We start from the raw sequence: 57671 nt of genomic DNA, 5'->3' as shown, positions 1-57671 counted from the left end.
TTTTTCTTAGCTGGCTTAGCTGCTTTCTTTGCAGTATCAACAGCTGGTTTAGCTTCTGCTTTAGCAGGCTTAGCATCAGCTTTTGCAACTGGTTTTGCTTCAGCTTTTGCTTCAGTTTTAGCTTGTTCTTTTTTTGCAGGTTTAGCAGCTGGAGCTTGTGCAAAAGAAGCAGCAGAAATGCTCATTACTACTACAGCGGCAATCAGGCTTTTTTTCATGATAATTGTCTTTTTAAAATGATTAGATAAGAATATTAATTGTTTGTAGATTGAAATTACGACAGCCAAAAGCCTGGTGACATTACGTTTCGGTGAATTGGGGTTAACTGTCGTTGAACAGGGAAAAAAGTACGGTAATGGTACTACGATATTGTATAATATCAGAGTAATAAGTGAATCGCTTCCTGAACTGCCTGAATACTAAGCTGCTTGAGTGTATTAAATTGGGCAACAACTATTTGGGGATAGTATTGAGATTCCTGTAAATTTTCCAATGGATCAAGAAATGGATATAGATGTGACTCCAAACCAATAAATGCCACTGTAGTTTTTAAAGTATGAGCTATCGCTCTGATAGATGCAAGATCTTCATCCTGAATAGCCTGTTTTAAACGGGTTAACTCTTCCGGTAGCTGGGAAATAAATTGTTCCAACATCGTTTTGATGAAGGATTCATCTCCATTTGAAAGCTGCTGCAAATACTGCATATTAATTAATTGTGTAGCAGTATTCTCGGTTTGAATATAAGGAGTTGAATGTTCTTTGGATGGAAGTTTTCCGGTATAAAGTTGAATCAATTTATATAATTCCTCTTCATTAATTGGCTTGGTTAAATATTCACTCATCCCCATTTGCAGACACTTTTCTCTTTCGCCTGTCATAGCATGGGCAGTCATGGCAATTACCGGAATTGTAGATTTCAGGTCATTCCGGATTACCTGAATTACTGTGTAGCCGTCCATTTCCGGCATTTGAATATCTAAAAGAACAAGATCGTAGTGTTGTTTTTCCAATGCCTGTAGAACCTCATTACCATTATTAACAATTTTGAACTGCAGTTGCCAGTTGGTCAGCAGGTGTTTTAATAAATTCTGGTTCATTTTATTATCTTCTGCTACCAAAATCTTTACATCCTGATGTGCAGGTAATAAATCGCCCTCCAGCAGATAAGTATTTGGGTCTTCGGCTAAGCTTTCTCCTAAAGTAAATGGAAGTTCCACTTTAAAAGTAGCACCTTCACCAGTTTTACTTTCTATTGAAATAAAACCATTTTGCAATTCTACTAATTGCTTCACGATAGTCAGACCTAATCCTGTACCTCCGAATTTCCGTGTAGTAGTTGCTTCGAGCTGATTAAAGCGATCAAAAATACTTTGCTGCTTAGACGGATCAATACCAATTCCGCTATCACTAACTGTAAATAATAGTCGAATGGCTGATTCTTCCGACCAAATCTTTTTTACTAAAATAGCAACATGCCCATGGTCTGTGAACTTGATAGCATTACTGGTCAGGTTTACTAATACCTGCGTAAGCCTGATAGGGTCGCCATACAGGATATCAGGTACCAGTTCATCTACGGTTACAGAGAAATTCAGATGTTTTTCTGCTGCCTTGGGTTTAAAAAGTGTATTCACTCCATGTAATACACTTCGGATGCTGAAGGATATGGGCTCTATCCGCATCATACCAGATTCAATTTTTGAAAGATCAAGAATATCATTTATGATCTCCAGCAAATTTTGTCCGGCTGTTTCAATAGCGCTTACATATTCTTTCGATTGTTCGTTTAAAGGTTGAGTTTTTAAAAGATGGGTAAACCCTAAAACGGCATTCATTGGTGTACGGATTTCATGGCTCATATTGGCCAGAAATTGTTCTTTAACAGCTCCTAATTTTTTCTCTTTTCTCTGGGATTCATCCAGCGCCTCAATTAATTGTTCCTGTTTGTGAATGCGGCTCAGAATATACAGGAAGGCCAGCAAACTGGTCAGACAGGCAAAAATAACCAGAACAGTGCCCCAGCTTTGTGCTTTCTGGCCGCTGCTGTCTACTATATGAGTAGCGTGGTTGACAGCCGACTGGCGGGTAGAGTCCAGTTGATGAATAATATTGGTAATAGCTTCGCCTAATCTTTTCCCTTTCTGGTTATTGATCATTTTTTCGGCAGCTTCTTTACCATTACTATAGAAGGTATCCAATACCATCAGGTTGAAAGTATTTTTCTCTTCAACCAGGTAGTTCAGTTGTGTGAGTAGCTTTTCTGTACTATCGTTTTTAAGGATCCTGTTTATTTCCTTAAGGTCAGATTTAATGATAGCGACTTCAGCTTCTATACCGGTAATATGAATGGTATCCTGGGAAATGACAGCACCACGAACTTTACTGTCAGTTTTCGCCATGTTGGTTTGAAGCTTCTGTAGCTCATTTTTAACATTTAGCTCCTGAAGTAATTGTTCGTTGCCTTTAATGAGTTTTTGAATATTGTTGGTGGAGTTAAACTGCAGTAATATAAATAGAATCATCCCGAATATGAACAGGCCAAGGAGATAATATTTGATTCTTTTTGACTGCATGACAGTTTAATACATATAAAGTGCTGATATAGGAAAGCCGTTCACCAAGATACCTTATTTTAATAATTTACGGCCAGCAAAATGTGCCTATATAAAAATTTATTGCTGGCCGTAAATATAATAACTACTGAAAATGTAAATAGTTTCAACGAGAATACTCATCGAAACTAAATACAGAAAATCCGGTAGTTAAAGAATTTATGCTTTAGGAGCAGCCGGAGCAGGTTTTGCAGCATGATGATGTTTAGCATGAGCTTTATGGGCTACAGGAGCCTTTTCAGTAGATGCTGTTTCTTTTTTAGTTTCTTCTTTTTTTGCCGCTACTTCTTTTTTTACTTCTGCTTTTTTAGTTTCTTTTTTTGGTGCAGCTGTTTGAGCGAAGGCTGATGCACTCATAAACAATACTGCTGCTGCTGCTAAGATTGAACCAAACTTTTTCATATTTTCTTGCTTTTAAAAGTGATCAATTGTTTGACGATATAAAGGTACATGCACTTTTAAAGCTGCTTTGGAACATTTGGACCAACAGGCAGTAGCTATCGTTTAAAAAGGAGAAAGTGTCGTTGAGCTATAATAAGTTCAGTTTGCTGTTGAGTGCGGCCCTGTAGGCATCAGCAATAGGGATAACATGCTTTTGCATGATGATGGTACCATCCTCTATCGATTCTATTTTGTCTAATGCTACAATATAGGAACGATGTACACGCATGAACTTGGAAGAAGGGAGTTTTTCTTCGAGTGACTTTAATGTAGAATGGATAGCGTGAAATTTATTGGGAGTGATCAGTTTTACATAATCCCCCATAGCTTCCAGATACAATATCTCTTCCGTTCTGATCCTTTTTAAAATACCGCTATCTCGTATAAACAAAAATTCTGATTCGGAAATTTGTAAGGTGCCCTGATTGCTGTCACTGAGCTCCTTCGCTTTTTCTATGGCCTGGATAAACCTGGATGGCTGTACCGGCTTAATCAGGTAATCAACAACATTCAGTTCAAAGGCCTCTACAGCATATTCTTTCTTAACAGTAGTAAATATTATCAGCGGCTTTGTCTTACCTAAATTCCGGGTAAGTTCCAAACCCGTCATACCAGGCATTTCAATGTCTAACAACAGTAGATCTACTTTCTCTTTTTGTATCAGATTATATGCTTCCATAGCACTGTCACATTCTCCAACGATTTGTAATTGGCTAACATGACTTGCCAGTTGTCGCATCGCTGTACGCGCAAGTTTATTATCATCTACTATTAAACAATTCATGCGGCTAAAATAATTAAATTTCTAAAAGCGCAAATAACAGTATCCCGATTTTTATTTTAAAGATTGCTATTATTTTTTATCAATCTTCTACCTAATCGCCTCATTTACATTTCTTATTGAAATAAATATATTTTCATATATTTGAAATTAATAATTAATATTGAAATGAGATATTTAAAATGGTTGATTCTTGTAGCTGTTAGTGGTGCATGGAACCTTTCTACCCAGGCACAAGTACCTGTTGTAACCTTAGGGCCTGAATTTACGGTACCTGAAGATGGATGGGATAAACTATTACAGCTGAAAAATGGAAATACCTGTTATCTCAATTTTAATAAAAAAAATGGGTTGACAGTCACAGTCTATAACTCCAAACGTGAGATCGTGGCCAATGATACCATTAATACTCAGATTTGGAAGGCAACGGATCTTGAATCTACCGAGGTTGATGGTATTTTTGAAATCAACGGACAGCCGGTTCTATTCCTTCAGCAACTGGTGAAAAATTCTCCTATTCTCATTCGGTTAGTATTGGATGCTAATACCGGAAAACTGCTACAGGAAGATAAATTAGGGGAGTTACCTACCGTTTTGCATAAAAGTGTAATGGTATCAGAAAACCTGGCATCACATGATTTTTATGTAGAAAAAGATCCCAAAAGTGACTACTATGCTATTGCCGCATTCAATGGCAGCCCGATTCAGAAAACAGATAGTTTGCACGAACGCATTAGTATCACTCATTATAGTCCGTCTCACAAAGAAATAAACAAGGGATGGTTCTATCTTCAGGATACTTCCTACAACTATTTCAGTTATATAAACATGGCAGTGGCAGGTAAAGAAAAAGTATACCTCGCAACTGTTGGGTTCAACACTAAAAAAGAAACTGCAGTAGGAGAGCCTAAAGTTTTTTTCTCCGCTTTATCTCCTGATTCTGCCACTTTTGCTCACCAGATCATACCTGCTACAACCGGTGCCAGTAATGTAAGCGGCGATATTCAACTGGCAGAACAAATCGGACAAATCAGGATGTTATTGCACCTGCCTGCCCAACAAAACGGAAATAATGCAGGTACCAGAGTATATGAATTTTCTACTGCTACAGGAAAACTGGTTAAACACGTGCCGGTAGCTTTGTCGGAACTAGACAGAAATGCTGCCGAACATCTCAACTATCAGGAGCCTTTTAAAGGTACTCCACAGCGCTGGCAGCTCAACCCAGATGGTACGAGTACCTTAATGCTGGAGAAGCTTACTTTCTTTACACAAGGAAATTCTCAGCTCAGTAAATTTCATACAAATCTGGGAGATGTTGGTATAGCGCTCCTGGATACCAGCAGCAGAGAATCAAATACCTTGGCTGTTTCCAAATATCAGGTAATTAACGGGGTTTGTGAGCCTTTTCAATTACAACGCAGAAGTAAGAGTGAGTGGATTTTCAGAAACAAAATTGCAGCTCTGAACACCAGTACGTATATGTCGTATGACTTCATACAAATTCCAAATGCCTCCTTCGTTTTGTTTAATGATTATCTGCAATACCTCGACACAGGAGGGCAAGACAGAGTGAGAAAACCTTTGAAATATGCTATAGACGCAAATTTCGTCTGCTATCGTTTTTATAATGGAAAGATAGATAAACTCATGTTGTTTGGCAATCCTGAAACAACAAAAGGTTATGGATGTATGATGGGAGCAGCTGATTATAATGCCGATAAAAAAATCTATGCTACCTTGCTGATTAGCCGTAAAGGGCAGGAGCGTAAAGCTAATATAGCCTGGATACAATTCTAACTTACTGGAGTGTAACCCTCTTCCAGCACACCTTTTCTAAAACTGTTCACCGCATTATGTGCCAACCTGGTTGGCTCAGGTAACCTGTAATTACGAATGCTTTGCTCAATGATCTTAAGGCTGCTGTCAACATCCGTAAGATGGCCCGGTGAAACAAAGATTGGCTTTACCTTTGTCTTACTTCTAAGAACTGTACCTAATGGCAGATCTGCTTTATCCAACAAGATTGTATGACTTCCCTGAGTTAAATCCGGTTCTTCATATTTCCCATACAATTTCTTTTTAGCACTGCCTATGGTAGGTTGATTCATCAGTACTCCAAAATGACTGGCTATTCCCATTCTTCTTGGATGAGCAATCCCATGTCCATCTACCACCAGAACGTCTGGTTTAACGGGCAGTTGTTCCCAAGCATCTAACAGGGCGGGAACTTCTCTGAATGCCAGGAAACCAGGTACATAGGGAAAGTGAACTTCTTTTTTTACAAGGCTGTAACCAACCGGAGTTAGCTCAGGAAATTTCAGGAGTACAATACCTGCATAAACTGTTGTACTGAATTTATTAAAAGAAATATCAGCCCCTCCAATCAGCGTGATCTTTTTATGAAAGGGAGAAATGATCACTTCATCTTTCAATTCCTTCTGTAATATGGTTGCCTGAGGTACAGTGAGTGTATTGTAATCAATCATTTCTAAAAGAGTTTTAGTTGTTCTCCATTTCGGGGTGGGAGAGGTTTGGTAGCTTTACCAAACACAGTTCTGCCGCCATATTTCCACGAGTCGTTTCGTTCTCTTTCAATTACTTTATCGAAGTTAGTATTTGGCTCGAAGTTCTTTTCAATTTCCTGAGAAAGCTGAGATAGTTTTTTAATGGCATCTTTTTTTTCGGATGCACCTACTTTCGCTTTATCCAGTGCCTCTTTGAGCGTATTTATTGTATTATCATATATTTTCAGCGGTACCGGAAATGGGTGTCCGTCTTTGCCACCATGAGCAAATGAAAATCTTGCCGGGTCTTCAAATCTTGATGGCGTACCATGAATCACTTCACTCACCAAAGTAAGCGATTGTAAGGTTCTTGGACCAACACCTTCCAGCATTAGAAGGGATTCGAAGTTGGCAGGTTGTGTTTCATGCGCTAATGCCAATACGCTGCCCAATCGTTTAAGATTCACATTTTCGGCCCTGACATCATGATGGGCAGGCATAATCAGGTTGCGGATTTCCGGGAGCAGATGCCCGGGTTTTTCGGCAACAAGACTTAAAATGCCCGATTTTGTTGAATCGGCCGCAAGATCAGTCAGGTTAAGTATGAGGCCCTGATTTTTCCCATAAATAAAAGTATGGGGTGAAGAAGTATAAGATTCGAAGGCAGCAGAATGCCAATGATATCGTCGTGCATATCCGTTAGCATCATTCATTCCCTGTTGTACTACGGCCCATTCTCCATCGTTGGAAAGAATGAAAGAATGGAGGTATAATTGAAATCCATCCTGAATGGCTGTATTATCAACCTTGGCGGTAAGTTTACTGCTATAAACCAGTTGTTCGCCTGGTAAACCGGTTTTCTCGGCAATTATCCTAAGCTCATTGGGGGTTTCCTTACTATATCTGCCTTTACCACCGCAGATGTAAATACCCAACTCCTGTGAGCGTGGATTAATAGCTTTTTTCAAGGCTCCCATAACGCTGGTGGTTATACCGGAAGAGTGCCAGTCCATACCCAGAACACAGCCTAATGCCTGAAACCAACATGGATCACTAAGCCTGCGAATCACTTCCCCTTTACCATAATCAGTTACTATTGCCTCAACGATGGCTCCTCCCAAAAGGCTCATTCGTTTATACAACCAGGCGGGAACCTGACCGTAATGTAAAGGCAGATCTGCATATGAAGGCATTTCTAAACATTAAAAGGTGACAAATTACAATGGGTTAGCATGCACCTGATACTGGAATATATTGTTGTTGCGGAGTAAAAATTCATCTAATTGCTCTAACTTTTGTCTGGACCCTCTGACTTCATAATTCACCTCAATCATCTTTTCCTTCCTCACAATTAAAATCCTTCGATGTTTCAATTTAAACTGTTGTAGCAATTTCTCGACATCTAAATGTGGAGCTTTTTCTTCATAAAAGTATATGGTGTATAATCTTTTGTCGTTTATCTCCGCAATTCTTTTCTCTACAAATTCCAAAATAATCAAAACACCCAATGAGCCGGCAAGTGCTACAACCGCCAGCAGGTAATTGCTCATACCTACTGCCATTCCAATGGCGGATGCAATCCAGATAGAAGCAGCAGTAGTAATACCATCGATCGTGTAGTCGTTCTTGAAAATAACTCCTGCACCAATAAAACCTACTCCTGTAAGAATATTGGATGCAACACGGTCGGGAGATCCCGGAAAGCCAAGTTTCGCGCTAAGGATGGTAAAAACAGCGCTACTCATACAGATAAGCGTCATGGTACGCATACCAGCTGCTTTTCGTTTATACTCCCTTTCTACTCCCAATATTGCTCCCATAACCAGGGCTATCAATACTTTTAGTAGCTGGTCGTCTTCTATTATTTGCAATGCTTGCCTCATTTAGCAAAATAATTTCCTTACAAAGGTAAGTCTTGGCATAATTCTTTCCTTTAGAAAAATTGTTTAGTAATTGAACACTTTAACTTAATTATTGTTATGAGTATGTCTAATCCTAAAATTGAAAACTTAATGCAACCCATTTTTTACAAAACGTGTATCATCATTTGTATTACAGGCATACTTAGTATTTTTTTATTTTCTTGCAGTGGCTCCAAAGAAGCCGGCAAAGAGGCTGATTCAGCTGCTTTTGCCATGCCCTCAGTAGATAGTACCAGTGTTATACCAGTAGATACAACTAAAACCAAACCTGATACAATTCGTTAGCAACAACTACGACCTTAATCTCAGGTCATAACATACCGCCATTGATATATGCATTAATTGCTATATCAATGGCGGTATCATTTTTTACAATAAATTTGGATGTAGTTCGTCTACCTACGTATAAAGACTATATCCATGCGAAAAGATGAAATTTCCCCAATAGAGAAACGACCAATTAAGCTGTCATCCCTCAAAAAAACGTTCCGTTTATTCCATTATGTAAAGCCTTACTGGCCCCAGTTTGCACTTGGACTCCTATTTCTCCTGGTATCCAGTCTTGCCGGTTTGGCGCTTCCAAAATTACTGGGCGAATTAGTAGATGGTAAAAATAATGCTCAGGTGTTCAATGGCCTGAATAGGGCCGGAGTATTATTAGTAGGAGTATTACTCGCACAGGCTACCTTCTCCTTCTTTCGTATAGTATTATTTGTGAATGTAACGGAGAAAACATTGGCTACGCTTAGGCAAACCGTTTACGGACATATGATTAAGCTGCCCATGAAATTCTTCCTCGAAAAACGTGTAGGTGAATTAAGCAGCCGTATTTCGGCCGATATTTCACTTTTACAGGAAACGTTTACTACCACCCTGGCCGAATTTATCAGACAGATGATCCTGATTGTAGGTGGTGTTACAATTATGCTACTGACCTCCTGGCAACTTACCTTTTTTATGCTGGCAATTCTTCCGGTAATGATGGTCATAGCCGTCTTTTTCGGAAAGTTTATTCGCAAGTTCTCCAAACAGGTGCAGGAACAAGTAGCTAAGTCCAATACAGTAGTGGAAGAAACGCTTCAGGGCATTTTTAATGTAAAAGCATTCGCCAACGAGTTTTTCGAAATTGCCAGGTATAAAGAACGTACCAATGAAGCAGCCAAAATTGGTATGAAAGGTGGCCGTTTCAGAGGATTTTTCTCTTCATTTATAATCCTTGGTATTTTTGGCGCCCTGGTAGCTGTCATTTGGCGTGGTGTCGCCATGCATATGCCTACTGCTTCACTGCTGTCATTTGTCCTCTATTCCCTGTTTATTGGCGGGTCTATTGCTGGTTTGGCAGAAGTTTATACTAATCTCCAAAAAAGCATTGGGGCAACCGAACATTTATTGGAGATTCTGGATGAACCCACAGAAGATTTAGCTCCTTTCAATGAAATTAAAAGAGAAAATATAGTAGACGGACAAATCAGTTTCAGAGATGTGACGTTTGCATACCCTTCCAGACCTGATCTGACAATTCTGGATAAAGTGTCTTTTGATGTATATCCGGATCAGAAAGTGGCGCTTGTTGGCCCTAGTGGCGGTGGTAAAAGTACTATTGTATCCTTATTGCTCCGTATATATGATCCTGTTAGCGGGTCTGTTTATTTTGATGGCAGAAAAAGTGATTCCATTCCTTTATCCCAACTTCGCTCACAATTAGCTATAGTACCTCAGGATGTGTTTTTATTTGGAGGAACAATTGCTGAAAACATTTCTTACGGCAAGCCTGGTGCAACGGAAGCTGAATTAATTGAAGCGGCAAAACAAGCCAATGCCTGGGAGTTTATTCAGCGCTTCCCCGACGGTATGAATACCATTGTGGGAGAAAGGGGGGTGCAGCTATCCGGTGGTCAACGTCAAAGAATTGCTATTGCCAGGGCTGTACTTAAAAATCCAAGAATTCTAATTCTCGACGAAGCTACTTCTGCACTGGATGCAGAATCCGAACGTCTTGTTCAGGATGCATTAGACAAACTGATGGCTGGCCGTACTTCTATTGTAATCGCCCACCGTTTGTCTACCATCCGGGAGGCCGATAAAATTATCGTGCTTGATAAAGGAGCTATTATTGAAGAGGGCACGCATGGTGAGTTGGTAGAGCAGGAAGGACTGTACCGAATGCTCAGTAATATGCAGTTTCAAAGTAATTAAAAAAGGAGGTCAATCGACCTCCTTTTCCATTATCTATAAATGTGGTTTCATTTCTTCGTCTATATCTCTGCGTAGCTCCATCAGTTTCTTCGCATATTGCTCCATGCTGATTTCGCTGGCTGTCTGAGGTGTCCATTTTGGAACTGGTATTGGTTTACCAGTTTCATCAACTGCTGCAAAAACCATTACACAGTGCGTAGTTTTGGATTTAAGCTGCTGCCTGGGATTTCCTGCCAATACATCTATTGATATATGCATGCTGGTTGTACCGGTGTAAATGATCTTTGCGTTGATTTCCACCAGATCACCAATCGAAATGGGTTTAAAAAAGCGGATACCACCTACATAAACAGTTACGGCATACTGACCACTCCAATTAGCTGCACAGGTATAGCCTGCCTGATCAATCCATTTCATTACTGAGCCTCCATGAACCTTGCCTCCAAAATTAACATCAGATGGCTCTGCTAAAAAGCGTAGGGTAATAGTGTGATATATCGAATCCATACTTTTGGTTTTCAGACCCAAAATACAAATTAAAAATTATCACCACCTCCCATATCATTGTTATTATCTTTTGCCTTGTTGTTTTTACGTTTAAACAGATTGGTGTCCATCTTTCCAAAACGATAGTTAACATTTAAACGCAGTTCACGGGTCGCTCTTTTACGATAATACTCCTGATCCGAGAAGCTGGTAGTTGTATAGGAAAGATTGCGATCTGTGTTGAATATATCATTTAAGCCAAGGGATACAGAAAGTGCTTTATTCTTCAGCATATCTTTTTTAATGGCAGCATCTGTCGACCATTTAGCTTTCCTTTCACCCTGTGGTAATATCTGTCTTGATTCGTATTCACCACTTACCTGTAAGGTCAGGTTCCATGGCAATTTGGTATTGCTGTTTAGTTTTCCAAACCATGTGAAACCCTGGTTCGACAAATTATCACCGTTGCTGGAGGCATTAATTTTAGTTTGTGCCAGGTTAGCGTTGGCAGTTACATCCCAGATTTTGGTGATCTGTGTTCTGAATGTGAATTCAGCACCATAGGAGTTACGGGAACTGGCATTGATAGGGTAGTTCAACAACACATGCTGATCCTGACCATTTAATGCAAGAACGGTATCTACATAAAAATCTGTGATCGCATTATTGGTATTTCTGTAATAAAGAGATACCAAGAGGTTGTGTTTATGATTAAAATCTTTCAGATAAGAGAGTTCAAATGAATTAGTGAATTCTGGCTTCAGATCCGGGTTTCCGGTGCTGGCACTCTGTCCGTTATAATCAATAGTCGGGAGCAGGTCGCGAAACCATGGTCTGCGTATTCTTCTGCTATAGTTGAGTTGCAGCTCATGATCGCCTTTTAATTTCTGGGAAAGGAATACACTAGGGAAGAAGCTGATCGGATATTTGATGCTGTAGGAAGCTTTGTTACCTAATTTCGTTTCTCCGTCGTAATTCGATTGTTCGCCTCTTAATCCAACCTGGTAGCCAAAATCTTTCATTGCACCAGTATAGCTGATATAAGCCGCATTGATCTGCTCACGATAATGATAGTTATTGGATAATGCAGTATCTAACAGGTAATCGCCAGATGGGTATTGCTTACCAAATGTATTGGTGAAGTTATCAAAGGTTCGGTTATTGGTTCTTAATCCCATTTCCAGCTTGGATTTATCTGTTAGCGGCCGCACATAGTCGACCTGGCCGGTCAGATAAATTGTTTTGCCATCACCACTTCCATAACGCATTTCTGGTTTTTTGGGATCATAAATTGGGGTATTTGCCAGATCGTAATATTGAAGGGAATAGTTAGAACTATTGTCGCTGGTCGCGTAGTTATAGGTAAAGTCGGCTGTCAGCTCTTCGCCTTCTCTGGCAAATGTGTGTTTGTAGCCTAACTGAGTGGTATAATTACGAAACCCGTTGAGTGTATTATTGATACCGGTGCCATATCGTACCAGTTGTTGATGTATATCGGATTCGTTGATAGTTTGATTATTATATCGATTAAAATTTCCACCGGTTAGATTCTCTGAAATCGTAATGGTGTTGCGGTTATCGAGAAACCAGTCAAAGCCAATACGACCAGTCTGGAACTTACGTGAGAAATCTCCGTCTTCTAACTGTTCGGTATAGTTAATAGTATCATTACCCATATTTTTTCTGAACAAACGACCTGTCATCGGAGATTTTCTGTTCCGGATGTTGTAGTTGAGGAAAAAATTAAATTTTTCCTGGCGGATATTCAGATCCACGCCAGCATTGGTGCTCCCAAGGGTGGTTACACCTGCATTCACAGCACCGTTAATACCGGCTTTCTTGTTCTTTTTAAGCACGATGTTTAAAATACCACTCATTCCTTCTGCATCATATTTAGCAGATGGATTGGTAACTACTTCAATATTCTGAATAGCATCGGCAGGAATCTGATCTAAAGTAAGAGTAGAAGGGCGGCCATCAATAAAGATAGTAGGAGCGCCATTGCGCACGGTTACGTTACCATCAATATCTACGTTTACCGAAGGAACTTGTTTCAATACATCAGTAGCAGTTCCTCCAATACTTGCCAGGTTTTTTTCTACATTGAATACCTTTTTGTCGATGGCCATGCTAAATGCAGGCTTTTCACCTACCACATTTACAGCGGCCAGGGATTTGACATTCGGTGCTAACTTAATATTTCCTGCATCAATGTTGTTCGATTTACCACTCAATTCAAAATTCCTGAAATAGGATTGATATCCGATAAAATTTACTTTGATAATATATTTTCCGAATGGGATATTGTCAAAATTGAAGTCTCCATTGGGTTTAGATAACATACCCGTCTGCACGCTGGAATCACTGCGCAATAAGGCTACAGACGCATATTCTACGGCTTTGTTGGTTTGAGCATCCAATAGTTTTCCGTAAATACTGCCTGCATTACCTGCAGTGGTGTTACCAGGTTTCCCGTTCTGGTGTTGTTGTGCTGTAACTGTAAATCCAAATAATAGCCAGCCTGTAATTAGCAATACAATTTTTCTCATAATAGCTTCCAACTTATTTTATAGCGGGGTAAAATTAGGTCATATGCAGAAAGATAATCGGGATTTTAGGATGAAAGGTTAGTTGGAACCCTTTAGGGCCGAGACTTCCAACTACAGATTCAAGCAGAATGCTTTATGGTATTGTTTTATAGCGAAAGTGCAGAATCTTCACCCCAAGTGTTAATTAATGTTAACCACCCTTACTGTAGATCGCTCTTTAAGCTAATTTTTGTGGATAAAAAAAAGAGTTATAATGTTTTATCTTTTCCGTTATAACGTTGAGCTACGTATCTTTACAACCTGGTGTTTGCGTTATTTTAATTTTTTTATATGCATAAGGATTACCGCCCGGACTGGGATATTTATACGTGCCATATTGAAGAAAGTCCAGCAGTAATTGGCCTTGACCTTGATTTGAGACGATTTGCACCCTTGAAGGAAAAGCCCAATGCCATATATATCACTGTATATTTGAATAATCCACGTGAAGACGGATTTCCCAAGGATACCGAATTTGCAATAATGGGTGAAATAGAAGATAAACTGGTAGATGTATTACAAACCAAACTGGATGCGCAATTTGTAGGTAGAACTTATTCTAACGGTGTTCGTGATTTTTACTTCTATGTTGGAGAAACTATATTACACGATAAGTACATTTCTGATGTAATGATTTCTTTCCCTGATTATCGTTATGATTTTGGAGTAAAGGAAGATAATAACTGGGAATTATATTTCGATTACCTGTTTCCTGATGTTTACGAATTTCAGCGCATTCAGAACCGTAAGGTACTAAGAATGCTGCAACAGCATGGAGATGTAGCCGAAAAGCTACGCCCCATCGAACATTGGATTCATTTCAAAACAATTGAGGATAGAACCCTGTTTTGGGAACATATAAAGGAAAATGGTTTTACCCTGATCAAGGAAGATGGTACAGAAAACCCCGAATTCCCTTTCAAACTTTGTATTTCGCGAAACGATAAAGCAAGTGAATCTGCTGTCAATAGTGTAGTTATGGGGCTATGGGAGTTATCTCAGCAAGTCAACGCACTGTATGATGGTTGGGAAACCAGCATCATGAAATAACATAATGAATTGCTGAAACGTATCAGCAATTCATTATGCATGTTTAGTATTACTGTTTTTTAACTAATCCTCCAATTAACGATATCACAAACAGCACCAGAAAAATAAAGAATAATATTTTCGCTATTGATACTGCTCCAGCAGCTATTCCCCCAAACCCAAAAATGGCTGCGATAATGGCTACAATGAAGAAGATTAATGCCCAACGTAACATAAGCAGTTGTTTTGATGGTGAATAATATGTTCTTGATTGGATACGTTCTTAAGTCAGTAAACAATTATCATTCCGGTAGTACAATACTGTTGTAATTCCGTTTTTTTTCGATATAATTGTTTCTACTGCTAATCTTGAGGTATTTGTCTAAAATATGGCCTACCATTACTGTCACAATCTGGCTAATCTGCCAGTTATATTGCGTTGTTGGCTATGGCCAGATTAATGTTTCAGGCCCGGATACCATTCCTTTTACCAGCAAATACCGTAGTCCATTACTGCCAGACACCTCTGCCCATAAGGATCATCCTTTATTTAAGCAGCCTCATACCGATACCGGAATCCACAAAAACGGGATCTTCAAAAAAATTGGTGAATACCGGGATTCTTTACGCAAAAAGGAATACAGACAGACATTTATCAAGAAAATAACCAAACAAGACGAACCCATTCCAACCAATGATGATAGTACTATCATTAAAAGTGAGAAATATTTTACCCCTTTTGCCGGAAAAGTGATACGAAGTATCTACTATAGAAAAGTGAAGGTTTTCGGGCCAAGTAACATCAATGATACTACGTTCACCACCAATATGGGATTAATCAAGCTGGCAAACCGACTGCATTACGATTCCAGAGAATGGGTAATCCGCCAGTCACTCTTCTTCAAGGAAGATCAGCAGCTCGACCCGTTTGAAATGGCCGACAATGAACGTTACCTACGTAACCGCCCATTTATTCAGGATGCCAGAATTTATGTCAAACAACATGTTGGAGATTCTGTAGATATTGAAGTGGTAACAAAAGACCTCTTCGAATATGGTATTGATGTTTCCCAGGTAAGCCCGGATAATATCAGAGGAAGTATTAGTAACAACGATTTGTTTGGTGCAGGGCAGGGAGTCAGAGTCGGACTTCAATGGAGAACCGATTATAATCCTGTCTGGAATACAGAATTCCGCTACACTAAGTACAATATGTTCGGTTCCTTTATTGACCTCGCCGCTGGCTATACGACATTAAATAACTTCGCCCAACTCGATACCAATGCCTATGAAGGCTCCTTCTATATAGATCTTACCCGCCCCTTATTCAGAAATTCGGCCAAATGGGTAGGCGGATTAACTGTGGCCGAAAACTGGTCTATCAACATCCGGGGCTTAACACCTGAAAATGGCGATACTGCCTACAGGGATTATCGATATAGTATCATTGACGGATGGGTAGGATACAACTTTATTAATAACTACAGGCATGATGGCACAATCGGTAACAAGCCTAATGTTGCTATACTAGCCAGGCACTATAATCTGGCTTTCCAGCGAAAGCCGGATCAGGAACGCTATAAAGATGATCCGGTTTATAATAACCATCGACTCTACCTGCTGGAATTGCAAGCCTATAGAATTGATTATTTTAAAGCACATTATTTCTTCGGATTTGGCCGAACGGAGGATATTCCTCTGGGATATAATATTAGTGCTACCGGTGGCTGGGAATCCTGGCGGGATAGAAGACGGCTTTATACCGGAATTAATGCGCAGAAATTTTGGACGACACTCAGACAAGGTCTTTTTAATACTACCTTCGGCATTGGTAATTATTGGCTGAACCATAAAATTGAAGATGCTGTAATTCATGCCAGCCTTGAATATTATAGCAGAATGGTGTATGTTGGCCACTCCCGGTTCCGGCAGTTTTTTACTGCAGATTATCTTAATAGTCCAAACCCTTATTTCAATAAACCATTAAACATTAATGTGGAATATGGTATCTGGGGCTATAGAGATACTAAGTTAAATGGTTACCAGCGCCTGAGAGCAGATGCTCAAACCGTATATTATAGCCCATTGAAAATCCTGGGTTTCAAATTCAATTTCTTCACAGACTTACAAACTGCAATCTTAAATTATAAGGATAATGCACTGTTTAAGAATCCTGTCTATCTTGGAATAGGAGGTGGATTCAGGGTAAGGAATGAAAATCTCGCGCTCAATACCATTAGTGCTTCTGGCTACTATTATCCCAATGCTCCCTATCCTGTTAAGAGTTTCCGACTTGAAATCACTACCATTGTCGATTTCAAGTTTGATGTATCTGCTCTGAAAGCACCAACAGTATTACAGTTCCGTTGATTGTATTAACTTTTGTATTTTTACATCAAATTATCCGTCATGGAATGGAAGAATGAATTAACTCGTTTATTAGGGATTACTTATCCGGTTATTCAGGCGCCCATGCTGGGAATTACTACTCCTGCCATGGTAGCTGCCGTAAGTAATAGTGGTGGTTTAGGTTCGCTACCTGTAGGTGGTTTATCTCCTGAAAAAGCAGGTGCACTAATCAGAGAGGTTAAAGCACTGACTTCAGCTCCTTTTGCAGTTAATATGTTTGTATACGACCTCGCTCCATCATACGATCAGAATGCTTTCAACGAAATGCAAGACTTCCTGCAGTTCCTGTATGGCGCAAACCGTTTGGCTGTTCCTCCTGTAAATTTTGATACTGTACCGTTTTACTCCTGGAGAGAACAATTACCTGTTATTATAGCAGCTGGAGTTAAATTGGTGAGCTTCACTTTCGGAATGCCTGATAAGGAAGGATATAAATTATTTAAAGAAAATCAGATCATTTCAATAGGAACTGCTACTTCTGTGGAAGAAGCTGTGGCACTGAAAGAGGCTGGTACAGATATAATTGTGGCGCAAGGAATAGAAGCTGGCGGCCATAGAGGTTCTTTTCTTGGTACAACGCTCCCACAAGTAGGTACTATGTCTCTGGTTCCACAGATTGTTGATCGTATACGCGTTCCCGTAATTGCAGCTGGTGGAATAATGGATGGCAGAACCTTATTAGCTGCTTTTAATCTGGGTGCTGAAGGTGTTCAGGTCGGTAGCTTATTTCTCAGATCTAATGAGAGCCTTGCTACTCCTGCTCATAAAGAAGAAATCGCTAAGCTGGCAGATACTGATACTGTACTAACCAAATCATTTACCGGCAGATGGGCAAGAGGGATCAGAAATAAATTACTTGCCGAAATTGAAGCTTCAGGCCTGCCTATTGTAGGGTATCCGTATCAGAACGAATTGACACAGCCAATCCGTAAACTAGCCAGAGAACTGGATAAGCCAGAGTTCCTGATTATGTGGGCCGGACAAAGTGCTGCAAAAGCTAAAACCTGGAAAAGTGCAGATATTTTTTCTGAATTGATCAGGGAAACCGAAGCGCTGTCTCGCTAATATGTTATTCGCTCAAAAATTCCCGGATAGTTTTTGACAAGATAAAACTCGTCGTAAGGTATTTTAGCACTGAAATCGGTACTTATATTTTCATATAGATATTCATGTTGTGTGATTCTGGTATAGCGTTGCTGTACTTTCTGTAATTCAAATTCGGGGAGCTTAATGTAAAGGATATCCAATACTTTACTTTCTTTATTATCGAATTGCAGTCGCTTTATCGGCAGTGTATTGGTAAAGGGTGTTAAGGAAATATCTATATCCAGGCAGTTATCGAAAAGTTCAATTTGATTATTGTCTTTATCAAACCAATGCCCTTCAAGATCAGAGGTTAGAATAAGTTCTTTTGACTGTATGCTTTCTTCTCTGATATGAAAGGTTGTAATCCGCCAATCTGCTGTTAATTCAACTTTATATCGTATGCAAAATGGAATCTGATCCTTTACACCATTTATGCTTCCCGATGCAACCATACCCTGACCTTTATTCTGCAATGTGAAATATTCAATCGCAGGCCACTTAGTCGCCTTCCAGATAATGGGTTTCATTTGCTATGATTTTATGGTTGATGATTTTATTTGAATAATAACCGATTTGGATACTGGTGTATTGCTTTGATCTGCTACGCTATTTACAGGAACCAATACATTTGTTTCAGGGAAGTAAGTAGCCGTACATCCGATTGGTATATCATATGGAATTACTATGAAACCCGGTGCTACTCTTGTTTTCCCATCTTCATAATTATAAAGATCAACAAGCTGTCCGCTTTTCAATCCTTCGTGTTCAATATCTTTGGAATTCATAAATACGACCCGCCTTTCATTGTAAACCCCTCTGTATCTGTCATTCAATCCATAGATCGTTGTATTAAACTGATCGTGACTACGAATGGTCATCATCAGATATTCCCCCTTTCTTACTTCCGGAAATGTTACTTCCGCAATATTAAAATTAGCTTTGCCACTATGGGTATTGAATCGTCCTTCTCTGGCCCCATTCGGTAGGTAAAAGCCACCAGGATGCCGTACTTTTAAATTATAGTCTTCAAATCCCGGAATTACCTGTGCAATAGCATCCCGAATCCTGTCATAATGTTGCATGTATTGATTCCAGGAAATGGGAGAGTGAGTACCAAAGATGGCAGTAGCTAATTCGCAAACGATTGTTGGTTCACTCTTCAGGAGGTCAGAAACCGGATGCAAATTTCCGCGGGATGACTGTACTACTCCCATTGAATTTTCACAGCTAACAAATTGCTGCTCCCCATTTACTATATCCTTATCACTTCTGCCCAGACAAGGAAGTATTATGGCTTCTTTACCATGAACGAGGTGACTGCGGTTGAGTTTAGTGGAAACGTGAACGGTTAAATCACAATTTCTAAGTGCCTGTGCTGTATAATTGGTGTCCGGAGTGGCAGAAAGAAAATTACCGCCCATGGCAATAAAGACTTTTGCCCTTCCATCGTGCATCGCATGAATGGCCTGTACTACGTCATAGCCATGAGCACGTGGACTTTGTATATTAAATACAGTATCCAGACGATCCAGAAATACATCCGAAGGCTTTTCGTATATACCCATTGTTCTGTCGCCCTGCACATTACTATGACCTCTTACAGGGCATACACCGGCTCCTTGCTTGCCAATACTACCTTTTAATAGCAGCAGGTTTACGACTTCACGAATGGTATCTACAGCGTTTTTATGTTGAGTTAATCCCATTGCCCAGCATGCAATGATTTTCTGCTTCCCGGCGATGATCTTGGCGGCTTCTGCCAGTTGTTCCAGTGGTACCCCGCAGGTTTCGATAAGAGAAGCCAGGTCTAACTCTTCCAGATGGGCGATGTATTCCTGGTATCCCCTGGTGTTGTTTTCAATGAATTCTGAATCAAAAACACTTCCTGGTTGATTCTTTTCTTTTTCAAGCAAAAGAATGGATAGCGCCTTCAGCAAGGCCATATCACCATTAATTTTTACCTGCAGAAATAAGTCAGTAAGGGGAGTAGGGATGTTCAGAATTCCTTTTATCGTCTGTGGGTTCAGAAAGCTGATTAATCCGGTTTCCGGAATAGGATTTACAGCTATGATGATGGCCCCCTTGTCTTTTGCCTTTTGTAGGGCAGTAAGCATACGGGGGTGATTAGTACCAGGGTTTTGGCCGAGAATGATAATTACTTCTGCATCATGTACGTCTTCCAGGGTCACTGAGCCTTTTCCTATTCCAAGTGCTGCCGTCAGCGCCACACCACTGGATTCATGACACATATTTGAACAATCGGGCAGATTATTGGTGCCATATTGCCGAACCATTAGCTGATATAAAAATGCAGCTTCATTACTGGTTCTGCCGGAAGTATAGAAAACGGCTTCATTAGGTGAACTTAGGTTATTGAGCCTGTTTGCAATTAGTTCATATGCTTTATCCCAGCTAATAGGTACATAGTTGGTGCTTCCTGGGGCCAGGTATACAGGTTCGGCGATTCTTCCTTTCTTTCCTATCTCATAATCAGTTAACTGACCTAATTCCTCAATAGTATGTTGGGCAAAGAAATCGCCGTGCAATTTTTTAGTTGTAGCTTCTTCAGCAATAGCTTTAGCACCATTTTCACAGTATTCAGCAACGGGGGATCTTTCATCATCCGGATCTGGCCAGGCACAGCCAGGGCAATCAAATCCTTTTTTCTGGTTGAGCTGCAATAATGCTTTCATACCTCTGAAAGCATTCATTTCTTCCAGTATATGGCGCATGCTCGATACTACGGCAGGTAACCCGGCTGCCACCTTTTTAGGCTTGGAAAGTCTGATGCCGGTGAATTTTATTGGATTTTCTGCTGTATCCATACCCTTATTTTATTTGCAAATAATTCTTTCAGGTAAACTATAAATATTAAATCGCTGGGCTTTCAGAAAGCCTATTAAGGTTATATTGTACTTAGTAGCCATATCAACAGCCATGCTGGATGGTGCTCCGATAGATGCAATAAATGGAATGCCAGCCATTGCGGCCTTTTGTATTAGTTCAAATCCGGCTCTTCCACTTAATAAAAGCAAACAGGTACTACGGTCAATTGCCGGCTCTTTTATTGCTGAGCCAATAACCTTATCAACAGCGTTATGTCTGCCAATATCTTCTTCCAAAATCAATAATTCGCCTTTGGCTGAAAATAATCCGGCTGCATGAAGCCCGCCAGTTGTATTAAATAGTGCCTGTTGCTGGTGTAGGGTTTCAGGTAGCCTGAATAATTCTTCGGCATGAAAAGTAGTGGTTGTATTTATTTTACTAATTGCTGTATGAATATCTTCCATTGAAGTTTTTCCGCAAACCCCGCATGCAGCTGTAGATACAAAGCTTCTGTTTATTTGTTTAAGCTGGGGTTGGGACGTAGCAGAAAGATGAACTGTAGCAATACTTCCTTCAGGCGTTTCTGTTAGTTCAACAAATTCAATTTCTTTATAGGATGAAATGATACCTTCAGTAAATAAGAAACCAGTGGCAAGAGAGCTATCACTGCCCGGGGTACGCATGGTAACTGAAATTTGTTGTGTAATATTTTCATACATCAACTGGATCTGAAGAGGGGCTTCTGTTGCCAGCACATCATCAGTTTCAGTTATGCCATTTTGGGCAACTTTCATTACGTGGGTTGATACAACTGCGTTTATCATACGTAAATTTACACTTTCACAATCATCTTACCGCTGTTTCTTCCTGAAAATAAACCCAGAAATGCCTGCGGTAAATGATCGAAACCTTCTTCTATGGTTTCAGCGTATTTTATTTGTCCATCTCTGACCCATGCTGTTAATTGTTTCATTGCTTCTTTAAATTCAGCAGCATAATTTGAATAGATAAATCCCTGCATTAAAATACTACGTGTAACCATAAGAGGTTGAACTCTAGGGCCTACAGGTATTTCAGTTGTATTATAAAGTGCGATCTGTCCGCATAATGCTACCCGTGCAAAGAAATTGAGATGCGGAAATACGGCATCGCTTATTTCGCCACCTACATTATCGAAGTAAATATCTATACCATCGGGGCAGGCGGTAGAAATAGCCAAACTCAGATCTGGATTATCTTTATAATCTATGGCCGCATCGAAATTGAATGTATCGGTAAGCATTTTAATTTTCTCTGATCCACCTGCTATACCAACAACCCTGCATCCTTTAATTTTGGCGATTTGTCCGACTACTATCCCAACCGCTCCTGCAGCCCCGCTGACCATAACCGTTTCTCCGGCTTTAGGTTTTCCTATATTCATTAAACCAAAATAAGCCGTTAAGCCAGGCATCCCTAGTACTCCCAGGTAGTAAGACGGGGTTATATCGTTATCTACCTTTCTGAGATCTTTTCCGGGGAATATGGAAGCTGTTGACCAGGGCGTGTACGGACGTATTCCACTGACCATAACCCGGTCGCCTGTTTGAAAATTACTGTCTTTGCTCTCCAGTACTTCTGATACAGCTCCTCCTTCTAAAGGTTTGCCTACTTCAAATGGGGGGATATACGATTTGCGGTCGCTCATACGGCCACGCATATACGGATCTACTGAAAACACTATTGGCCTGATCAGTACTTCACCTTCGCGGAGATCGGGGAGTGTAACAGTCACAGTTTTAAAATCGGAATTCTGGGGTAATCCCTTTGGTCTGTTTGCCAGTAGTATTTGTTTAGCTTGCATGCGAAGTCAGATTTGCTTTAAGTAAAAATGGTAGTGTAGATTTAACAGGTGAAACAGTCTTTTGTTTAGGCCAGATTTAAGTCTGCAAATCCCGTTGAAAGCTGTACATTCGGGTAATTTTTCACCCCTTTTTAAAGCAACTATCTTATGCGTCTGGATGATGAAGAAATGAGTGACAACGTCGAGAAACGTAGTGGTGGCGGTATGCGATCTATCGGTATTGGCGGCGGTATTGGTGGTATTGTTATCATCATATTGGCTCTACTCTTTAAACAAGATCCTCAACAGGTAATGCAGGCCGTACAGCAGGTACAAGGGCCTGGACAATCGGCCGGCGAAACGTCTGAAAAGTTGACTTCTGCGAATGCCTCACCTTTTGAGATTATGTCTTCGAAAGTATTACGAAGCACAGAAAAAGTCTGGACAGCCGAATTTTCCCAGCACAACAAAACTTATAAAGCTCCAGGGATGGTACTTTTCGAAAAAGGTACGACCTCAGGCTGCGGATTTGCTGAATCGGCAATGGGTCCTTTCTATTGCCCTGCAGATCAAAAAGTGTATCTGGATGTTTCCTTTTTTACGGAACTGGAACAACAATTTGGCGTGAAAGGCGATTTCGCAAAGGCCTATGTAATTGCCCATGAAGTCGGACACCACGTTCAAAATCTGTTAGGGATAAGCAGAAAACTTCAGGCCATGCGTGAGAGGCTGAGTGAGAAAGAATATAATAAGCTTTCCGTTATGCTTGAACTACAAGCCGATTTCCTGGCTGGTATCTGGGCCAACAGAGCTAACAAAATTCTGGACCCGGGTGATATTGAATCCGGATTAAATGCTGCCAGTGCTGTAGGAGACGACAGATTACAGAAAGCAGCTACCGGACAGGTTGTGCCTGATGCTTTTACCCACGGTACCTCGGCTCAAAGAATGGCCTGGTTTAAGAAAGGCTTCGATACCGGTGATGTTTCTCAGGGAGATACCGGTATAGGCCTGGGCAACTGGTAAATATTTCTCGCAAAGGCGGTAAGTTTAATATTAAGGAGCTAAGGATTTTTTTTAAGATTTTAAGATTTAAAGCGGATATTTTTAAGGATTAAAGCGGATGTTTTTAAGAATTGTGAATTAGTTTTTTAGAGAGAAACCAATTTGAAGTACTTAAAAATATCCGCTTTAATCCTTAAAAATATCCGCTTAAATCTTAAAAAAATCCTTAGCTCCTTAATATTAAACTTACCGCCTTTGCGAGCAACAAGCGAGCCAGCGAGCTAAGGTATATCCAGCATTTCTTTGGCCAGTGCAATCATCTTTGGATCGCCGGTGTATTTACCGCTGGCATCCGATAGCTTAATTACTTCTGTCCAGCGTGGGGCATTTTCAGGTAATGCCTCATACATCTTAATAACGATATTCATTGCAGGTAGTCCAACATCATTGGTGAAATCGGTACCAATACCAAACGACAGTCCTATTTTGCCTCTGCAGTATTCTACGATATGCGCTACCTTTTCATAATCCAGTCCGTCTGAGAAGATGATGGTTTTACTTACCGGATCTACCCCCATTTTTTTGTAGTGTGCAATTGTACGTTCGGCAAACAGGATAGGGTCTCCGCTATCATGTCGGACGCCATCGAACAGTTTGGCAAATTTTTTATCAAACTGCTCAAAAAATACGGTGCTGGTATAGGTATCAGAAAGGGCAATACCTAAATCTCCTCTGTAAATCTGTACCCAATTTTCTAATCCCAGCATATTGGCCATTTTAAAGCCATATTTGGCAGCATGAAACATAAACCATTCATGGGCATGAGTACCTACTGGCTTTACTCCATATTGCATTGCCAGGTAAACATTGCTTGTTCCAACAAAGGTACCTGCGCCATATTGCTTCAGTGTTTCAACTACAAGTCGATGTACGTCTAAGGAATAACGACGTCTTGTTCCAAATTCAGCGATGGTAATATGTAGCGCTTTATATTTTTCAATTTTATCTTTGGTAATCTTTATAACCTCTGCATCTCCAACTCTTTCTTCGCCGGTAAGCTGGTAATATAATTCACAGATCAGCGACATTAGAGGAACTTCCCACAGAATAGTCCGGTACCAATACCCACTTGTTAGTACTTCCAGGTCCTGCCCATGCTGGGTAATATGCACTTCCGAAGGATCGTAGCGATAGCCTTGCAGAAAATCGAGATAGGTAGGATCGAGGTAGGGGCAGGTTACTGCCAGGTATTCTTTTTCCTCAGGTGTTAACTGAAGTTTAGTCATGTCGTTTACCGCAGCTTTCAGCGCTTCGGCAAATCCTGGAGGGAAAGCATGCCTACCTCTGTTTATAAAGGTATACCTTGCGCGGGCTTTGGGAAAAAGCTTGATCACCCCATGCTGCATGGTAAACTTATAAAAATCGTTATCAAGGATACTTGTAAGGATCATACACTTGGTTTATAATTTCGTTCCACAGAATTTGCAATATTGCGAATCAGCATCCAGTCCGGTGGCACTGCAGCCCAAACACGACTTAGAGGTGGCAGTTTCGGCCCGATGAATCTTATTCATTTCTACGGTTACTATACCAGTAGGTACGGCAATGATAGCATAACCCATAATCATAATAAGTGCGGAGAAAGCCTGCCCTAAAGGTGTTATGGGAGCTATATCTCCATACCCCACTGTAGTGAGGGTAACGATAGCCCAATACACACTTATCGGAATACTGGTAAAATCTGAGTTTTTGCCCGATTCAATTACGTACATGATGGTGCCCAGCACCATTGTGAAAAGCAATATAAAAAAGAGAAAGACGAAGATTTTCCTTCTGCTTCTCTGAATTGCCGTTACTAAGTATTTGCTTTCGTCGAGGAATGGGATCAGCTTGAAAACCCTGAAGATCCTCATCAACCTGAGTACCCGGATGGTTAGGAGGAAGTGGGTATTTCCGTACATTGCTTCAACATAGGAAGGTAAAATACAAAGTAGGTCAACCAGTCCGTAGAAGCTGAAGATGTATTTTTTAGGCTGATAACTACACCATATACGAAAGATGTATTCTATAGTAAAAAGAATGGTAAAGATCCATTCCAGTAAATGAAAGAGATGTTCATACCTGCGTTGGAGCGGAACCACACTTTCCATCATCACCACTGCCACGCTGGTAAGAATTGCCAGCAATAAAATAATATCAAATATTCTGCCTTGCGTAGAATTTCCTTCGAAAAGGATGTGATGCCATTTTCGCTGAAAAGAGGATAGTTGTCTGGTTTCCTTATTCGCCATTCTGTTGGATTATGTTTATTAAACAAAAAGAGGATTAGTTATGTTTACAGGGGATTGGTTCTTAATCAATTTCCCCCATTAGATCAAAGTACTAACTTTTAACCATTCTATGAGAAATTCCGAAATCACTGAGCGGCTTCGCTTAAATATCGCCAGCGCTGTAATCAGAACCCATACTGCCTACCGTCTAAAGCTCTTGCAGGTATTTATGCAGGCAGGAATTGATATTACCCCGGATATGTACTTCGTGCTAAAATATCTTTGGGCTGGTGGCGATGGCAGCAAGCAACAAGAACTGGCCAATAAAACCGGAAAGGATAAGGCCAGCCTTACAAAGCTGCTGGATAACCTCGAAAAACGGGAACTGGTGCAAAGAACCACAGATGAGCGCGATAAAAGGAGTAAGCGTATTTGGTTAACACTACCAGGTAAAAGACTTAAGGAAAAAGTATACCCTTTAGCGTTATCGGTAGTGGAACTTGCAGAACAAGGAGTGGCACATATAGATCTGCAACAGGCGCAGTCTATCCTGGAAATGGTTTACAATAATATAAAAAGGTAAACAATTAGTTTTACTTACCTTTAAAGTATGACTACAGGAGTTTTTATAAGTTTATTTGAAAGAGATTTAAGTAAGCTGGAAGAAGAGATACTAGCTTATGAAAATCAGGCTGATATCTGGAAGGTAATACCAGGGATCAGTAATAGTGCAGGTAATCTTGCATTGCATCTTTGTGGTAATCTTCAGCATTTCATAGGAGCTGTGCTCGGGAAAACCGGCTATGTAAGAAACAGGGAGCTTGAATTCAGTAATAAGGATGTTCCTACCGAGGAAATTAGTCAGTTGATCGGCAATACAAGACGAGTGGTATTAACTACAATTGCGGGATTAGGGCCGGAAGAACTGGAAAAGGAATATCCTGAAGTTGTTTTCTCTACAACGATGGCAACGGGTGATTTTCTGGTATACCTGATTAGCCATTTAAATTATCACTTAGGGCAGATCAATTACCATCGGCGAATTTTAGGTTGATGTATGAATAGTTTTATAAAGAAGTTTTTAAAAGTTTATGAGCAGGTAAAGTTATTGGTATGGCCTTTATTGACAATACTAATAATTTTTTTTATCTGGAGATTGATAGCCGACAGAGCAACGGTTTATCTGACTATCAACAGTTATCATACCAGGTGGGGTGACGTATTATTCCCCCTTGTAACCCAATTAGGTAGTGTGGCAGCAGCAGTTTTGTTGTCACTTCTCTTCGTAATAATTCGCAGGCCGGTAGGATATATTTTAGCTACCGCATATATGTTTACAGCTACCATTAGTTTCTCTTTGAAAGTTTTGGTTGGCTATCCGAGGCCCTACCGTTATTTCATGGACAAATTGCATGAGCTTTATTTTGTACCTGGTGTAGAGGTACTAAACAATTTTAGAAGTTTCCCTTCTGGTCATAGTGTTTGCGCTTTTACTGCTGCCACAGTGCTTTCGTATTATTCGCGAAATAAATACTGGTCTTTCCTTTTTTTATTCCTGGCTGTGTTGGTTGCTTACTCCCGAATGTATCTGAATCAACATTTTCTGGAAGATGTATCAGCAGGAGCGGTAATTGGAGTATTTTTTAGTATGATATGGTTAAGCTTCTTCGCTGATGAAAAAGTCACTTTCTCAGGAAAGTAAATCTTTCTTTTCTTCCATCTCTCTGATTAAGGCGTTATGATGTTGATTTAAAATCTCCGTATATCCGTTATGGATAAGGTGATTTTCTTTTTTAGGTTTGGTATACCAATCCGGAGTAGGAATGTATCTGGCCCAGAGGATTTCGTATCCGATGTAAATTTGATATTTGCCATCTTTAACATGGTCTGAATGGCCCAATCTTCTTTCTTCACCAGGTGCCAGGTTTTCGAGTAGCCTTGCCTGATAGGTGGTTCCCATTGTAGTAGTGATAATTTGATTGACGGCTACTGTTACAAACTGGGATTCAGACATATTCCTAACGCTTCTCAGGTATTTGGCTACACTGAATACACTATTGGAAACTCCGACTATCCTTACTGCTCTGAGAGCATCTTCTCCTCTGAAAGGGCGATATTTCTTTTCTTTAAAGGATCTGCCTGGGTATCTATGGGTTCTGTAATGAATATACCATAGCATAAAAAACAGAAAGATGATTACCGGTGCTAGCATTTTTGAATGGTTTTGAGATGGGAGGGATGTTTAGACATGGAGTTTTTTATTTTGATATTGATCTTGGGCTACTTAAAACTTCATTCTCATTTTGACACTACTAATCTAAAGGGATTCAAATTGGAATTTGTAAATCGCATGTTAAAATAACTGATATTATTATAACCCTTGAATTGCGATTGGGAATTAAAAACAGTAATTTTTTTCCACATTAACAAATAGATCACAAAATATTTGAGTAGAAACCCGCAACTTTGTTTCATTGTTAGAGTAAGGTGTTTGTAACCGGGTCAGCTTTAGAGGTTAACCCCCAAATAATCAGAAACTAATAATCCCCCAATTTTCATAATATACTTTTCCCATATATACTTCGTATATTAACTATGTATGATAAATAAACTTATCATGATTATTTGTTGCCAGGCAATAGAGTAAGTGTAAGTCCTACGCTTTTGAATTGAGGGTTATAGGAAGGCATAATGATTTTACTGGTTCTGGCCTGGTCGCCAGTTGATTTGAACAGTTTGCGCTGGATCCAGGGATATGCCCAGTAAGCCGCTTTAGTACTTAGGATTCCAAATCCTGCTCCTGCCACAACATCGCTTAACCAGTGTTTATTATTGTACATGCGTAGCGCACCAGTAGTAGCTGCTGCAATATAGCCGGTCATTCCAATCCAGGGAGATTCGTCTTTATACTCCTGCCACATAAATTCAGCAGCAGCAAAGGCTGTAGCGGTATGGCCCGAAGGAAACGAGAGGTAGTCCTGCTGGTTAGGACGCTGTTCATTGCTCAGATTTTTTACTCCAATAACCGTTCCTGTAGTAATAAGGGCAGATAAGCCCAGGAGGATTGTTCTATCCCTTAAATTATGCTTGCCTTTTATGCCAGCCATATTTAAAGCATAAACCGCAACTACGGGAGCATATTGCAGGTAGTTGTCGATCTTGGTTCTTGGGCGAAAGTCGGTGTTATTAGGAATTTCTTTAAACCATCCTTTGGTATGGCTATTCACCTGTTGTAAGGTAGGATTATTCAGCGCATAAAAGCCATATCCTATCATTGCTGTAGGTACAAGAATGCCGGTGAGTGTACATTCGAGGCTCTCAGTTTTAGCCGGCTTTAATAATGCTTTGTTAATCTTGTAGGTTGTGGTATCTGTTGTAGGTCCTAGAGAATCAGTTACCTGGCCAGTTACGGTCGTGAAAAAGCAGGCAACCATTCCTGCACACAAAATCAATTTCTTCATGCATCAAACTCCTTCAGTTTCCAAATATAAAATAAAAATTCTGAAGAAATTCTGTACTTCTCTCTATTCCCCGCCTTTATCTACTATTTTGGGCAAAATAATTTCAGCTGCCTGACTGGCATATTTATTATGAAAAATAAATGTAATAAGTAGTCCTATTAAACATCCCGCTAATACAGAAAGTACTCTTTCCACCGCCGTATCCCATAAATGCGCTCCTGCTTCATGGGTCATTACAATGATAGTTGCTGCCAATGCCGTGCGGGTTGCAGGTTCCAGCCTAAACAAATTACATAATACTACAGTGATGAAAACCGCCACACACATCATCAACACCATGTTCTGATGCAACAGAATTAATGAAAAACCTGATATTGCTCCAATTACATTGGCCTTAATCCGTGTAACCGCCAACGTTACAGCATCGGAACCATCCGGCGATAATACCAGCATTACAGATATCAATACCCAAATAATATCCTTATAATTGACCAGCCAGGAAAGCCCCAGCACCACTAAAACCCCTGTTACACATTTTGCTGCGTAGATCAGTACACGTTTGGTCCTAAGTTTATCTATCATGTTACAATGATAATAATTATAGTGAACTTTTAAAGGCTTGATTGTGTTTAATTTATTTAACCATTTGAGGGTATGAATAAACTGAAACTTGGCTGCCTGTCCGTACTTCTGCTTCTGCAATATGCCTGCATAAAAAAAGCTCCGGTTAATCCCGAAGCCGATATAATTAGCTTTTCCATACCCGCCCGTTATCTGACCAGCGATGTATTTATAGACCAGATAAACTCAAGAATTCTGCTAAACCTTACTCCGGCAGCCTTCGATAGTGGTGTTGTACCTATAATCACTGTTTCAGAAGGTGCGCATTTAACTCCTCCTTCCGGTGATAGCCTGCACTTCAGCACTAAAAACCAAAATACTTATGTTGTCACTTCTGCGAGTGGTGTAAATCAGAAGACCTATGTGGTGACAGTTGTAAATATTGGTGTCTGGCAATGGGATTTCGAAATCTGGAGAGAAAACGCCAAAGATAAATATCAGTATCCTATTGAAGCAAATGAAGACAGCAGTGAAATATGGTCGTCCGGCAACCCCGGAATAGCCTTATCCGGCGTACCCGCCAACCCGCTCGAATATCCGCTAAGGGCCACTACTGATGCCTATCACGGTAAATATGCCGCTGAAATGGTAACAAGAAAAGGTACTGCTCTATCTGAACTTGTAGGTATAAAACTATTTGCAGGTTCCTTATTCCTCGGTGTATTTGATCCTACCAATGCGCTGTTCCAACCGCTGAAGGCTACACAATTCGGACAACCATACATCGGTAAACCAGCCAGGTTTATGGGATATTATAAATATACACCGGGTGATAACTACCAGGATAAATCGGGCACCATCATCCCGGGAATAAAAGATAGTTGCTCTTTGTACGCTGTATTATTTAAGGGAACTACCCGGTTGGACGGTACCAATATTCAGACCTCAGACAGGATTGTTGCAATAGCTACATTACCGGATGGTGGTCCACAGGCGAATTATAAACGTTTTGATGTTCCCTTTATAGAAGTAAGGCCATACGAGGCTACTGATCAGCTGATGCTGGCTATAGTAGCTTCTTCCAGCAAGGATGGTGATTCCTATAAAGGTGCAATCGGCAGCCGCTTGGTTTTGGATAGTATGCAGGTCACTCATCAGTAAAGAAGGTAATTCAGATTATGAAGATAAAAGTAACTGCATTGATAATGGCTTGTATAATGAGCGTTACTCAATTGCTTGCACAGGAAGAGCATAGTTTTCAACCGCATTTAGAACATCGTATCCTGGCCGGATTCAATTTCGGTGCTGCCACTCCTATTGGTTTTCCTAACACTATACGTAAAATAAATGCCTACTGGCCTGAGTTTAGCCCCTCCCTGGGATACGAACTTACCTATCAGGCCTGTGAAGAATGGGGGGTATCCCTCGGCGTAAAAATGGATTATAAGGGAATGGGCACCAAAGACCAGGTTCAATATTTCCATACTATTATAACAACTGAAGACGGAGGTAGATTTGAAGGCGATTTTTCAGGTCATAATAAGACCATCGCTAAAAATGCCTATATAACACTTCCTTTTAGTGCTGTATTTACGCCAAATACCAGATGGCGGTTCAATCTGGGAGGTTATGTTGCCTGGTTATTCAGCTCTAATTTCCATGGAACAGTATCTGATGGTTATATCAGAAATGGCGGCCCGCTGGGCGAAAAGGTGACGATTTCTGAAGCGACATTCGATTTTGGCACCAATGTGCGCTCCTTTGATATAGGGGTTCAGGGTGGGGCTGCATACCGGGTTGGAAAAAGAATCAGTATTGATGGTAACCTGAATTGGGGCCTTCGTCCGATTTTCCCTGGAGATTTCAGGGGGCTCGATTTTCCACTTTACAATGTGTTCCTGACACTGGGAGTAACTTATAAAATTTAAGGGCGGGAAAATTCCCCGCCCTTTCTAATATGTTTAGTATTTGGCAGCCTGCCCTGGTTTAGGAATTGAATTCCGGATAAAGTTCCTGATATCCTCATTTCCGGTGCTAAGATCATCTTTGCGTAAATACATCATATGTCCGCTGCGGTAACCATACCACGATAAGCGATCTTTTAATTTTCCACCCGGATCTAATTGCCACATGCTATATTTTGCATTGAAGTAATCACATGCTCCATCATAGTATCCAGATTGAATCATCACATGCAACCATGGATTGGCCGCCATAGCCTGACGTAAATTTTCGCCGGTATTGTCGTTATTCCTATCCCAGGGATGAACCGGGCCAAACATCATGTATTTAAGATCTGTATCAAACTTCAGTTCTTCCCTTAAATAAATATTGATTGCCGGAGTAAAGGCATGCAACCAGCTGGTTAATTCGGCATTGTAATCCGGACTCTCACCCGCATCAGCTCTGTCTATCCCTTTGTAGCGGGAATCGAGTCGCCCTACGGTATACCCTTTATCTCTAAGTAGCTCTTTCCAATAAAACTGTGCAGGAACATTGAGATTATGCTGCAGGATCACTTTTTCAGACAATCCGGAATAGTGGGCCATTTTTGCGGCAATAGCTTTTCTTTTCTGGTCATCTAAAAAGCCACCCTGACTAATGGCCGGAATTAACTCATTGATGGTAAATTGTTCTACTTCCGGTAATATGGCATTGAGGTCTTTAGATTGAAGATCGTTTGATAAGGCTTTATGATACCAGGCAGTTGCTGCATAATATGGTAAGGTTAATGCAGCATCTACCGGTCCATTTCTGGAGATGCCCAATTCTGTTGGAGATACCAGGATCACACCGTTTAAGTACATCCATTGGGCATTTTGTAGTTCCAGTGCTAAACCGGATACCCTGGTAGTACCGTAGCTTTCGCCAATCAGGTATTTCGGAGAAGCCCAGCGATTATGACGGGATACAAAGGTATTAATCCATTCGGCCAGGTATTTTATATCCGCATTTACACCAAAGAACTTTTCCTTAGGCGCATCTTTTTCCAGCACCCTTGAAAAGCCGGTATTGGCCGGATCGATGTAAAGAATGTCGGCGATGTCGAGAATGGAATGTGGATTCTCGCGTATTCCATAGTGCTGAACCGGATATCCTTCATCATCAATATTCAGGAGCCTCGGACCGGTGTAGGCAATTTGCATCCAGACGGAGGGAGTACCCGGGCCACCGTTAAACGAAATTACCAAAGGCCTGGTACTGCGGTCTTTTACATCAGTTCGTTCGTAATAATTGTAAAATATCCCGGCAATGGCTTTGCCATCGGCATCCCAGACAGGTTGAGTGCCAGCAATGGCTTTGTAAGGCACTTTCTGCCCCTTGATAGTTACGTCATGCATGGTAACTACGGCGGTGTCTGGGTTTAGTGTAACAGATCTTGAGGGTGGTGTTGTTAAAGCATTGGAGATATTGGTTGTTGTTTTCTTGGGTTGGGCCTGGGCTGAATACAGGCTAACTGCTGCTAATAAGCAGGGTAAAGTGGCATACTTTCTCATTTTGTTGATTTAGCGATTTTCTGATCCCCTTAAATTGCTAAATCTTTCTCAGAATTTCTATTGGATTATGTCGGGTGGTAGATCAGGTTCCTTATGATCTTTGTGCTGAAACTCACTCGGCCTTTTACCAATCAGTTTATAGAAGGTATTACTAAAGGCAGATACACTATTATAACCTGTATCCCAGGCTATTTCGTTTACCGATTTCCGGGTCTCCAGCAAATACCCTAATGCCCTGATCATTCTGGCAAGTTTAAGATATTGAAAAAAAGATATATCCATGGTATTCCTGAATAAACGGGTAAGTGTGCGCTCACTCAAATTAAAATGATGGCCAACAGATTCCAGGGTAAGGTTTTCGGCCAGGTTTTCCTGAATATACCTTAGTACTGGTTGCAATCTGGGATGATCTGTAGTAGGTAAATTAATAGGGAGCGGAGAGGCACTGATTTCTGGCAACATTTCCTTCATAGCCTTTAGAAATGTAAAACGCTTATCAGTTGGTAAAATATGTCCGTCCCAGTTTGCTGTATGTAAGATCATTTCCAGTAGCAGGTTGCTTACCGGGTAAATACCTGTTTTACTGTAGAATGGGTCGTTTGCGTCTGTTGGGTCTGAAAAGAAATAGATATTCCTGATATAATTAGCCGGATACCGATGCACGAAATAATGTTCAACGCCAGCCGGTACCCACATATAATGGCGGGCTGGTAAAAAGTAGGTCTTATCTCTGGTGTATAAAAAAGCAGCCCCACCTTCAACATAGGTCAATTGTCCTTTGTTATGCTTATGGAAGGAGAAACGATGTTCTGTTTTCCAATGCCATATATATGTTGATTCAGGTATAACATCAACATCTTCAAGGATGTGCTGTGTAAGTGAATTTTCCATTTTGGCCGGATCTAACAATTTTATGGCAATTTATAGAAAATAATTTAAGTAGATCGATTCGAACTTTGCATCTTCATCACCTTAGATATGGTTATAATAAATAATAAGTGGCTGGTTTTGGGGGTGCTCTTCATCTTTTGCACTACTAAAAAAGCCAGGAGCCAGGACCCTGAGAATAATCCCCTAACGTTAACGGATGTATGGAAAAGAGCTGAAGTTTACAATAAGCAATTACAAATGCAATATCTCCGTGTCGAAAGCCTGGAAGAGAGAACAAAGGCAGCAAAAGATGAACGTTTACCAGAGGTAAATGCAAATGGATTATATGCCCGTGTCTCTAATCTGGCTATCTATGAAGACGGTTTGTTTAATGCCCCTACACAATTTCCTGTAAAACATGGCTATTACCAGCTAGGTGGAGATGCTTACCTGAACGTTTATAATGGTGGCAAAACCACCCGCGAAATCAAAGTGCGTCAGACTGAAGCCGAGTTGGCTAAGGAACAGAAAAACCTGACTACTACAGAAATCAGATATAAAGCTGCCGCCTTATATCTGGATGTCTATCGTGGACGAGCATACGAAAAAGTACTACAACAATATATTTTCGACAGAGAGAAAGAACTGGAAGAAATAAAGCACCTCTTCAACAACGGTGTGGTACTGAAAAGTGATGTATTGAGAGCTGAGCTTAATCTATCCAAACAACGTATGTCACTACTGGAAATTCAAAATGGAATTAAAATCGCCAATCAACGCCTTAATATCGTGATCGGGCAGCCAGATAGTATCGATAATCATCTGGGTATAGATACATTAGTTGTGGAAGAACATCCTACGCAGGGCTACGACAATTATATAGCAGATGCCTACGCAAACTCTTTTCAATTTAAAATTTCAGAAAAAGAAACCCTGCTAAGTGAATTGAAATTGAAGGATGTAAAGAGTAACATCCTACCAAAAATAGGACTGTATGCAGAATATGCTTATACCTATCCTCAAATTCAATTCTATCCATATTCCATAGCCGTATATGGATTAGGACAGGCAGGAGTGAAAGCCAGTATGCCGTTATCTGCCCTCTATCAAAATAAACACAAAAAATCGGAAGCTAAAATAAACCTGGAAAGACAGGAAATAGAACATGCAGATGTTCAGGATCAGGTAAGGCAGGATGTTAAAGCTGCTTACCTCAGATATACAGAAGCACTAACAAGAATCCAGGTAGCGAATGATAATATAACACAGGCAAAGGAGAATTTCAGGATTGTAAATAATACTTATTTCAATCAGTTATCATTACTGACAGATTTGCTAGATGCTGAATCGCAATTGCTTCAGGCACGTTTCGATCTCACAACAGCCGCTGTTACAGCACAGTTACAGTATTATCAATTATTGAAAGCAACAGGTAACCTTTAGTTTATGAACAAGACGAACACAAATACAAATACGAATAAAACAGACAGGCTTATATCCAGAATCACCACTATTATTGCAATCATAATAGTTATCTGTCTTGCTATCTGGGGGATTAAAACATTGTTGCATCACTGGAAATATGAGGAAACAAACGATGCACAGGTAGATGAATATATCAATCCGGTTGTTGCTAAAGTAACAGGATTTATTGAAGAAATTAAGTATGAAGAAAATCAGGAAGTACATAAAGGAGATACCCTGGTAATCATTGATAACAGCGAATATGCAGCTCAGCAACAGGAAGCGGAAGCATCTTTAATGAATGCCAAAGCACAGGTGGATATACTAAAAAGTAATGTAAACACGGCAGCACAATCTTCTAAAGTAAATCAATCCCAAATAGCTGCTGCAAAAGCAAAACTGGTACATCAGGAACAGGAATATGACAGATATAAAAAATTATATGACGTAGAATCGGCCACCAAGCAACAGCTCGAAAGGGTAGAAGCTGCATTGGCTGTAGCCCGCTCTGAATATAATACTGCATTAGATGCCTACCAGACCTCTCTGGCAAAGATTAATGATACCAGAATACAGAAAGAAGCTTTGGAAGCCGAAATTAAAAGGAGAGAGGCTGTAGTGGTAAAAAATGATCTGAATGTATCCTATACAATCATCACAGCTCCCTATGACGGTAAAATGGGCAGAAGAACAATTCAGCCACGGCAGCTGGTTTCGGCCGGTCAGGTTTTAGCGTATATCGTTGATTGGGAAGCCGGTAAATGGGTTGTTGCCAATTTTAAAGAAACGCAGATCCGACATATGAGTATTGGCGAAACTGCCAATATTACGATCGATGCGTTTCCAGGAAAACAATTCAGCGGGAAAATTATATCACTTTCTGGCGCTACAGGCAGTCGATTTTCCCTACTACCACCGGATAATGCAACTGGCAACTTCGTTAAAATAGCTCAGCGTATTCCTGTAAGAATCCGGTTAAACGGCAAGCCTGAGGAGTTGAAAGAACTGGCGGCAGGAATGAATGCAAATGTATCTGTATCTAAAGAATAACGGTAATGTCGAGGAACCAACATATATTTCGCCCCTGGGTACCGGAGTGGCTGATACGACTCAACATCTTTATGGTGATGTTTCCTACAGTCATGCTCTTTGCATTATCTACAGCGAACGTAAATGCAGCAACAGGCTATTATGGTGCTGAACCGCAGGATATTCAGTTTTCCATGTTGGTTTATTATGCGGCCTTGGTAGCATTTACCCCATTGGAAAAGCGTTTCTTCAGCAGAATAGCTACCAAGGAATACTTTCTGATTTGTCTGGCACTTCAGGTTATAGTGACCTATCTGACCTATAATGCGCATGACCTCTATTCCTTATTTACCGGTCGGTTTTTACAGGGAATCCTGAATTGCGGGGTGACCAGTATTTGTCTTACGCTCTTATTCAGCCGCTTACATTCTGAACATGCCAGAGAAACCGGGTATAGCATTTTTTATGGAATGATCCTTTGTTCAGGTTCCCTGACCTCCTTGGTTACGGCCCCATTGGTAGATAATTATGAATACAATGTACTTTACAAGATGATGATCTATGCATTTGTTCCCGGAGCAGTATTGCTGTTGCTGATTATGAACAGGGTACATTTGACGAGGAAGATGCCTTTATACCAGCTCGACTGGACCAGCTTCTTTTTATATGCACCGATGTTGATACTCCTGGGCTATATTCTGATTTATGGCCAGCAGTATTATTGGTTACAGAATGTAACGATACGTTGGTCCATTGTAGCCATCATATTTTTGACTGTAGTGTTTGTTGTCCGCCAATTGCACAGGAAGCGGCCATTTATTGATATGGCCGTATTTAAATCAAAAGGGTTTGTATTTGGCATCTTTCTGTTAGGGGCCTTGTATATCATTCGCGGGGCATTTAATGTAACTACTACCTATTTCTCTCAGGTATTAGGTATGGACCCTATACATACTTATGAGGTACTGATATATAATATCATAGGAATTGTCATTGGAGCAATAATAGCAGGTAGATTGGTGATCCAGCGCCGGCCATTGCAATTCATCTGGCTGGTGGGCTTTTTCCTGTTATTGGTATTTCATGTGTCGATGTACTTTTTGTTTGCCGCAGAGGCAGACCAATCAACATTTATTGCACCGTTGATTATCCAGGGGCTGGGAGCGGGGATGCTTCTGACTCCGATAGTGTTGTTTATTATTTCATCTGTTCCGGAGAGCATAAGTGCTTCAGCCTCTACGGCTGGTGTATTTGTGAGATTTGCTTTTTTTAGTTTGAGTACTGCATCAATCAATTATTTCTCTCTTTTCTTTACTAGAATTCATGCGAATAGTTTAAGTGAGAATACTTCAGCATTAAATGTACAGTTAGGAGAGAGGTTACATTTGTATCAGGCGGCTTTACAGGGAAGAGGTTTAATGAGTGATCAGGCGGCCAAAGTGGCGCCAGCCTTGTTGGATAGGGCTATTCAGAAGCAAGTATATATGAAGTATGCGATGGATTATTATGAGATGATAGCGATTTTGATTCTTATATTGATGTTTATGATTATAATGGCGCCTTATATAAATCGTACGATCATTAATGTTAGATCGAATCAGCCGGCAGCGGCAACGGTATAAAAAGAGAAATCCGGGGTAAGGCATCTTACCCCGGGAATAAACCTTAATCAACCAGGTATTCTTCAAAAACGCTTGTTAAATCATTAGCGATAGCGTTTGCATCCCTGCTTTCTATTCTATGCTTAGGAATAAAATAGATTAGTTCTTTGTCTTTGAACAATGCTATGCTAGGGGAAGAAGGGGGAATATCTGCGATATAATTTCTGAACCTTGCAGTTGCGTCTAAATCCTGTCCGGCAAATACAGTCACGATTCTATCTGGTTTCTTTATAGAGTCATCTTCCATAATTTTTCTGATTGCAGGGCGAGCCATACCAGCAGCACAACCACATACACTGTTAATTACAACTAAGGTAGTTCCTGACTGATCCATGATTTTATCTACATCCTCTGGTGTAACCATTTCTTTTACACCAACATCAATCAGCTCATCTTTAAAGGGTTTAATTAACAAAGGAGAGTAAGGCATAAACAATAATTTTAAAGGTGATAAATTAAAAATTCAGAACTCACGTTTGGGTTAACGCAGTTGAAAAGAAGAAAGTTCATTTCCTTCTGAAATAGCTGTGGTAGGGAATTCAGCAGTGATATAGAAGTAGGGAATTTCTTTTCTAAATTCTGAAGTTGGATGAGCCAGCAGGTATGCATAGAACAGGTTACCGTTCCCTGTAGTGGAAAATTTAAGAGAAGGAATCTATCCTCCTATATTTTGTAAGGAGGATAGATATTCAATTGTTGCAATCTTTATGGAATTTTACTTTATATCTGTCAGTTTTTGTAAATAACTCTTAATTGAAATTGGATTTTGCGTCTCTAACACTGTTGGCAATATCAGCAGTGAGACCTTTCAAAGTATTATGCTGAATAAAATAAACCCGGAGTAAAGAGTTTACTCTGTATCATCAGAATCATCTGAATCTATATGGAAATGTTCAAAAGCCAATTTTAAGTTTTTAGTAGTTCCCTCTAACCCCCAGGTTTCTATGCGATCCTTCGGAATAAAATGTAATAGTTCCTGGTTTCTGAATAGGGCTATACAAGGAGAAGAAGGGGGGATATCGGCGATATAAATTCTAAATCTTTTAATTGCGTCTATATCCACTCCGGCAAATACAGAAACAACTCTGTCTGGTTTCTTAATAGAGTCGTCTTCCATAATATTTCTTATTGCCGGGTGAGCTATATTAGCAGAACAACTACATACACTGTTGACTATAACCAATTTGGTTCCGTTCTGTTTCATGACTCTATCTACGGTATCTGATGAACTCAATTCTTTTATACCAAGATTAACCAAGTCATCTTTAAGGGACCTGATTAATTCAGGATTGTAACGCATAAAAATTAATTTTAAAAGGTGAAAAAATCAGCCTTCATAGGCAATTGTGTAGGAATAATGAAGAGCAGGAAATCTGCTCTTCATTATTCAGTGTTTTTTATTTTTTATCAGGATAAAGCATATCTAATATGCTATTTCCAATATCAGCGGCAACCCCATTTGGATCTTGTCTTTCAATATAAGGCTGGAGCAAATAATATGAAAGTTTTCCATTATTAAAGAATACCACACTAGGGGAAGTATGAGGAAGGCCGGGTTCCTGATCGTCAATATGTTTTCTTAATCTATTAGTACTTTCTCTATCTAAACCAGCAAATACTGAAAACATTCTATCTGGTTTTTCAAAATCGCTATCACTCATATAAAGTTTGAGTGCCGGCAACAAAATAGTATCTGTGCTTTCACAAACGCTATTAACAACAAAAAACGAAGTGCCTGGTTCTTTTAATGCCTTATCTACATCATCTGCTGTTTCTAATATTTTAATGCCAAGCTTGGTAAGCTCCGTAATACGATAATTAGTCTTAGGTTGAGATGAACTCATAAGAATACTTATTTAAAGGGTGAAGAAAACAAATTGGGAATCATAGATAAATTATGGGATACAAGGGAATGAGTAAAAGCCAGGAATAAGATTAATTGCCGGCTTCATATAAGATCTTTAGCATATCAAAAGAATAATTGCATATACATCCAACTTCCTTAACCCAAGGTGTAACTTTTACATAGAAGTCGGTGTCTACTAATGGTTCAATTGTAGCCAGGAAGTGAGTTTGAGATTGTTCCTTAAATAATTCATCAAGGGAAATCTTTAACATGCAAGGTTATTATTTGAGGTTATTAAAATGATATAGGTGGTCTGATTTTGAATTAATTAGATCAATTATGATTTGCAATTTATTAACTGTGAATCTTGTAAGTGTTAATTCAGAGTTAAAGAGAATCATTTTAATATGAAATTCTGTTAACCTGTCAACAGATTCTCAAGGCTTGGTTGGTGGGCCGTATTGAAAGTGATTTTGTTTAGAATCATTTTCATTAATGGAGAGAAGTGAACTCCAGGTAACACTAATGGATAAACTAAAGCAAAAGACACTCAAGGAATTCCAAACCAGAATATTCCGATAAATCCTTTGATAGGTTCTATGGATTTTAATATATCGTTGAAGAGAGGAGTGACACTTTCTTAATAACTTTTTATTCTCCCATAAAACTCGCTTAATTGAAGGCCCTGAGAATTCAATATTCTCAATCTGCTCAAGGCTGGTGCGTAAAAAACAAAGCTCAATACGAAAAAAAATTTGAGAAATCATAAAAAATCAACTTTTAGGCACTTAGGAGAGAGTTGTTTAGGAGTCGTAAATATAGCGTTTGTTTATTTAACATAATATAAATTATAGGAAATATTTGAAAGCACAAAACTCTGCCTAAAGCGGATTTACTTATAGACAAGTCTTTTAAGGCTAAAATTTGAGGTCGCCAAATTTTTTAGCCTATTTCTTTGAATAAATTGCTGAAAATGAAGGCGCTGAGAATTGAATATTTATGGAATGTCTTGGGGATTATGGGAATATTGAAAGCTGATGAGGTTGGAAAATGAGGTATTTTGAGGTGCTCTCCTCCCTTAGCTAAATGAGTAAATTCCTATTATACTAGAAGGGAAATTTTTCTTTGGGATACGTTGTAAGAATAGTCTTTACAATCACGTGTTGCTTACAAATATTCTAATACTTTAGATTCTGCTTTTTCTTTGACTGCCAATTCTTCCCTGACTATTAATCTGACACGTTGCCAAAATTGGTCTGGTTCAAAAGCAAATAACATTGAGAGGGCATAGCCGCCCCGACTTCGGAGGGAAAGCGCTATAAAGGCAGGGTGTGATACAACCTGTTATCTTGCAAATTTCTGCCAGGCAGGAAATTGCAAGACCGATTGTGAAACAATCAAACATCTTCCGGAGACAAGTGACGTATAAAAAAACGACCTACGCAGATTAGCTGCGTAGATGATATCATATCTTTACTCAAACAGTGTTCTGCAGAATAACTGTCAAAACTTACTTACATATGTTATTAATTAATAAAGGGCAGAAAACTCACTTACCAGACAGCTATCATTTGGCAAACAATGCCTGTGCACATATCTACGATCAATTGACCGACTTACTATCTAATAAAGAATATCATCCTTACTTTAACAAGACTGCTCTTAAAATAACTATACAAGAGGGTTCCGAAGCCGAACAACTAGAAGCTGGGAATCTAAATATACTCGACTGGTTAAAAAACCATGGTAAAAGTGACGAATTAAATACAATACTGGTAAAGCATATTACACTCTCAATTCTATCTGATTTCGTAAATTTTGTATATGAATCAATTATTAATGCGCAAAAAGGTAAACTCTCAGTTGCTTATGCCCTTTTAAGAAAACCGTTTACAGATGAATTACTACTATTAGAGCAGTTACTTATAGAGCCAGAAGAGTTCATTAATAAATTCTTCCATATTGGTGATATAAAGCTATATGGCCCATCGTCTAAAAAACATCCACCAAATGAAAAAGAAATAATAGAGAAGGCTTATAAGAAAGTGACCTCTATAGGAGCTAGCGCTGATCTAATTTACAAAATAAGATATGACAAATCATTTGCCGCGGGAATAAACGGAATTTCTAATCAAGCGTTACATATTGTAACTAATGACAGCAATTATAAGACATCTAATCAAAACCTAAATTTTGTATTCTCTGGTTCTAACGACTATGAGAGATATTGGAAGCAATACTATTACTTTGTACCCATCCTACTAATTTACGCTGCATCGATTGCAGATGAAATATTACTTCAGTTTCTACCTGAAGATAAGAGAAAGGTAAAAAAAGTAATTAGGGGAATTAAAAGATTGCTGGCAACCGACAAAGTTTTTCTAAATCACCGAAAAGAAAATATTAATAATCTACTCTCAGAGGTCTTAATATCAGAATGCGAGAAATGTGGAAATACATCAAGCCTTGATAAAAGCGATTTTGATCTATTCTTTGAAACTGAAGTATTTCTTTGTTCACATTGCTTTGCCCCTTCAGAATTTACGTTAGAATCAATTCAGGGACTTAGCCAGATTTATGATTTATTAAAGACAGGAATGATAAAGCGTAACTGATATTTTGTAATATCGAAAAGACTAATGAGGAAATAATTTTCTCCAAAGTAAAACTATTCAATCTTAATCTAAATTATCAATGGAATCCATTAACTATACGGCATTCATCGAACTTACTGATCCCGAATTTGAACAATTTGAATATGAATGGTTAAATCAGAGAGTTATAGATGTAGGAAATGATGGACAATCGTATAGGTTAACTCGAAAAGGAATTGTAATAGGCTTACTACTCATAGAACCAGTTCAAAAACTAGAAGACCTACTAGCAATTGAATCCTTTCATAGATTAGAAAGCCATGGCTTTTTAACTCATTCTTTCTTAAAAATGGTATTCGAAATTGATCCCATGAGATTAACGGAATTAGAGGCAAAATTTAGCAAAGAGAGTATTGATAATTTACTTATTGCATATATTGAACATAGCCTGATTGTATTCAATATTGCACAACCTGGCATATTTGGATATGAAGGAGGAATATTAATAAAAAACAACAAAATAATAAACGAAATCGGCAGACAACATCATTTCATGGGTTATTCTTTGTATCAATCAAATGAAATAGGCTGGCCAGAAATAAAAAAGTTAGACTACGAAAAAACTTGGAACTGGTACTGGCAAAACGAAAATATCTTAGGGATGAGTTCAACAAAGCTAGAAAGGGCTTTAACTGCATTCTCTTATCTTTTTTTTTCCGATTTGTTCACAATGCCTCATCATGTAATCTTTTGGTCGCTTATTGGTTTAGAGGCGCTGTATTGCAAGGGTAATTCAAATTTATTAGGACAGTTATCGGAAAAAAGTGAATTATTCCTAGGCAAAAGATTGGCAAATAAGTTCCATTTCAGTAAAATGTATGATTATAGATCTCGATATGTACATGGAGATCTGAACTTCCCCAATAAATTTCTTTACGAAGACTTGTCCGATGAAATCAATCTATATTATAGTAATGCAGGCACAAACACATCAATAGCAACAGCGCTATTAATTGCCACACTACAAAAAATGGTAATCGAAGATATGAGTGAACTCAACTTTGTTTATAGTCTGGAATAAACTTTAGAGTAAAGTTCAGCTAGATTGGCGGTAAGGAAGAATAATTGCAAATTCGTAAAGTCTACCGCCCTACTCAATCATTATAGAGTAAATTATAGACCAAAAAAAGAAGACTCGCGCACCGCGCAGGTCTTCAAGTCTTCCAGTAATCCCCTTGGAACTACCTAAAGCAGTAAATATTAATCCCCCCTACTCCATCAACCCCGCATAATACGCCGCGCCCCACAACGCCGCCTTATCTTCCGCTACAACATGAATCGGTACACTGTTTAAAAGTGACGCCATTCTATCACTCTGCATATAATGATGGTAAAATTCTCCGGTTTCGAGGAGCTTGGAAATCCTTGGCGGAATACCACCTCCTAAAAACAGACCTCCGGTTGCTTTTAGTTTCAGGACCAGGTTGCAGGATTCTCGGGCCAGGTAGCGTACAAATAAATCCATTGCTTTCACGCAGATTGGAATTTTGTTTTCTATGGCGCCTTTGCTTATTTCGGCTGCAGGGTCACCGGCTGCCATAGCTGTTCTGAGGGCGTACGGTTCGTCCATACCTTTAATATCTCTCAGGAATTCAAAGATATCGCGTAAACCCGGACCACTGATAACTCTTTCGGCACTTACAATTTCATATTTCTCCTGGAGGTATCTTAGTAGCAGAATATCCAGATCGGTGCGGGGGGCGAAGTCGGTATGGCCGCCTTCTGTAGAAAACGGGTGATGTAATTTGCCATCCCAGTACAAACCGGCCATTCCTAAACCGGTACCTGGAGCAATGATGGCCATATTTCCGGTAATCCCGGCTTCTCCTAAATGGAGGGTATTCAGATGAGAGGGAGATAAAGTGGCTAGTCCGTATGCGGTGGCTTCGAGGTCATTGATCAGCGCCACGCGGTTCACTCCCGTAAGTTGTTGTATATCGCTGACACGCAAGGCTCTCGAAAGATTTGTAAGTTCAACCTGCCCGGCTACAACCGGACCGGCTACTCCGATGCATATACGCTGAGGGGGAGTCTCAGGACTTTCATTAATGAAATCCTTTATTAGTTCAGCAAAATCCTCATGATCTTTCGAGGCAAATTTCTCTTCACGGATCATATCTAACTTCCCCGAAACAAGACTACAAATAGCTAAATTGGTTTTAGTACCTCCCAGGTCTCCAGCCAGGATATAAATTTTCTCATTAGAAGTAGGTAGAGCTGTAAACTGAGGTAAAATCTGCTGCTGTTTCGTTGTCTGCATGGCCGATGGTCTTTTCACTAAAATAAGGTATTACTTTGAAACTCAATTCTAATATGTTTTGTTAATAAATGGAACCGGGCGCTTTCTTGGAATAGCTTTTGTTTGCCCTTGAACAATTTGTATGTAAAACTGTAATTCAATCAAATCCGGAAAAAGATGGAAAGACATACCTATCAGACTGGCATTGTTGGAAACTGTGCTTTTATCGCGCATGTGAATAGAAATACAAATCTCGACTGGCTATGCTGGCCACGAATGGATAGCACCTTTATTTTTGGTGGATTGCTCGACAAACAAAAAGGTGGCGAATTCTCTATTCTTCCTGAAGGCAGCTATGACTCCTTCCAGTATTATCTTGAGAACACAAATGTTCTTTGTACAGAAATCACCACTTCAGAAGGAAGTTACAGGGTGACTGACTTTGCTCCCAGGTTCTATCAGTATGAACGCTTCTTCAAACCGCTGATGCTCATACGAAAAATAGAACCACTTGAAGGATCTCCAAGAATCAGGGTAAAATGCGAACCTGTATGCGATTATGGCTCCTATAAGCTGAAACCCATGCGCGGTAGCAGCCATGTTGAGTTTGCTGGTTGCGAAGAAAACATCAGGCTAACCACCAACATTGCGGTTAGCTACCTGTTTGATGAAGAGTTCTTCGTGCTGAACGATACCAGGTACCTGGTGCTAACCTATGGTCGACCTTTAGAAGCCCCACTGGTAAGTACGGCCGAAAGATTTTTAAGGGAAACAATAACCTACTGGCGTAGCTGGATCAAACAATCCTCTATCGCCAATTACTACCAACCTTATGTAATCCGTGCTGCTCTCACCCTAAAGATTCACCAATACGAAGATACCGGTGCTATTATAGCTGCCAGCACCACCAGTTTACCAGAATTTCCAAATAGCGGAAGGAACTGGGATTACCGATACTGCTGGATGCGCGATACCTATTATGTTATTACGGCACTTAATCACATCGGCCATTTTGAGGAAATGGAAAGATATTTCGGATATATCACAGATATATCTTTCTCTGGTGATGCACGATATCAGCCACTATACGGGATTACAGGGCAAAAAACACTTACAGAAAGCATTCTTCCCGAACTGGAGGGATACCTGGGAAATAAACCCGTGAGAATAGGCAACCAGGCTTACGAACATATTCAGAATGATATATATGGACAGGTACTCATTTCCATGCTCCCTCTATATACAGATCACCGGTTTATCTTTTCAGAAAGGAAAGATTCTGCAAGATGGATAGAACTCTTGCTGAATAAAATAGAGAGAACCATCGATGAAAAAGACGCCGGAATCTGGGAATTCAGGAACATGGCTAACATCCACTGCTATACGAATTTATTTCAGTGGGCCGGATGTTGTGCCGCCGAGAAAATGGCTAAAACTATAGGCAATGAAGCGCTGATTAAAAAAGCTATTCAGCTGAAAAATAGAGCTGCCGCACATATCGAAAGCTGCTACGACCCGGTGAGAAAAGTATATACCAATGCCGCTGGTAGTAGTGATCTGGACGCCAGTACTCTCCAGCTAATCATGATGAATTATCTCGATCCTAATAGTCAAAAAGCTAAAGATCATCTTACTGCCCTGGAAAAAGAATTAAAAACAGAAGAAGGATTATTCTACCGCTACAGACATTCCGATGATTTCGGGAAGCCTCAGACCACTTTCCTGGTTTGTGCTTTTTGGTATGTAGAGGCCCTTGCTTGTGTTGGAAGATTAGACGATGCGCAACGTGAGTTTTCGAAGTTACTACAGTACTCTAATCATTTGCTGTTATTTAGTGAGGATGTAGAGTCGGAAAATGGTAGTCAGTGGGGGAATTTTCCACAGGCGTATAGCCATGTAGGTTTAATGAATGCAGCTTATAGAATTGCTATGAAGCTGGATGTACCGATATTTTTGTAGAAAAATGTTTAGGTTGATGATCTGCAGTTGTCGGAGTTAGGTTGATATGTTAAGGGGAAATAGGTCCTGATTTCATTGACTTCTATTTGTAGGATTAGTTTCCTTTACCGTTGGCTGGGCAGGGGTAAACCCTGCCCCTACAGAGTTTCAGCGAATTACAGTTTCTATATTGTAGTATTATTACTTTACAGAATTGAAATTAATAGCTTGACATTTAACATGAGATTTAACTACCAGATAGAAATATGGTGTCAATGAACCACCTGTAGGGGCAGGGTTTACCCCTGCCCAGCCTACGGTAAAGGAAATTTATCAATCACTTAAAGGCAATAAAATCAAGACCTATTCCTTTTAAATTATCTGCCATTTTACTTCGGAAGTGTTCTTAAAAAATGTCTCACTTCATGATAACTCCTTAAATAATACTGTGCAGCTGAAACCTGACTACCTACTTTAATTGTAATCGCTTCAGGCGGTAATGCTTTGAAGATATCTTCATCGGTAACGTCATCTCCCATAGCCATGATAAAATCGTAAGGCTGATGATTTAACCAGCTCAGGGCAGCTTTACCTTTATTGATTTCGATATTCTTCACCTCAATCACCTTATCCCCTGGTAAAATCTGAAGTCCTTTTTCACTGGTGTAATAGCGCAGTGTATTCATCAACTCATTGGCTCTCAGCTCACCTAATCCGGATTCTACTTTCCGGTAGTGCCATACCAATGAATAGCTTTTCTCTTCAATAAAGGAACCAGGAGTACGGTCTGTTGTCTGTTCCAGAATTGGGAGAATTTCCTTTTTCCAGGAATCACTTAAACCGGGAAGCTGGTACCACTCTCCTTCCTTAGTTTTCTGCCAGGCCCCGTGCTCGGCAATCATATCGAGTTTCAGGTGGTTGAACCACTCTCCCAGCGTTTTATGATTTCGGCCACTTATGATTACAACATCGTTACCCGGAGTTCCAGACAATTCCCTCAGGAGCTGATACAAATCAGGATCTGGCGCCGCTAAATCGATATTCGATTGGAAACCAACCAATGTGCCATCGTAATCTAAAAATATGATCCGCTTCTTTGCTGCCTGGTATTGGTGCCTGATCATGGTAGCAGTTTCCTGGTTGACCCTACGGGCCAGCATATTTTGCTGCATCTCATTCACTTCCTTCAATCGGGTCATAAACAGTTTCACCCAGTGGTGCACATTAAATTTGGCAACAACTGTGCGCATCGCTTTCATTCTTCTTTGCTGTTCATGCATTGGCATGTTCAGGGCTTCCACAATAGCATTGGTAATAGCACCAATGTTATTTGGATTTACAATGATGGCATCAATTAATTCTTTAGATGCCCCGGCCATTTCGCTCAGAATCAGCACTCCATCATTAGTATTCCGACTGGCTACATACTCCTTGCTCACCAGGTTCATACCGTCTCGCATTGGGGTAACCAGGCATATATCTGCAAAGTTGTAAAGTGCCGATAATGTTTCTATCGGAAAAGAACGATAGAAGTACTGGATCGGATGCCAGGTTAATGTTCTGAATCTTGCATTGATATTCCCCACCGCTTTATCAATTTCATCACGGAGATCCTTATACTGTGCTACCGTATCTCTGGATGGCACCACTATCATATATAAGACTACCTTACCCAAATATTCGGGGTGTGATTGCAACAATAATTCAAAGGCTTGTAAACGCTGGATTATTCCTTTGCTATAGTCGAGCCGATCAATGGAAAGGACGAGTCTTTCATGCTGAAAGTTTTCTTTAAGTCGATCTATCTGTAACTTAACTTCCGGATCGTTGCCCAGTTTTGAATATCTCTCGAAATCAATTCCCATCGGGAATGTTTCTACGACGATTGCTCTATCGTTATAAGACACTACGTTGGCAGAAGTCTGGGCGGGTAATATTCTGCTCACGGCATTGAGGAAATGCCTGGTGTCATCGAAGGTATGGAAACCCATCAGATCTGCACCTAACATTCCTTCGAGTAATTCAGCTCTCCAGGGAATCAATCGGAAAAGTTCGTAAGACGGAAATGGAATATGCTGAAAGAAGCCTATTGAAACTTCCGGCATTTCAGCTCTGATCATACCGGGAAGCAGTAATAATTGATAATCCTGAATCCAGATAATATCGTCTGGGTCCGCGATTTTTAAAATAGCATCCCTAAATTTCTTATTTACCTGGTAATAAGCATCCCAATACGACTGATCGTAGCGGGCGTACACGGCCATATAGTGGAATACCGGCCACAATACTTCATTGGAAAACCCTTCATAATAGTTATTAATTTCCTCTTGTGACAAAAATACCGGCAGCAAATTCATCTTCCTCAGCGCCTTAGTGACCTTTTCCTGCTCCTTGGAATCTGCAATTTCCTGGCCTGGCCAACCTATCCAGATGTTATTTCCTTCGCGGTAAATAGCACCCAAACCCGTAGCCAGCCCACCTTCACTCGGAAGTAAACTGTAGTCTCCGTCAGATTCAGAAAGTTTTACTGGCAGCCTGTTCGATACAATAATGGTCTTTCGCATAGTCAGTTTATCTAATCTATTATCTAATTACTTTCAATTGGATCAGCACATACAAAAACAAAAAATGCACCCAAAAGAGCGGAACCTACATATAGAAAATAAAATGCAGCTAATGGCGATGGTTCATCACAGGGTTGATCCCAGAGCGGGATTAAAGGCTGAGCCGTACAAGCGTGATTCTTGCAATATAATCATTTTCAAGGGGAAAAGAAAGATAAAAATTTATATTATGATAATAAATATCCTTAAAGCACTCTTAGTAAGTCAACTATGTTTTCTTCCTAAGGTCATTAATACTACTCCTCCAATTACAATTCCAGCAGCCAGCCCTACCATCGGAGTCAGGGCCTCATTTCCTATAAGCCAGCCTAGAAACAGCGCAACTACCGGGTTAACATAGGCATAAGTTGCTGTTACCCTCGGCGGGGCATTCTTGGATAACCAGCTGTAAGAACTAAAACCAATTAAGGAGCCTATAAATACCAGATAAAAATAAGCCGCAATACCCTCTGATGTGATATGAGGTACTGTATTAATCGCACCTGGCTCAAATATAAAACTACATAGCAGTGCAAATACTCCCCCAGCCAACATTTGGATTCCGGTACTGGTCAACTGTGTAGGCATAGGTAAACGCCTTACAAACAAAGTTCCCAATGCCCAGCTTATATTCCCGGCCACTACAACAATCACCGGCCAGAGTGGATAGCTTCTGTCTTCATGGTTCGTAAACGGATTGAAAAGCAGAAACAACCCAATAAACCCAACGGCTATCCCTAATAGTGTAAGTGTAGAAGGCCGTTGTTTACTGAAGAAAGCCCAGTCGAACCCTAAAATCCAGGCAGGCATCGCTGCTACCAGCAGGGCCACCAGGCCGGATGGCATATGATGTACACCTAAGGCTGTAACGGTATTGCCTATACCAATCAGTGAAATACCAATCAGACAGGCCGAAATTAATTGTTGCCGGGTTGGCCAAACCTTTTCTTTTAAATGCCCAATGGTAAGCATAATACTCCCTGCCAATAAAAACCTTAAGGCAGATAGCATAAAGGGTGGAACTACCTTGGTTGCGATCTTCATCCCTAAGTAAGTGGAACCCCATATAATATATACTGCCACCAGGCAAGCCAGTAATTTAGACGAATAATTGTTCTTCTGATTTGTCATTTTTTCTTTCTTTTAGTTCTCTGATAATTACTGGTCACTTTATTTACATCCCCACAAGTTGCCATACTACACCATTTACGCGATTGATTTTTACTCTTATCAATGAACAGCCATCCACAGGCCGGACATTCCTTCAACTGTTTCAACTGATCTGAGGTCAGCAACTCAACCGCCGATTTGGTTGGCCACCAATATAGTTGTTCCAGGGCTGGTGTATTAAATTGGAGTTTCCCCCCATCAGGCAATATACTCAGCTCCAAATTGGAATAGGCTTCTGAAAGAAAGGAATTGAATTGCGAGCCAATAATTGCGGCTGGCATCTTTGCATGCAAAACTGTCTGAAATAATTGATGCAACAATTCCCGGAGTTGCAAAGACTTCTCTAGAACAACCACCGCTTTTTGAGGGTAATCTTTTCCTAACCTTTCTAAAGTATGCAACATTTTCTGCGGAAGTAACTTCGTATGTCCGTACCAGGCAATCAACGATTTGAAATTATCGAGGTAATCGTACCCGTTAGGACGCTTCCGATTATAAACCGTATTTACAAAATCGAGGCAAAACAAACCGCCATCTAATCGCAGCGATTCTATTGGTTTGGAGGGTAACATGAAGCTGATTTTTTGCTACAGATGCAAAGATAATTATTATCATTAACCATCAAAATACATTTTACTGGTTAATAAAAACAGAGGCAAAATGAGGGAAATTCCATATTTAAAGCATTGCTTTCAATACATCAATTCTAAAAATTAAAAATCAATTATTTATCAAAATAAAAAAGCTCCCTATCCAGGAGCTTTTTTGTATAATACTGATATAATTTTCTCTGTAACTTCTTATAATATCCACCCAAAAAAGGAATCAAAAGTTTTACTCTGTTCAAACCTTCCCTTTTTGCGGGAAAAAGATACATAATTTATTTTACATATACTTCAATTACTGCATTCGTGGGTCTTCTTGGAGCCAAAAAGCTATCTACCTGGTGGTAATGTTCTTTAAGATCCTGACGCAAAGCCCATGGAAAAAAGTTGTTTAATCCAGGTGCATGTTCATACAAAATCAGATCATATTGTTTATTCGCTACCTTCTCTTTAAATGCCGCCAACTGACGGTTAAACATCCCTACTCCTAAATGATACCATAACGGGAAATCAGGCCCGGTCTCCGGCCGATAAGGCAACACAACCGCTAGCGGTGTCAGCTCCGTCATATTCAGTACTTTAAGATCACCTTTATTTTCTTTCACAACCGGCAATTGCAGCAAACGGTTCATTCCCTCAACCGTGGAAACAGGCATATAAATCTTACGAAATGGGGCCAGATCCGAAAACACCCAGCTAGATACCGGAATATCCGTTGTATCCGTATTCACCATGAAATTCCTCCTGTTTACCACATTCTCATGCTCAACTCCCGGTGTGCTTACAAATTCCTGAGCAGGGAAGAGCCGGTCTGTAAATCTGCCTACATACTTCCACCAGGTGCCAGACCACCAGAATAAAATCAGTACGGTAGCCCCTAATATTGACTTGGTTCTATCCAGATTCAACTGTAATAAATCACTTAAATAACTGGCAATGAATGCAAAAGCAAAGCTGTGGAAGAAAATATTATTATCTGGCGGGGTATAGCTGGTAATCTGAAATATCGCTGCTTCTCCTAAAATTCCCAGCGTAAGCAAAGCAAAAATCACATCTCTGCGTTGTTGAAACCAACTGCCCCAGTTCTTAATGCCGGCAGCCAGACATAGTCCGACCAACACCACATATCCTTTAATCCAATTGGAGTTCCCCAAAATCTCATCTGTAAAATCGTTAACTGCCAGGCGGGAGCTATGAGGAGGTTGACCATGGTTAAACCAGTAGCTAAACCCAGGTAACAGCGGTACAATAAATAAGAGGGCAATCACTACATACATTCCTATAAATACCAGCAGATCGCTCCATCGGCGGGTAGCCAAACAGTTATACGCCAGTAGGCCCAGGCTGAGCATTAAGGCCATTCCGCCTCCATCCTGCTTGGTGAAAAGCGAAAGGAAGGTAAAAAAGGCAGCCAGACCGAACCAGATATAGTTACGCTTACGATTATCCGAAAACAAAGCTTTCAATAAAAAGCTAAGCCCAATTAATTCATAAACAATAACTGTATGATTATACCATGGCCAGAAATTAAAAAAGGAATAAGACAACACAAAAACCAATACAGATAAAAATCTTACCCCCGGTTTTACCTGTAAACTTTTCAAGATAGACCTAAACGCCAATCCTGAGATGATATTAATGAATACCTGGGCTTTTACCAGGGTAATCATCTGGGTACCAAATATTTTAAAGAAAATGGCTGGTATAATCCAGTAACCGTAACCCAAAGGCAGGCCAAAATCTTTATACGGTATCTCGCCAATCGATAAACGATAAGCCCCCTCCCAGGACAGGAAAATGTTCACCCTGTAAGGGAATGTAACGAATAATGGTACTAATGCTAGTGCAACGATAATAATGATTTCTGCAATAGAAATCCGTTGCTGTTTTAGGGACAGTGCCGGCATATCTGATTGGGATTCTCTATGAATTATATGTTACTGTACGATAATCAGCGACAAAAATAATCGAATAAATTGTATCTTGACGCCCGGTCGGACCAACTTTTTCATTCCCCATGAAATTAATTAAACTGCTTAGGCCTAAACATTGGATTAAGAATGCATTTCTTTTCATCCCGCTATTTTTTGCGGGTCAACTCTTTAATCTCAATGAAGTTATACTGGTTTTAGAAGGAATTGCCGCCTTTAGCTTAATTGCCAGCAGTATATATATACTGAATGATTATAGAGATATTGAGGCAGACAGACAACATCCGGTTAAGTGCAAACGCCCCCTGGCGGCCGGAGAAATTTCCAAAGGTGCAGCACTTGCACTCTTTGTTTTATGCGTAGTGGGTGGTTTCGGAATCGGATTAATGATTAAAGATAAATTCGTTTTCGTACTCGCCATTTACTTCGTACTCAACTTACTATATTGTTTTGGGTTGAAAAATATTTCAATCCTCGACATCATTATCCTGTCGATAGGCTTCGTACTTAGAGTAAAGGCCGGAGGAGTAGCAAGTGGAGTGGCCATGTCTGAATGGCTCACCATTATGATTTTTCTGTTATCCCTGTTTCTGGCTATCGCCAAACGCAGAGACGATATCCTGATCCGTATGGATTCCGGTAAAGAAATGCGCAAAGCCAGCAAAGGATATAACATGGATTTCCTGAATGTAATGTTATCCCTCGTTTCGGCAGTAATCATCGTTGCGTACCTGATGTATACAATTGCCCCCGAAACACAAACCAGATTCAATACCTACAGGCTTTATTATACGACCTTGTTCGTTATTGGCGGATTATTGCGATATTTGCAAATAACCTACGTGGAAAACAATACCGGTTCACCCACTAAAATCCTATATAAAGACCGTTTTATTCAATTAACCATCTTCCTGTGGATCCTGAGTTTTTATGTAATTATCTATTTACCAACAGATAAAAGCTTTTTTGAATAATGCAAAAACGGTTATCAAATTGGGGAAATTACCCAGTTATTACCAGCGAGGAAAATGCGTTTACCCAGGAAGAGCAGCTACGTCAATACGTTGTTGCCAATTCCAGTATCATTGCCAGAGGCAATGGAAGATGCTATGGAGATGCTTCCCTGGGGAAGAATAATATCTCCATGTTGAAATATGACAAAGTATTAGCTTTCGATATTCAAAATGGAATCCTGGATGTACAGGCTGGCGTTACTTTAGATCAGTTGTTAGAAATCATTGTTCCTAAAGGCTGGTTCCTACCCGTTACTCCAGGTACCAAATATATTACGGTAGGTGGCGCGGTTGCATCTGATGTTCATGGAAAAAATCACCATGTGGATGGAACTTTCTCCAATCACGTGATCGACATGGATGTTTTGATTGCTGATGGTACCACGGTTTGTTGCAGCCCTACTCAACATACCAACTTATTCCAGGCTACCGCAGGGGGTATGGGCCTTACCGGCATCATTACCCGCGTAAAATTTACGCTGAAGAAAATCAGTACAGCCTACATCCGTCAGACTCAATACAAGGCTGCCAACCTCGATGAAGTGCTGCAACTCTTCGATACCTATAAGCACTATACTTATAGCATGGCCTGGATCGATTGCCTGCAAACCGGCAATTCCTTCGGCCGTAGTATCCTTATTGTGGGTGAACATGCTCAGCCCGAAGAGCTGACCGCCCAACAACAAAAAGCTCCGCTTACGATTCCGGCTAAACGAAAACTGGTTGTTCCTTTTAATCTTCCGTCATTTGTTCTAAACAAACTGACTGTCAAGGCTTTCAATGCTCTTTACTACGGGAAGAACTATAAAAAGGAAATGCATAAGGTTATCCCTTACGAGCCATTCTTCTATCCTTTAGATGCTATCCTGCACTGGAACAGAGGATACGGAAAAGCTGGCTTTGTTCAATATCAGTTTGTACTGTCGCTCGATCAGAAAGAAGGATTGGTAGCTATCATGAAACGTATCAGTGAAAAAGGCTGGGGCTCATTTCTGACTGTACTTAAAGTATTTGGGAAACAGGATAGCCTGATCTCCTTCCCTATGGAAGGTTATACCCTGGCGATGGACTTCCCGGTTCGCAAAGGCTTGTTCGAGTTTCTGGATGAACTGGATGAAATTGTACTGCAGTATGGCGGCCGGCTTTATTTATCCAAGGATGCCAGAATGCAACAACAGATCTTCTGGAAAAGCTATCCAAATGCCCAGGCATTTGCTGATATTGTTAAACAATATAATCCTGATGCACGTTTCGAATCGCTGCAATCAGAACGTTTATTACTGACTAAATAATTACTCGTTTCCCCGATATGCCTTCAGTTCTATTATTAGGAGCAGGTTCGGATATGGCTGTAGCACTAGCCAGAAAGTTCGCATCCGAAAAGTTTGATATTCAATTAGCTGGCCGCAATACCTCAGCTCTGGAACCAATGAAACTGGATTTACAGGTACGTTATGGTATTAAAGCATCGGTACACGCATTTGATGCACAGGATTACAATAGCCATGCTTCTTTCTTTTCCCAACTCCCTGAAGTTCCGGCAGTAACTATCTGTGTATTCGGATACCTCGGCGATCAGGAAAAAGCCCAGCAAAATTGGTTGGAAGCTTCCCGGATTATTGAAACTAACTATACTGGCGCTGTTTCTATTCTAAACATCATTTCTCAGCAGTATGCACAATCAGGCAATGGCACTATTATAGGAATCAGTTCGGTAGCCGGTGAAAGAGGTCGACAAAGTAATTATTTATATGGAAGTGCTAAAGCTGGTTTTACAGCTTACCTGAGTGGATTAAGAAACAGGCTGTTTAAATACAATGTGCATGTGCTAAGCGTGTTACCTGGTTTTGTAGATACACAAATGACGCAACACCTGACCCTGCCTCCACTGCTTACAGCCCAACCGGAAGCTGTAGCCAATTCAATATATAAAGCCTTTAAAAGCAAAAAAAATGTGCTGTATGTTAAGTGGCATTGGAAATATATTATGCTCATTATCAAATTAATCCCTGAAGCAATTTTTAAAAAACTTTCATTGTGACCATTGCTTTTTTTGATTTTGATGGAACCATTACCCGCAAGGATACCCTGTGGGAAATCATAAGATTTCATAGAGGAAGTGCTGCTTTATATGCCGGAATCATACAATTACTTCCTGCTTTAGTCAGGTTTAAATTGAAAATGATCTCTGCCCAACAAGTGAAGGAACAGGTACTTGGTTATTATTTTGGTGGAATTCATACCTCAGCGTTTAAACGTAGCTGTGAAGAGTTTTGCAGAACAAAGCTCCATGAAGTAATCAGGCCCAAAGCCCTGGCTGCTATAAAAGATCACCAGCAAAAAGGGCATCATGTTGTGGTGGTAACAGCCTCCGGGCAAGACTGGGTAGCGCCCTGGTGCCGGGTACTGAATATAGTATGTATTGGTTCCCAGCTGGAAGCGGTAGACCAACATATTACAGGTAATCTGCTTGGCAAGAATTGTAACGGTGAGGAAAAGGTCGATAGAATCAGGAAGGCATACCGCCTCGAAAACTTTAAGGAAATATATGCCTACGGCGATACCAAAGGCGATTTACCAATGCTGGAATTAGCGCAGCATCGTTTTTTCAAGCCATTTAGGTAGTTGTTGCTCGCAGAGCTGCAAAGATTAATATTAAGTGGCAACGATTTTTTTTAAGAGTTCTAAGGATATTTTTTATGAGTTTTAAGGATCAAAGCGGTTTATCTTAAGAATTTCCCGCTACTTTAAATTATTACAGAAATCAATTATTATCCTAAACAACATAGATTAATCCTTATTATTCCTTATTAATCTTAATAAAAACCTTTGACTCTTAATATTAATCTTTGCGCCTTTGCGAGAAACAAAAACTCGCAGAGCTGCAAAGATTAATATTAAGTGGTAACGATTTTTTTTAAGAGTTCTAAGGATATTTTTTATGAGTTTTAAGGATCAAAGCGGTTTATCTTAAGAATTTCCCGCTACTTTAAATTATTACAGAAATCAATTATTATCCTAAACAACATAGATTAATCCTTATTATTCCTTATTAATCTTAATAAAAACCTTTGACTCTTAATATTAATCTTTGCGCCTTTGCGAGAAACAAAAACTCGCAGAGCTGCAAAGATTAATATTAAGTGG

The 57671-nt window shown here is 40.0% G+C and carries 52 protein-coding genes (1 of these 52 running past the window's edge); 22 read left to right on the top strand and 30 right to left on the bottom strand.

All coding sequences use genetic code 11. The features are described from left to right. The 4 genes from DVR12_RS25180 to DVR12_RS25170 all read right to left on the bottom strand — a co-directional run. Positions 1-218, bottom strand: partial view of a hypothetical protein gene (locus DVR12_RS25180; RefSeq protein ID WP_116978581.1) — the 5' portion only. 7 nt of this gene lie to the left of the window's left edge; 218 of the gene's 225 nt are visible here — the first part of the coding sequence; it begins with the start codon at positions 216-218; the stop codon falls past the left edge of the window. A gap of 161 nt (positions 219-379) precedes the next feature. Beyond that, positions 380-2575 (bottom strand): response regulator, encoded by a 2196-nt coding sequence (locus DVR12_RS25175; RefSeq protein WP_116978580.1) that lies wholly within the window; start codon positions 2573-2575, stop codon positions 380-382. Positions 2576-2773: 198 nt separating this feature from the next. Further along, positions 2774-3016, bottom strand: coding sequence for a hypothetical protein (locus DVR12_RS27670; RefSeq protein WP_158563368.1), 243 nt, complete (start codon positions 3014-3016; stop codon positions 2774-2776). Positions 3017-3143: 127 nt separating this feature from the next. Beyond that, entirely contained in the window at positions 3144-3839 is a 696-nt protein-coding gene (locus DVR12_RS25170; protein ID WP_116978579.1) for a LytR/AlgR family response regulator transcription factor, read from the bottom strand. 165 nt (positions 3840-4004) lie between these two features. On the opposite strand from DVR12_RS25170, the gene DVR12_RS25165 reads away from it, so the two are divergent. Next, positions 4005-5636 carry a hypothetical protein gene (locus DVR12_RS25165; RefSeq protein ID WP_116978578.1) on the top strand — a complete coding sequence of 544 codons (1632 nt, stop codon included), beginning with the start codon at positions 4005-4007 and terminating at the stop codon, positions 5634-5636. Here DVR12_RS25165 and nfi read toward each other — a convergent pair. The 3 genes from nfi to DVR12_RS25150 are packed head-to-tail and all read right to left on the bottom strand — an operon-like array spanning position 5633 to position 8226. Beyond that, the gene (gene nfi / locus DVR12_RS25160; protein ID WP_199417205.1) at positions 5633-6325 is read right to left on the bottom strand and encodes a deoxyribonuclease V; all 693 of its coding nucleotides are present in this window, start codon (positions 6323-6325) and stop codon (positions 5633-5635) included. The two genes, DVR12_RS25165 and nfi, sit on opposite strands and share 4 nt — an antisense overlap. A gap of 2 nt (positions 6326-6327) precedes the next feature. Further along, positions 6328-7536, bottom strand: coding sequence for a DUF763 domain-containing protein (locus DVR12_RS25155; RefSeq protein ID WP_116978577.1), 1209 nt, complete (start codon positions 7534-7536; stop codon positions 6328-6330). A 24-nt stretch (positions 7537-7560) separates the two neighbouring features. Next, positions 7561-8226, bottom strand: coding sequence for an MgtC/SapB family protein (locus tag DVR12_RS25150; protein WP_116978576.1), 666 nt, complete (start codon positions 8224-8226; stop codon positions 7561-7563). Positions 8227-8355: 129 nt separating this feature from the next. On the opposite strand from DVR12_RS25150, the gene DVR12_RS25145 reads away from it, so the two are divergent. Together DVR12_RS25145 and DVR12_RS25140 are read left to right on the top strand one after the other, a co-directional pair. Further along, positions 8356-8550: a hypothetical protein gene (locus DVR12_RS25145; RefSeq protein WP_147323538.1), complete on the top strand. Its 195-nt coding sequence runs from the start codon at positions 8356-8358 to the stop codon at positions 8548-8550. Between the two features lie 135 nt (positions 8551-8685). After that, positions 8686-10461, top strand: coding sequence for an ABC transporter ATP-binding protein (locus tag DVR12_RS25140; RefSeq protein ID WP_116978574.1), 1776 nt, complete (start codon positions 8686-8688; stop codon positions 10459-10461). A 33-nt stretch (positions 10462-10494) separates the two neighbouring features. Here the strand turns inward: DVR12_RS25140 and DVR12_RS25135 are convergent, their stop codons facing one another. Continuing rightward, on the bottom strand, positions 10495-10968 hold the full coding sequence (locus DVR12_RS25135) for an acyl-CoA thioesterase (RefSeq protein WP_116978573.1): 474 nt from the start codon (positions 10966-10968) through the stop codon (positions 10495-10497). Between the two features lie 29 nt (positions 10969-10997). After that, a complete protein-coding gene (locus DVR12_RS25130; RefSeq protein WP_116978572.1) occupies positions 10998-13496 on the bottom strand; it encodes an outer membrane beta-barrel family protein in 2499 nt (832 codons plus the stop codon). 330 nt (positions 13497-13826) lie between these two features. Here DVR12_RS25130 and DVR12_RS25125 point away from each other — a divergent pair, with 330 nt between their 5' ends. Further along, entirely contained in the window at positions 13827-14585 is a 759-nt protein-coding gene (locus DVR12_RS25125) for a DUF695 domain-containing protein (protein ID WP_116978571.1), read from the top strand. Between the two features lie 49 nt (positions 14586-14634). Here the strand turns inward: DVR12_RS25125 and DVR12_RS25120 are convergent, their stop codons facing one another. Next, a complete protein-coding gene (locus DVR12_RS25120; protein WP_116978570.1) occupies positions 14635-14799 on the bottom strand; it encodes a DUF1328 domain-containing protein in 165 nt (54 codons plus the stop codon). 143 nt (positions 14800-14942) lie between these two features. Here DVR12_RS25120 and DVR12_RS25115 point away from each other — a divergent pair, with 143 nt between their 5' ends. Together DVR12_RS25115 and DVR12_RS25110 are read left to right on the top strand one after the other, a co-directional pair. Next, a complete protein-coding gene (locus tag DVR12_RS25115) occupies positions 14943-16934 on the top strand; it encodes a BamA/TamA family outer membrane protein (RefSeq protein ID WP_116978569.1) in 1992 nt (663 codons plus the stop codon). A gap of 39 nt (positions 16935-16973) precedes the next feature. Continuing rightward, positions 16974-18038: an NAD(P)H-dependent flavin oxidoreductase gene (locus tag DVR12_RS25110; RefSeq protein ID WP_116978568.1), complete on the top strand. Its 1065-nt coding sequence runs from the start codon at positions 16974-16976 to the stop codon at positions 18036-18038. Here the strand turns inward: DVR12_RS25110 and DVR12_RS25105 are convergent. The 4 genes from DVR12_RS25105 to DVR12_RS25090 are packed head-to-tail and all read right to left on the bottom strand — an operon-like array spanning position 18035 to position 22728. Beyond that, positions 18035-18586 (bottom strand): putative glycolipid-binding domain-containing protein, encoded by a 552-nt coding sequence (locus tag DVR12_RS25105; RefSeq protein WP_116978567.1) that lies wholly within the window; start codon positions 18584-18586, stop codon positions 18035-18037. The genes DVR12_RS25110 and DVR12_RS25105 overlap by 4 nt on opposite strands. A gap of 3 nt (positions 18587-18589) precedes the next feature. Continuing rightward, positions 18590-20884 carry an FdhF/YdeP family oxidoreductase gene (locus DVR12_RS25100; RefSeq protein WP_116978566.1) on the bottom strand — a complete coding sequence of 765 codons (2295 nt, stop codon included), beginning with the start codon at positions 20882-20884 and terminating at the stop codon, positions 18590-18592. 9 nt (positions 20885-20893) lie between these two features. Further along, entirely contained in the window at positions 20894-21709 is an 816-nt protein-coding gene (gene fdhD / locus DVR12_RS25095; RefSeq protein ID WP_116978565.1) for a formate dehydrogenase accessory sulfurtransferase FdhD, read from the bottom strand. An 8-nt stretch (positions 21710-21717) separates the two neighbouring features. Further along, complete coding sequence (locus tag DVR12_RS25090; protein WP_116978564.1) at positions 21718-22728, bottom strand: NADP-dependent oxidoreductase; 1011 nt, start codon at positions 22726-22728, stop codon at positions 21718-21720. A 147-nt stretch (positions 22729-22875) separates the two neighbouring features. Between DVR12_RS25090 and ypfJ the strand changes: the two genes are divergently transcribed. Continuing rightward, on the top strand, positions 22876-23733 hold the full coding sequence (gene ypfJ / locus DVR12_RS25085) for a KPN_02809 family neutral zinc metallopeptidase (RefSeq protein WP_116978563.1): 858 nt from the start codon (positions 22876-22878) through the stop codon (positions 23731-23733). A gap of 260 nt (positions 23734-23993) precedes the next feature. Here the strand turns inward: ypfJ and pncB are convergent, their stop codons facing one another. Then, positions 23994-25163: a nicotinate phosphoribosyltransferase gene (gene pncB / locus DVR12_RS25080; protein WP_116978562.1), complete on the bottom strand. Its 1170-nt coding sequence runs from the start codon at positions 25161-25163 to the stop codon at positions 23994-23996. 9 nt (positions 25164-25172) lie between these two features. Beyond that, positions 25173-26003, bottom strand: a complete 831-nt coding sequence (locus DVR12_RS25075) for an ion transporter (RefSeq protein WP_116978561.1) — start codon at positions 26001-26003, stop codon at positions 25173-25175. Positions 26004-26112: 109 nt separating this feature from the next. On the opposite strand from DVR12_RS25075, the gene DVR12_RS25070 reads away from it, so the two are divergent. The 3 genes from DVR12_RS25070 to DVR12_RS25060 are packed head-to-tail and all read left to right on the top strand — an operon-like array spanning position 26113 to position 27684. Then, positions 26113-26565: a MarR family winged helix-turn-helix transcriptional regulator gene (locus DVR12_RS25070; RefSeq protein ID WP_116978560.1), complete on the top strand. Its 453-nt coding sequence runs from the start codon at positions 26113-26115 to the stop codon at positions 26563-26565. Between the two features lie 27 nt (positions 26566-26592). Further along, positions 26593-27036, top strand: a complete 444-nt coding sequence (locus tag DVR12_RS25065) for a DinB family protein (protein WP_116978559.1) — start codon at positions 26593-26595, stop codon at positions 27034-27036. 3 nt (positions 27037-27039) lie between these two features. Next, a complete protein-coding gene (locus DVR12_RS25060; RefSeq protein WP_116978558.1) occupies positions 27040-27684 on the top strand; it encodes a phosphatase PAP2 family protein in 645 nt (214 codons plus the stop codon). Here DVR12_RS25060 and DVR12_RS25055 read toward each other — a convergent pair. From DVR12_RS25055 to DVR12_RS25045, 3 genes are all read right to left on the bottom strand, one after another. Beyond that, positions 27673-28194 carry a hypothetical protein gene (locus DVR12_RS25055; protein ID WP_116978557.1) on the bottom strand — a complete coding sequence of 174 codons (522 nt, stop codon included), beginning with the start codon at positions 28192-28194 and terminating at the stop codon, positions 27673-27675. The two genes, DVR12_RS25060 and DVR12_RS25055, sit on opposite strands and share 12 nt — an antisense overlap. Positions 28195-28603: 409 nt before the next feature. Continuing rightward, positions 28604-29443 carry a phosphatase PAP2 family protein gene (locus DVR12_RS25050; protein ID WP_199417204.1) on the bottom strand — a complete coding sequence of 280 codons (840 nt, stop codon included), beginning with the start codon at positions 29441-29443 and terminating at the stop codon, positions 28604-28606. 63 nt (positions 29444-29506) lie between these two features. Beyond that, a complete protein-coding gene (locus tag DVR12_RS25045) occupies positions 29507-30025 on the bottom strand; it encodes an FUSC family protein (protein ID WP_116978556.1) in 519 nt (172 codons plus the stop codon). Positions 30026-30097: 72 nt separating this feature from the next. Here DVR12_RS25045 and DVR12_RS25040 point away from each other — a divergent pair, with 72 nt between their 5' ends. After that, positions 30098-31165 (top strand): PCMD domain-containing protein, encoded by a 1068-nt coding sequence (locus tag DVR12_RS25040; RefSeq protein WP_116978555.1) that lies wholly within the window; start codon positions 30098-30100, stop codon positions 31163-31165. Positions 31166-31182: 17 nt separating this feature from the next. Beyond that, a complete protein-coding gene (locus tag DVR12_RS25035; protein WP_116978554.1) occupies positions 31183-31932 on the top strand; it encodes a porin family protein in 750 nt (249 codons plus the stop codon). Positions 31933-31965: 33 nt separating this feature from the next. Here DVR12_RS25035 and DVR12_RS25030 read toward each other — a convergent pair whose 3' ends face one another. Together DVR12_RS25030 and DVR12_RS25025 are read right to left on the bottom strand one after the other, a co-directional pair. Further along, entirely contained in the window at positions 31966-33501 is a 1536-nt protein-coding gene (locus tag DVR12_RS25030) for a S10 family peptidase (RefSeq protein ID WP_116978553.1), read from the bottom strand. A gap of 57 nt (positions 33502-33558) precedes the next feature. After that, positions 33559-34392, bottom strand: coding sequence for an AraC family transcriptional regulator (locus tag DVR12_RS25025; RefSeq protein WP_116978610.1), 834 nt, complete (start codon positions 34390-34392; stop codon positions 33559-33561). Between the two features lie 87 nt (positions 34393-34479). Between DVR12_RS25025 and DVR12_RS25020 the strand changes: the two genes are divergently transcribed. The 3 genes from DVR12_RS25020 to DVR12_RS25010 are packed head-to-tail and all read left to right on the top strand — an operon-like array spanning position 34480 to position 38486. Beyond that, the gene (locus DVR12_RS25020) at positions 34480-35814 is read left to right on the top strand and encodes a TolC family protein (protein WP_116978552.1); all 1335 of its coding nucleotides are present in this window, start codon (positions 34480-34482) and stop codon (positions 35812-35814) included. Positions 35815-35817: 3 nt separating this feature from the next. Then, complete coding sequence (locus DVR12_RS25015) at positions 35818-36885, top strand: HlyD family secretion protein (RefSeq protein ID WP_116978551.1); 1068 nt, start codon at positions 35818-35820, stop codon at positions 36883-36885. 5 nt (positions 36886-36890) lie between these two features. After that, positions 36891-38486: an MFS transporter gene (locus DVR12_RS25010; RefSeq protein WP_116978550.1), complete on the top strand. Its 1596-nt coding sequence runs from the start codon at positions 36891-36893 to the stop codon at positions 38484-38486. A gap of 43 nt (positions 38487-38529) precedes the next feature. Here DVR12_RS25010 and DVR12_RS25005 read toward each other — a convergent pair whose 3' ends face one another. From DVR12_RS25005 to DVR12_RS24990, 4 genes are all read right to left on the bottom strand, one after another. Next, positions 38530-38955 (bottom strand): BrxA/BrxB family bacilliredoxin, encoded by a 426-nt coding sequence (locus DVR12_RS25005; protein WP_116978549.1) that lies wholly within the window; start codon positions 38953-38955, stop codon positions 38530-38532. Between the two features lie 420 nt (positions 38956-39375). Next, entirely contained in the window at positions 39376-39825 is a 450-nt protein-coding gene (locus DVR12_RS25000) for a BrxA/BrxB family bacilliredoxin (protein WP_116978548.1), read from the bottom strand. Between the two features lie 97 nt (positions 39826-39922). After that, positions 39923-40369 (bottom strand): BrxA/BrxB family bacilliredoxin, encoded by a 447-nt coding sequence (locus DVR12_RS24995; protein WP_116978547.1) that lies wholly within the window; start codon positions 40367-40369, stop codon positions 39923-39925. A gap of 91 nt (positions 40370-40460) precedes the next feature. Beyond that, positions 40461-40643 carry a hypothetical protein gene (locus DVR12_RS24990; protein WP_116978546.1) on the bottom strand — a complete coding sequence of 61 codons (183 nt, stop codon included), beginning with the start codon at positions 40641-40643 and terminating at the stop codon, positions 40461-40463. Between the two features lie 1248 nt (positions 40644-41891). Between DVR12_RS24990 and DVR12_RS24985 the strand changes: the two genes are divergently transcribed. Together DVR12_RS24985 and DVR12_RS24980 are read left to right on the top strand one after the other, a co-directional pair. After that, positions 41892-42986, top strand: coding sequence for a hypothetical protein (locus DVR12_RS24985; RefSeq protein ID WP_116978545.1), 1095 nt, complete (start codon positions 41892-41894; stop codon positions 42984-42986). Between the two features lie 79 nt (positions 42987-43065). Further along, complete coding sequence (locus DVR12_RS24980) at positions 43066-44046, top strand: hypothetical protein (RefSeq protein WP_116978544.1); 981 nt, start codon at positions 43066-43068, stop codon at positions 44044-44046. A gap of 189 nt (positions 44047-44235) precedes the next feature. On the opposite strand, the gene glk is transcribed toward DVR12_RS24980, so the two are convergent. Continuing rightward, positions 44236-45285, bottom strand: coding sequence for a glucokinase (gene glk / locus DVR12_RS24975; RefSeq protein ID WP_116978543.1), 1050 nt, complete (start codon positions 45283-45285; stop codon positions 44236-44238). Positions 45286-45441: 156 nt separating this feature from the next. Here glk and DVR12_RS24970 point away from each other — a divergent pair, with 156 nt between their 5' ends. Then, positions 45442-47223 (top strand): glycoside hydrolase family 15 protein, encoded by a 1782-nt coding sequence (locus tag DVR12_RS24970; protein ID WP_116978542.1) that lies wholly within the window; start codon positions 45442-45444, stop codon positions 47221-47223. 368 nt (positions 47224-47591) lie between these two features. Here DVR12_RS24970 and DVR12_RS24965 read toward each other — a convergent pair whose 3' ends face one another. The 4 genes from DVR12_RS24965 to DVR12_RS24950 form a co-directional block, all read right to left on the bottom strand. Beyond that, on the bottom strand, positions 47592-49766 hold the full coding sequence (locus DVR12_RS24965) for a bifunctional alpha,alpha-trehalose-phosphate synthase (UDP-forming)/trehalose-phosphatase (protein WP_116978541.1): 2175 nt from the start codon (positions 49764-49766) through the stop codon (positions 47592-47594). Positions 49767-50030: 264 nt separating this feature from the next. Beyond that, positions 50031-50936, bottom strand: a complete 906-nt coding sequence (locus DVR12_RS24960) for an EamA family transporter (RefSeq protein WP_116978540.1) — start codon at positions 50934-50936, stop codon at positions 50031-50033. Further along, on the bottom strand, positions 50933-51547 hold the full coding sequence (locus DVR12_RS24955) for a CGNR zinc finger domain-containing protein (RefSeq protein ID WP_116978539.1): 615 nt from the start codon (positions 51545-51547) through the stop codon (positions 50933-50935). The genes DVR12_RS24960 and DVR12_RS24955 overlap by 4 nt, the downstream gene beginning before the upstream one ends. A gap of 308 nt (positions 51548-51855) precedes the next feature. After that, positions 51856-53487 carry a hypothetical protein gene (locus DVR12_RS24950; protein ID WP_116978538.1) on the bottom strand — a complete coding sequence of 544 codons (1632 nt, stop codon included), beginning with the start codon at positions 53485-53487 and terminating at the stop codon, positions 51856-51858. 110 nt (positions 53488-53597) lie between these two features. Between DVR12_RS24950 and DVR12_RS24945 the strand changes: the two genes are divergently transcribed. The 4 genes from DVR12_RS24945 to DVR12_RS24930 are packed head-to-tail and all read left to right on the top strand — an operon-like array spanning position 53598 to position 57149. After that, the gene (locus DVR12_RS24945) at positions 53598-54485 is read left to right on the top strand and encodes a decaprenyl-phosphate phosphoribosyltransferase (protein WP_116978537.1); all 888 of its coding nucleotides are present in this window, start codon (positions 53598-53600) and stop codon (positions 54483-54485) included. Beyond that, complete coding sequence (locus DVR12_RS24940; RefSeq protein ID WP_116978536.1) at positions 54485-55816, top strand: FAD-binding oxidoreductase; 1332 nt, start codon at positions 54485-54487, stop codon at positions 55814-55816. Before DVR12_RS24945 ends, DVR12_RS24940 begins: the two co-directional genes overlap by 1 nt. 17 nt (positions 55817-55833) lie before the next feature. After that, positions 55834-56565 carry an SDR family oxidoreductase gene (locus tag DVR12_RS24935; protein WP_116978535.1) on the top strand — a complete coding sequence of 244 codons (732 nt, stop codon included), beginning with the start codon at positions 55834-55836 and terminating at the stop codon, positions 56563-56565. Continuing rightward, positions 56562-57149, top strand: a complete 588-nt coding sequence (locus tag DVR12_RS24930; RefSeq protein ID WP_158563367.1) for an HAD family hydrolase — start codon at positions 56562-56564, stop codon at positions 57147-57149. Before DVR12_RS24935 ends, DVR12_RS24930 begins: the two co-directional genes overlap by 4 nt. Positions 57150-57671 lie beyond the last annotated feature (522 nt).

Origin of the sequence: Chitinophaga silvatica, assembly GCF_003419895.1 — a bacterium.
Lineage (GTDB): Bacteria > Bacteroidota > Bacteroidia > Chitinophagales > Chitinophagaceae > Chitinophaga > Chitinophaga silvatica.
Note: the sequence above shows the minus strand (reverse complement) of the source record. Positions and strands in the feature narration are given on the sequence as shown.

Excerpts from the sequence above, each read along its gene's own strand:
- DVR12_RS25175 (WP_116978580.1), bottom strand. The coding sequence starts at position 2,575 with ATGCAGTCAAAAAGAATCAAATATTATCTCCTTGGCCTGTTCATATTC.
- DVR12_RS27670 (WP_158563368.1), bottom strand. The coding sequence starts at position 3,016 with ATGAAAAAGTTTGGTTCAATCTTAGCAGCAGCAGCAGTATTGTTTATG.
- DVR12_RS25170 (WP_116978579.1), bottom strand. The coding sequence starts at position 3,839 with ATGAATTGTTTAATAGTAGATGATAATAAACTTGCGCGTACAGCGATG.
- DVR12_RS25165 (WP_116978578.1), top strand. The coding sequence starts at position 4,005 with ATGAGATATTTAAAATGGTTGATTCTTGTAGCTGTTAGTGGTGCATGG.
- nfi (WP_199417205.1), bottom strand. The coding sequence starts at position 6,325 with ATGATTGATTACAATACACTCACTGTACCTCAGGCAACCATATTACAG.
- DVR12_RS25155 (WP_116978577.1), bottom strand. The coding sequence starts at position 7,536 with ATGCCTTCATATGCAGATCTGCCTTTACATTACGGTCAGGTTCCCGCC.
- DVR12_RS25150 (WP_116978576.1), bottom strand. The coding sequence starts at position 8,226 with ATGAGGCAAGCATTGCAAATAATAGAAGACGACCAGCTACTAAAAGTA.
- DVR12_RS25145 (WP_147323538.1), top strand. The coding sequence starts at position 8,356 with ATGCAACCCATTTTTTACAAAACGTGTATCATCATTTGTATTACAGGC.
- DVR12_RS25140 (WP_116978574.1), top strand. The coding sequence starts at position 8,686 with ATGCGAAAAGATGAAATTTCCCCAATAGAGAAACGACCAATTAAGCTG.
- DVR12_RS25135 (WP_116978573.1), bottom strand. The coding sequence starts at position 10,968 with ATGGATTCGATATATCACACTATTACCCTACGCTTTTTAGCAGAGCCA.
- DVR12_RS25130 (WP_116978572.1), bottom strand. The coding sequence starts at position 13,496 with ATGAGAAAAATTGTATTGCTAATTACAGGCTGGCTATTATTTGGATTT.
- DVR12_RS25125 (WP_116978571.1), top strand. The coding sequence starts at position 13,827 with ATGCATAAGGATTACCGCCCGGACTGGGATATTTATACGTGCCATATT.
- DVR12_RS25120 (WP_116978570.1), bottom strand. The coding sequence starts at position 14,799 with ATGTTACGTTGGGCATTAATCTTCTTCATTGTAGCCATTATCGCAGCC.
- DVR12_RS25110 (WP_116978568.1), top strand. The coding sequence starts at position 16,974 with ATGGAATGGAAGAATGAATTAACTCGTTTATTAGGGATTACTTATCCG.
- DVR12_RS25105 (WP_116978567.1), bottom strand. The coding sequence starts at position 18,586 with ATGAAACCCATTATCTGGAAGGCGACTAAGTGGCCTGCGATTGAATAT.
- DVR12_RS25100 (WP_116978566.1), bottom strand. The coding sequence starts at position 20,884 with ATGGATACAGCAGAAAATCCAATAAAATTCACCGGCATCAGACTTTCC.
- fdhD (WP_116978565.1), bottom strand. The coding sequence starts at position 21,709 with ATGATAAACGCAGTTGTATCAACCCACGTAATGAAAGTTGCCCAAAAT.
- DVR12_RS25090 (WP_116978564.1), bottom strand. The coding sequence starts at position 22,728 with ATGCAAGCTAAACAAATACTACTGGCAAACAGACCAAAGGGATTACCC.
- ypfJ (WP_116978563.1), top strand. The coding sequence starts at position 22,876 with ATGCGTCTGGATGATGAAGAAATGAGTGACAACGTCGAGAAACGTAGT.
- pncB (WP_116978562.1), bottom strand. The coding sequence starts at position 25,163 with ATGATCCTTACAAGTATCCTTGATAACGATTTTTATAAGTTTACCATG.
- DVR12_RS25075 (WP_116978561.1), bottom strand. The coding sequence starts at position 26,003 with ATGGCGAATAAGGAAACCAGACAACTATCCTCTTTTCAGCGAAAATGG.
- DVR12_RS25070 (WP_116978560.1), top strand. The coding sequence starts at position 26,113 with ATGAGAAATTCCGAAATCACTGAGCGGCTTCGCTTAAATATCGCCAGC.
- DVR12_RS25065 (WP_116978559.1), top strand. The coding sequence starts at position 26,593 with ATGACTACAGGAGTTTTTATAAGTTTATTTGAAAGAGATTTAAGTAAG.
- DVR12_RS25060 (WP_116978558.1), top strand. The coding sequence starts at position 27,040 with ATGAATAGTTTTATAAAGAAGTTTTTAAAAGTTTATGAGCAGGTAAAG.
- DVR12_RS25055 (WP_116978557.1), bottom strand. The coding sequence starts at position 28,194 with ATGCTAGCACCGGTAATCATCTTTCTGTTTTTTATGCTATGGTATATT.
- DVR12_RS25050 (WP_199417204.1), bottom strand. The coding sequence starts at position 29,443 with ATGAAGAAATTGATTTTGTGTGCAGGAATGGTTGCCTGCTTTTTCACG.
- DVR12_RS25045 (WP_116978556.1), bottom strand. The coding sequence starts at position 30,025 with ATGATAGATAAACTTAGGACCAAACGTGTACTGATCTACGCAGCAAAA.
- DVR12_RS25040 (WP_116978555.1), top strand. The coding sequence starts at position 30,098 with ATGAATAAACTGAAACTTGGCTGCCTGTCCGTACTTCTGCTTCTGCAA.
- DVR12_RS25035 (WP_116978554.1), top strand. The coding sequence starts at position 31,183 with ATGAAGATAAAAGTAACTGCATTGATAATGGCTTGTATAATGAGCGTT.
- DVR12_RS25030 (WP_116978553.1), bottom strand. The coding sequence starts at position 33,501 with ATGAGAAAGTATGCCACTTTACCCTGCTTATTAGCAGCAGTTAGCCTG.
- DVR12_RS25025 (WP_116978610.1), bottom strand. The coding sequence starts at position 34,392 with ATGGAAAATTCACTTACACAGCACATCCTTGAAGATGTTGATGTTATA.
- DVR12_RS25020 (WP_116978552.1), top strand. The coding sequence starts at position 34,480 with ATGGTTATAATAAATAATAAGTGGCTGGTTTTGGGGGTGCTCTTCATC.
- DVR12_RS25015 (WP_116978551.1), top strand. The coding sequence starts at position 35,818 with ATGAACAAGACGAACACAAATACAAATACGAATAAAACAGACAGGCTT.
- DVR12_RS25010 (WP_116978550.1), top strand. The coding sequence starts at position 36,891 with ATGTCGAGGAACCAACATATATTTCGCCCCTGGGTACCGGAGTGGCTG.
- DVR12_RS25005 (WP_116978549.1), bottom strand. The coding sequence starts at position 38,955 with ATGCCTTACTCTCCTTTGTTAATTAAACCCTTTAAAGATGAGCTGATT.
- DVR12_RS25000 (WP_116978548.1), bottom strand. The coding sequence starts at position 39,825 with ATGCGTTACAATCCTGAATTAATCAGGTCCCTTAAAGATGACTTGGTT.
- DVR12_RS24995 (WP_116978547.1), bottom strand. The coding sequence starts at position 40,369 with ATGAGTTCATCTCAACCTAAGACTAATTATCGTATTACGGAGCTTACC.
- DVR12_RS24990 (WP_116978546.1), bottom strand. The coding sequence starts at position 40,643 with ATGTTAAAGATTTCCCTTGATGAATTATTTAAGGAACAATCTCAAACT.
- DVR12_RS24985 (WP_116978545.1), top strand. The coding sequence starts at position 41,892 with ATGTTATTAATTAATAAAGGGCAGAAAACTCACTTACCAGACAGCTAT.
- DVR12_RS24980 (WP_116978544.1), top strand. The coding sequence starts at position 43,066 with ATGGAATCCATTAACTATACGGCATTCATCGAACTTACTGATCCCGAA.
- glk (WP_116978543.1), bottom strand. The coding sequence starts at position 45,285 with ATGCAGACAACGAAACAGCAGCAGATTTTACCTCAGTTTACAGCTCTA.
- DVR12_RS24970 (WP_116978542.1), top strand. The coding sequence starts at position 45,442 with ATGGAAAGACATACCTATCAGACTGGCATTGTTGGAAACTGTGCTTTT.
- DVR12_RS24965 (WP_116978541.1), bottom strand. The coding sequence starts at position 49,766 with ATGCGAAAGACCATTATTGTATCGAACAGGCTGCCAGTAAAACTTTCT.
- DVR12_RS24960 (WP_116978540.1), bottom strand. The coding sequence starts at position 50,936 with ATGACAAATCAGAAGAACAATTATTCGTCTAAATTACTGGCTTGCCTG.
- DVR12_RS24955 (WP_116978539.1), bottom strand. The coding sequence starts at position 51,547 with ATGTTACCCTCCAAACCAATAGAATCGCTGCGATTAGATGGCGGTTTG.
- DVR12_RS24950 (WP_116978538.1), bottom strand. The coding sequence starts at position 53,487 with ATGCCGGCACTGTCCCTAAAACAGCAACGGATTTCTATTGCAGAAATC.
- DVR12_RS24945 (WP_116978537.1), top strand. The coding sequence starts at position 53,598 with ATGAAATTAATTAAACTGCTTAGGCCTAAACATTGGATTAAGAATGCA.
- DVR12_RS24940 (WP_116978536.1), top strand. The coding sequence starts at position 54,485 with ATGCAAAAACGGTTATCAAATTGGGGAAATTACCCAGTTATTACCAGC.
- DVR12_RS24935 (WP_116978535.1), top strand. The coding sequence starts at position 55,834 with ATGCCTTCAGTTCTATTATTAGGAGCAGGTTCGGATATGGCTGTAGCA.